Source organism: Bacillus sp. REN3 (assembly GCF_017912555.1).
Taxonomy (GTDB): Bacteria; Bacillota; Bacilli; order Bacillales; family Cytobacillaceae; genus Mesobacillus.
Genome location: NZ_JAERSD010000008.1, coordinates 1 through 57,671, shown reverse-complemented (window position 1 = coordinate 57,671; position 57,671 = coordinate 1). Strand labels below are relative to the sequence as shown.

Annotated in this window: 62 protein-coding genes; 56 read left to right on the top strand and 6 right to left on the bottom strand. The window is 44.8% G+C overall.

Annotated features, from left to right (window positions below):
- Positions 1-56: 56 nt before the first annotated feature.
- From JJQ88_RS09200 to JJQ88_RS09045, 32 genes are all read left to right on the top strand, one after another.
- Positions 57-668 (top strand): YphA family membrane protein, encoded by a 612-nt coding sequence (locus JJQ88_RS09200; protein WP_210365527.1) that lies wholly within the window; start codon positions 57-59, stop codon positions 666-668.
- Positions 665-1,558 (top strand): YIEGIA family protein, encoded by an 894-nt coding sequence (locus JJQ88_RS09195; RefSeq protein WP_210365526.1) that lies wholly within the window; start codon positions 665-667, stop codon positions 1,556-1,558. The genes JJQ88_RS09200 and JJQ88_RS09195 overlap by 4 nt, the downstream gene beginning before the upstream one ends.
- Positions 1,555-1,740, top strand: a complete 186-nt coding sequence (locus JJQ88_RS09190) for a capping complex subunit for YIEGIA (protein WP_210365524.1) — start codon at positions 1,555-1,557, stop codon at positions 1,738-1,740. The genes JJQ88_RS09195 and JJQ88_RS09190 overlap by 4 nt, the downstream gene beginning before the upstream one ends.
- A gap of 239 nt (positions 1,741-1,979) precedes the next feature.
- Complete coding sequence (gene der, locus JJQ88_RS09185) at positions 1,980-3,290, top strand: ribosome biogenesis GTPase Der (protein ID WP_210365522.1); 1,311 nt, start codon at positions 1,980-1,982, stop codon at positions 3,288-3,290.
- Between the two features lie 19 nt (positions 3,291-3,309).
- Positions 3,310-4,359 carry an NAD(P)H-dependent glycerol-3-phosphate dehydrogenase gene (locus JJQ88_RS09180; RefSeq protein WP_210365520.1) on the top strand — a complete coding sequence of 350 codons (1,050 nt, stop codon included), beginning with the start codon at positions 3,310-3,312 and terminating at the stop codon, positions 4,357-4,359.
- A 261-nt stretch (positions 4,360-4,620) separates the two neighbouring features.
- On the top strand, positions 4,621-4,821 hold the full coding sequence (locus tag JJQ88_RS09175; RefSeq protein ID WP_210365518.1) for a DUF2768 domain-containing protein: 201 nt from the start codon (positions 4,621-4,623) through the stop codon (positions 4,819-4,821).
- Between the two features lie 24 nt (positions 4,822-4,845).
- Positions 4,846-5,556, top strand: a complete 711-nt coding sequence (locus JJQ88_RS09170) for a hypothetical protein (protein WP_210365516.1) — start codon at positions 4,846-4,848, stop codon at positions 5,554-5,556.
- A gap of 623 nt (positions 5,557-6,179) precedes the next feature.
- Positions 6,180-7,658: a stage IV sporulation protein A gene (spoIVA, locus tag JJQ88_RS09165; protein ID WP_210365514.1), complete on the top strand. Its 1,479-nt coding sequence runs from the start codon at positions 6,180-6,182 to the stop codon at positions 7,656-7,658.
- Between the two features lie 742 nt (positions 7,659-8,400).
- Positions 8,401-8,673, top strand: a complete 273-nt coding sequence (locus JJQ88_RS09160; protein WP_210365512.1) for an HU family DNA-binding protein — start codon at positions 8,401-8,403, stop codon at positions 8,671-8,673.
- Between the two features lie 489 nt (positions 8,674-9,162).
- Positions 9,163-9,729, top strand: a complete 567-nt coding sequence (folE, locus tag JJQ88_RS09155; protein ID WP_210365510.1) for a GTP cyclohydrolase I FolE — start codon at positions 9,163-9,165, stop codon at positions 9,727-9,729.
- Positions 9,730-9,780: 51 nt separating this feature from the next.
- Positions 9,781-10,014: a trp RNA-binding attenuation protein MtrB gene (gene mtrB, locus JJQ88_RS09150; RefSeq protein WP_210365508.1), complete on the top strand. Its 234-nt coding sequence runs from the start codon at positions 9,781-9,783 to the stop codon at positions 10,012-10,014.
- Between the two features lie 229 nt (positions 10,015-10,243).
- Complete coding sequence (locus tag JJQ88_RS09145) at positions 10,244-11,080, top strand: heptaprenyl diphosphate synthase component 1 (protein ID WP_349237117.1); 837 nt, start codon at positions 10,244-10,246, stop codon at positions 11,078-11,080.
- A gap of 5 nt (positions 11,081-11,085) precedes the next feature.
- Positions 11,086-11,793 (top strand): demethylmenaquinone methyltransferase, encoded by a 708-nt coding sequence (locus tag JJQ88_RS09140; protein ID WP_210365504.1) that lies wholly within the window; start codon positions 11,086-11,088, stop codon positions 11,791-11,793.
- Between the two features lie 188 nt (positions 11,794-11,981).
- The gene (hepT, locus tag JJQ88_RS09135) at positions 11,982-12,944 is read left to right on the top strand and encodes a heptaprenyl diphosphate synthase component II (protein WP_210365501.1); all 963 of its coding nucleotides are present in this window, start codon (positions 11,982-11,984) and stop codon (positions 12,942-12,944) included.
- Positions 12,945-13,035: 91 nt separating this feature from the next.
- Positions 13,036-13,482 (top strand): nucleoside-diphosphate kinase, encoded by a 447-nt coding sequence (ndk, locus tag JJQ88_RS09130; RefSeq protein ID WP_210365499.1) that lies wholly within the window; start codon positions 13,036-13,038, stop codon positions 13,480-13,482.
- A 501-nt stretch (positions 13,483-13,983) separates the two neighbouring features.
- A complete protein-coding gene (locus JJQ88_RS09125; protein ID WP_210365497.1) occupies positions 13,984-14,757 on the top strand; it encodes a CheR family methyltransferase in 774 nt (257 codons plus the stop codon).
- 239 nt (positions 14,758-14,996) lie between these two features.
- A complete protein-coding gene (gene aroC / locus JJQ88_RS09120) occupies positions 14,997-16,169 on the top strand; it encodes a chorismate synthase (RefSeq protein WP_210365495.1) in 1,173 nt (390 codons plus the stop codon).
- Between the two features lie 2 nt (positions 16,170-16,171).
- Complete coding sequence (gene aroB, locus JJQ88_RS09115) at positions 16,172-17,266, top strand: 3-dehydroquinate synthase (RefSeq protein ID WP_210365493.1); 1,095 nt, start codon at positions 16,172-16,174, stop codon at positions 17,264-17,266.
- Positions 17,259-17,615: a chorismate mutase gene (gene aroH, locus JJQ88_RS09110; RefSeq protein WP_210365491.1), complete on the top strand. Its 357-nt coding sequence runs from the start codon at positions 17,259-17,261 to the stop codon at positions 17,613-17,615. The genes aroB and aroH overlap by 8 nt, the downstream gene beginning before the upstream one ends.
- A 101-nt stretch (positions 17,616-17,716) precedes the next feature.
- Complete coding sequence (gene hisC, locus JJQ88_RS09105; protein WP_210365489.1) at positions 17,717-18,817, top strand: histidinol-phosphate transaminase; 1,101 nt, start codon at positions 17,717-17,719, stop codon at positions 18,815-18,817.
- 19 nt (positions 18,818-18,836) lie between these two features.
- Positions 18,837-19,943 (top strand): prephenate dehydrogenase, encoded by a 1,107-nt coding sequence (locus tag JJQ88_RS09100; RefSeq protein WP_210365487.1) that lies wholly within the window; start codon positions 18,837-18,839, stop codon positions 19,941-19,943.
- Between the two features lie 16 nt (positions 19,944-19,959).
- Entirely contained in the window at positions 19,960-21,246 is a 1,287-nt protein-coding gene (aroA, locus tag JJQ88_RS09095; protein WP_210365485.1) for a 3-phosphoshikimate 1-carboxyvinyltransferase, read from the top strand.
- Positions 21,247-21,646: 400 nt separating this feature from the next.
- Positions 21,647-22,555: a hypothetical protein gene (locus JJQ88_RS09090; protein ID WP_210365483.1), complete on the top strand. Its 909-nt coding sequence runs from the start codon at positions 21,647-21,649 to the stop codon at positions 22,553-22,555.
- A 25-nt stretch (positions 22,556-22,580) separates the two neighbouring features.
- Positions 22,581-23,843 (top strand): tetratricopeptide repeat protein, encoded by a 1,263-nt coding sequence (locus tag JJQ88_RS09085; RefSeq protein ID WP_210365481.1) that lies wholly within the window; start codon positions 22,581-22,583, stop codon positions 23,841-23,843.
- 41 nt (positions 23,844-23,884) lie between these two features.
- The gene (locus JJQ88_RS09080) at positions 23,885-24,436 is read left to right on the top strand and encodes a ReoY family proteolytic degradation factor (RefSeq protein WP_210365479.1); all 552 of its coding nucleotides are present in this window, start codon (positions 23,885-23,887) and stop codon (positions 24,434-24,436) included.
- A gap of 107 nt (positions 24,437-24,543) precedes the next feature.
- Entirely contained in the window at positions 24,544-25,005 is a 462-nt protein-coding gene (locus tag JJQ88_RS09075) for a YpiF family protein (RefSeq protein ID WP_210365477.1), read from the top strand.
- Positions 25,006-25,155: 150 nt separating this feature from the next.
- Complete coding sequence (locus JJQ88_RS09070) at positions 25,156-25,662, top strand: QcrA and Rieske domain-containing protein (protein WP_210365475.1); 507 nt, start codon at positions 25,156-25,158, stop codon at positions 25,660-25,662.
- Positions 25,663-25,665: 3 nt separating this feature from the next.
- Positions 25,666-26,340 (top strand): menaquinol-cytochrome c reductase cytochrome b subunit, encoded by a 675-nt coding sequence (qcrB, locus tag JJQ88_RS09065; RefSeq protein WP_210365473.1) that lies wholly within the window; start codon positions 25,666-25,668, stop codon positions 26,338-26,340.
- Between the two features lie 67 nt (positions 26,341-26,407).
- On the top strand, positions 26,408-27,166 hold the full coding sequence (locus JJQ88_RS09060) for a menaquinol-cytochrome c reductase cytochrome b/c subunit (RefSeq protein WP_210365471.1): 759 nt from the start codon (positions 26,408-26,410) through the stop codon (positions 27,164-27,166).
- A gap of 138 nt (positions 27,167-27,304) precedes the next feature.
- Positions 27,305-27,907 (top strand): lipoprotein heptaprenylglyceryl N-acetyltransferase LhaT, encoded by a 603-nt coding sequence (gene lhaT, locus JJQ88_RS09055; protein WP_210365677.1) that lies wholly within the window; start codon positions 27,305-27,307, stop codon positions 27,905-27,907.
- Positions 27,908-27,976: 69 nt separating this feature from the next.
- Positions 27,977-28,771, top strand: a complete 795-nt coding sequence (gene ypjB / locus JJQ88_RS09050; RefSeq protein ID WP_210365470.1) for a sporulation protein YpjB — start codon at positions 27,977-27,979, stop codon at positions 28,769-28,771.
- 60 nt (positions 28,772-28,831) lie between these two features.
- A complete protein-coding gene (locus JJQ88_RS09045) occupies positions 28,832-29,506 on the top strand; it encodes a zinc metallopeptidase (protein WP_210365468.1) in 675 nt (224 codons plus the stop codon).
- Positions 29,507-29,878: 372 nt separating this feature from the next.
- On the opposite strand, the gene JJQ88_RS09040 is transcribed toward JJQ88_RS09045, so the two are convergent.
- Positions 29,879-30,751 carry a YitT family protein gene (locus JJQ88_RS09040; protein WP_210365466.1) on the bottom strand — a complete coding sequence of 291 codons (873 nt, stop codon included), beginning with the start codon at positions 30,749-30,751 and terminating at the stop codon, positions 29,879-29,881.
- A 328-nt stretch (positions 30,752-31,079) separates the two neighbouring features.
- On the opposite strand from JJQ88_RS09040, the gene JJQ88_RS09035 reads away from it, so the two are divergent.
- From JJQ88_RS09035 to JJQ88_RS08945, 19 genes are all read left to right on the top strand, one after another.
- The gene (locus tag JJQ88_RS09035) at positions 31,080-31,412 is read left to right on the top strand and encodes a nucleotide pyrophosphohydrolase (protein ID WP_210365464.1); all 333 of its coding nucleotides are present in this window, start codon (positions 31,080-31,082) and stop codon (positions 31,410-31,412) included.
- Positions 31,413-31,425: 13 nt separating this feature from the next.
- Positions 31,426-32,226: a 4-hydroxy-tetrahydrodipicolinate reductase gene (gene dapB / locus JJQ88_RS09030; protein WP_210365462.1), complete on the top strand. Its 801-nt coding sequence runs from the start codon at positions 31,426-31,428 to the stop codon at positions 32,224-32,226.
- Between the two features lie 10 nt (positions 32,227-32,236).
- Entirely contained in the window at positions 32,237-32,659 is a 423-nt protein-coding gene (mgsA, locus tag JJQ88_RS09025; protein ID WP_210365676.1) for a methylglyoxal synthase, read from the top strand.
- Complete coding sequence (bshB1, locus tag JJQ88_RS09020) at positions 32,649-33,356, top strand: bacillithiol biosynthesis deacetylase BshB1 (protein WP_210365460.1); 708 nt, start codon at positions 32,649-32,651, stop codon at positions 33,354-33,356. The genes mgsA and bshB1 overlap by 11 nt, the downstream gene beginning before the upstream one ends.
- A complete protein-coding gene (bshA, locus tag JJQ88_RS09015) occupies positions 33,353-34,492 on the top strand; it encodes an N-acetyl-alpha-D-glucosaminyl L-malate synthase BshA (protein ID WP_210365458.1) in 1,140 nt (379 codons plus the stop codon). The genes bshB1 and bshA overlap by 4 nt, the downstream gene beginning before the upstream one ends.
- Positions 34,489-35,688, top strand: coding sequence for a CCA tRNA nucleotidyltransferase (locus JJQ88_RS09010; RefSeq protein WP_210365456.1), 1,200 nt, complete (start codon positions 34,489-34,491; stop codon positions 35,686-35,688). Before bshA ends, JJQ88_RS09010 begins: the two co-directional genes overlap by 4 nt.
- Entirely contained in the window at positions 35,672-36,655 is a 984-nt protein-coding gene (locus JJQ88_RS09005; protein ID WP_210365454.1) for a biotin--[acetyl-CoA-carboxylase] ligase, read from the top strand. The genes JJQ88_RS09010 and JJQ88_RS09005 overlap by 17 nt, the downstream gene beginning before the upstream one ends.
- A 246-nt stretch (positions 36,656-36,901) precedes the next feature.
- On the top strand, positions 36,902-37,738 hold the full coding sequence (gene panB, locus JJQ88_RS09000; protein ID WP_210365452.1) for a 3-methyl-2-oxobutanoate hydroxymethyltransferase: 837 nt from the start codon (positions 36,902-36,904) through the stop codon (positions 37,736-37,738).
- The gene (panC, locus tag JJQ88_RS08995; RefSeq protein WP_210365450.1) at positions 37,735-38,583 is read left to right on the top strand and encodes a pantoate--beta-alanine ligase; all 849 of its coding nucleotides are present in this window, start codon (positions 37,735-37,737) and stop codon (positions 38,581-38,583) included. Before panB ends, panC begins: the two co-directional genes overlap by 4 nt.
- Before the next feature lie 22 nt (positions 38,584-38,605).
- Positions 38,606-38,989 (top strand): aspartate 1-decarboxylase, encoded by a 384-nt coding sequence (gene panD, locus JJQ88_RS08990; RefSeq protein ID WP_210365448.1) that lies wholly within the window; start codon positions 38,606-38,608, stop codon positions 38,987-38,989.
- 170 nt (positions 38,990-39,159) lie between these two features.
- On the top strand, positions 39,160-41,958 hold the full coding sequence (gene dinG / locus JJQ88_RS08985; protein ID WP_210365446.1) for an ATP-dependent DNA helicase DinG: 2,799 nt from the start codon (positions 39,160-39,162) through the stop codon (positions 41,956-41,958).
- A 54-nt stretch (positions 41,959-42,012) separates the two neighbouring features.
- Positions 42,013-42,834, top strand: a complete 822-nt coding sequence (locus JJQ88_RS08980) for a ComEC/Rec2 family competence protein (RefSeq protein ID WP_210365445.1) — start codon at positions 42,013-42,015, stop codon at positions 42,832-42,834.
- 258 nt (positions 42,835-43,092) lie between these two features.
- Entirely contained in the window at positions 43,093-43,263 is a 171-nt protein-coding gene (locus JJQ88_RS08975; protein WP_210365444.1) for a YpmA family protein, read from the top strand.
- Positions 43,264-43,276: 13 nt separating this feature from the next.
- Positions 43,277-43,762, top strand: coding sequence for a cell wall elongation regulator TseB-like domain-containing protein (locus JJQ88_RS08970; RefSeq protein ID WP_349237116.1), 486 nt, complete (start codon positions 43,277-43,279; stop codon positions 43,760-43,762).
- A gap of 28 nt (positions 43,763-43,790) precedes the next feature.
- Complete coding sequence (locus JJQ88_RS08965; RefSeq protein ID WP_210365674.1) at positions 43,791-44,975, top strand: pyridoxal phosphate-dependent aminotransferase; 1,185 nt, start codon at positions 43,791-43,793, stop codon at positions 44,973-44,975.
- Between the two features lie 150 nt (positions 44,976-45,125).
- Positions 45,126-46,406 (top strand): asparagine--tRNA ligase, encoded by a 1,281-nt coding sequence (asnS, locus tag JJQ88_RS08960; protein ID WP_481748291.1) that lies wholly within the window; start codon positions 45,126-45,128, stop codon positions 46,404-46,406.
- 245 nt (positions 46,407-46,651) lie between these two features.
- Positions 46,652-47,359, top strand: coding sequence for a DnaD domain-containing protein (locus tag JJQ88_RS08955; RefSeq protein WP_210365442.1), 708 nt, complete (start codon positions 46,652-46,654; stop codon positions 47,357-47,359).
- A gap of 65 nt (positions 47,360-47,424) precedes the next feature.
- The gene (nth, locus tag JJQ88_RS08950) at positions 47,425-48,075 is read left to right on the top strand and encodes an endonuclease III (protein ID WP_210365441.1); all 651 of its coding nucleotides are present in this window, start codon (positions 47,425-47,427) and stop codon (positions 48,073-48,075) included.
- Position 48,076: 1 nt separating this feature from the next.
- Positions 48,077-48,436, top strand: a complete 360-nt coding sequence (locus JJQ88_RS08945) for a YpoC family protein (RefSeq protein WP_210365440.1) — start codon at positions 48,077-48,079, stop codon at positions 48,434-48,436.
- A 189-nt stretch (positions 48,437-48,625) separates the two neighbouring features.
- Here the strand turns inward: JJQ88_RS08945 and JJQ88_RS08940 are convergent, their stop codons facing one another.
- Together JJQ88_RS08940 and recU are read right to left on the bottom strand one after the other, a co-directional pair.
- Entirely contained in the window at positions 48,626-51,220 is a 2,595-nt protein-coding gene (locus JJQ88_RS08940; protein WP_210365439.1) for a PBP1A family penicillin-binding protein, read from the bottom strand.
- Between the two features lie 31 nt (positions 51,221-51,251).
- Positions 51,252-51,863: a Holliday junction resolvase RecU gene (gene recU / locus JJQ88_RS08935; RefSeq protein ID WP_349237115.1), complete on the bottom strand. Its 612-nt coding sequence runs from the start codon at positions 51,861-51,863 to the stop codon at positions 51,252-51,254.
- A 123-nt stretch (positions 51,864-51,986) separates the two neighbouring features.
- On the opposite strand from recU, the gene JJQ88_RS08930 reads away from it, so the two are divergent.
- Positions 51,987-52,967 carry a DUF2515 domain-containing protein gene (locus tag JJQ88_RS08930; protein WP_210365672.1) on the top strand — a complete coding sequence of 327 codons (981 nt, stop codon included), beginning with the start codon at positions 51,987-51,989 and terminating at the stop codon, positions 52,965-52,967.
- Positions 52,968-53,306: 339 nt separating this feature from the next.
- Here the strand turns inward: JJQ88_RS08930 and JJQ88_RS21850 are convergent, their stop codons facing one another.
- A complete protein-coding gene (locus JJQ88_RS21850) occupies positions 53,307-53,417 on the bottom strand; it encodes a hypothetical protein (protein ID WP_481748290.1) in 111 nt (36 codons plus the stop codon).
- Positions 53,418-53,643: 226 nt separating this feature from the next.
- On the opposite strand from JJQ88_RS21850, the gene JJQ88_RS08925 reads away from it, so the two are divergent.
- Both JJQ88_RS08925 and JJQ88_RS08920 read left to right on the top strand, forming a co-directional pair.
- Complete coding sequence (locus tag JJQ88_RS08925) at positions 53,644-53,895, top strand: hypothetical protein (RefSeq protein WP_210365437.1); 252 nt, start codon at positions 53,644-53,646, stop codon at positions 53,893-53,895.
- 51 nt (positions 53,896-53,946) lie between these two features.
- Complete coding sequence (locus tag JJQ88_RS08920; protein WP_210365435.1) at positions 53,947-54,312, top strand: YppE family protein; 366 nt, start codon at positions 53,947-53,949, stop codon at positions 54,310-54,312.
- A 57-nt stretch (positions 54,313-54,369) separates the two neighbouring features.
- Here JJQ88_RS08920 and JJQ88_RS08915 read toward each other — a convergent pair whose 3' ends face one another.
- On the bottom strand, positions 54,370-54,567 hold the full coding sequence (locus tag JJQ88_RS08915) for a YppF family protein (RefSeq protein WP_210365433.1): 198 nt from the start codon (positions 54,565-54,567) through the stop codon (positions 54,370-54,372).
- Positions 54,568-54,760: 193 nt separating this feature from the next.
- On the opposite strand from JJQ88_RS08915, the gene JJQ88_RS08910 reads away from it, so the two are divergent.
- Positions 54,761-55,306 carry a YppG family protein gene (locus tag JJQ88_RS08910; RefSeq protein WP_246861017.1) on the top strand — a complete coding sequence of 182 codons (546 nt, stop codon included), beginning with the start codon at positions 54,761-54,763 and terminating at the stop codon, positions 55,304-55,306.
- A gap of 90 nt (positions 55,307-55,396) precedes the next feature.
- On the opposite strand, the gene JJQ88_RS08905 is transcribed toward JJQ88_RS08910, so the two are convergent.
- On the bottom strand, positions 55,397-55,870 hold the full coding sequence (locus JJQ88_RS08905; protein ID WP_210365431.1) for an Hsp20/alpha crystallin family protein: 474 nt from the start codon (positions 55,868-55,870) through the stop codon (positions 55,397-55,399).
- Positions 55,871-56,062: 192 nt separating this feature from the next.
- Here JJQ88_RS08905 and hcp point away from each other — a divergent pair, with 192 nt between their 5' ends.
- Positions 56,063-57,367, top strand: coding sequence for a hydroxylamine reductase (hcp, locus tag JJQ88_RS08900; RefSeq protein WP_210365430.1), 1,305 nt, complete (start codon positions 56,063-56,065; stop codon positions 57,365-57,367).
- Positions 57,368-57,671 lie beyond the last annotated feature (304 nt).

Genomic DNA, 57,671 nt, shown 5'->3' with positions numbered 1-57,671 from the left:
ACGAAAGATTAAAGTACATAGGCAATTGCCATAATGGAAATGATAGGAGGGGAAGAATGGAAGGACTTTACTTTTACTGGTTTGCTTGGATTGGCTGGACATGGGTCACTTTTTTCATGGCGAAAAAAAACCCCGCTCGGACGACCATCGCTGTCTGGATGCTATTAGCGATGATTGCTGCACCATATAAAATGACGATTTCAACTATTACAATTCATGGATCAGGTGTGGTCAGCAGCCTGTTTTTATTGTTGGAGACAAGGAGAATGAATCGGAAGGGATTTTTGTTTCTTTTCCTTTCCTCGTTCATCATCATGCTGGCGCATGCCAGCTTTTTGCTGTTCGAGATGCTTGATCCTGTATGGGTCATCCTGGACCGTAGAATCTTGCTTGCTGGCTCCATTGTCTATCTGGCGATTCTGCTTCAAAAGAGTGGCTACAATAGAGGACTAGTGCTGATAGCAGGCTCATTGCAGGGGGAAGTTCTTTACGCAGCGGTATTGGAAAGGTATGGTTTCCCATACTTTGTAGCTTCCCTGGAATATCTTGATGTCCTGATCATTTCCTTGGCTGTTCTTTTTGTGTGGTCAAAATTGGAATCTGTGATTGCCGCATTATCCGGCAGCATTATTACCCATACTGAAGGGGAGGAGCACAAACCATCATGAATGAATACACTTTGCCAATTGTTTTTGGGATTGCAGCTGGAACGCTAGCAAGGCTGTTTATGCTGAGAACAGACTACCGTCAATATCCAACATATTTGCATGGCAAGATCATTCATATTGCCTTAGGTTTCATTGCGGCCGGGCTTGGTACTGTGGCCGGTCCTGCTATAATGGAGGAGGAGTTCACCGCTATCACATTCCTGACTTTGGCTGCCTCGCAATTCAGGGAGGTCAGGAATATGGAGAGGAATACATTGACCGAATTGGACAGCTATGAGCTCGTTACAAGAGGTAAGACGTATATCGAAGGGATAGCCATAGCGTTTGAAAGCAGGAATTATCTCGTGATCTTCACATCTCTTGTAAGTACGATAGCCTACTTGATTTTTAATTTTTGGATTGCGATGATTGTCGCCCTCGCTGCATTTTTTATCTGTAAACAGTTGATGTCCGGATCGAAATTGAAAAATATCGTGGAAATAGAATATGTTGAACCCAGGTTCGAGGGAGCAGGGTTATATGTAGATAATATCTATATCATGAATATTGGTCTTCCTGAAAGGCAAAAGGAAGTACTCCGTTATGGGATGGGTTTCATCTTGAAACCGAAGAATATGAATGCCCGTACTACTATTGCGAATCTTGGACAGAGACAGGCTATATTGTATGATCTGTCCACTGCGCTGGGGGTTTACCGGGATTCAGGCACCCCAGCTCTTGTACCCCTGGCGAAACGGGATCTCGAGGATGGAAGGGTAGCAGTATTTGTCCTTCCTCAGGAACGTGATATAGAAAGAGCCATTACTGTCATCGGTGCTGTGCCAACATTGGAAAATGCAATCAGGATGCCCTCTGAGAAAAAAGCTTCTGAAGGGGGTGCCGTGAAGTGATCCTTGATAAATTCATCCTCGCCATCATTACTACCAATCCTCAAAAGACACCGGCAGGCGCAGCTGTTTTCCATTGCGATACCCGGGAAGAGATGGAAACGCTCGCAACAAATCTTGAAGCGATCCTCGATGGGATTGCTCATGCGCTTACAGAAGAGCTTTACATCATTGTAAAACACTGACCTGAATGTTTTCATTGCCTGGGTACTGTGATGTTTGATAAACTTATTAAGCCAGACCCTTCTGTCAAGAGAAGGGTTTATTTTATAAGCCTCTCTTTTGTGCATTGCGGCTCTTATGAAAGTGGGACAGCCGTTATTTAATATGCCATTTAACAGATTTTATTTTAAAATGAAATAGAAGATTTTTCTTAGGGCCGGGGGCTGTGGCCAGCATTATAGAAATGGAAAGGGTGATGTTCATGACGAAACCAGTGGTTGCCATCGTAGGGCGTCCGAATGTCGGCAAATCTACGATATTTAATCGCATCGTTGGTGAACGTATTTCGATCGTAGAAGATGTTCCTGGAGTTACAAGGGATCGGATATACAGCTCAGCTGAATGGCTGACACATGAATTCAATATTATTGATACAGGTGGAATTGATTTAGGGGACGAGCCGTTTCTAGATCAAATCCGGCAGCAGGCTGAAATTGCGATTGATGAGGCCGATGTGATCATTTTCCTCGTGAATGGCCGCGAGGGTGTGACAGCTGCCGATGAGGAGGTTGCGAAAATCCTCTATCGTTCGAACAAGCCTGTAGTCCTGGCTGTCAACAAGATTGACAATCCAGATATGAAAGATTTTATTTATGATTTTTATGCTTTAGGCTTCGGTGAACCAATGCCGATTTCTGGTTCCCATGGATTGGGGCTGGGAGACTTGCTTGACGAGGCGGCAAAGCATTTCCCAAAGGCAGCTGACGGTGAGTATGACAAGGATGCAATAAAATTTTCATTGATTGGCCGCCCGAATGTTGGAAAGTCCTCACTTGTGAATGCCATTCTCGGGGAACAGCGGGTGATTGTCAGTGATATTGCCGGCACGACCAGGGATGCGATCGACTCCGAGGTAACGTATGATGGACAAAAATATATCATCATTGACACGGCAGGGATGAGAAAAAAAGGAAAGGTTTACGAGACGACTGAAAAATACAGTGTACTACGGGCATTGAGAGCAATCGAACGTTCAGATGTCGTACTTGTTGTCATCAACGCCGAAGAAGGTATCATTGAACAGGATAAGCATATTGCCGGCTATGCTGAAGAAGCTGGCAGGGCGGTCATCATTGTCGTAAATAAATGGGACGCAATCGATAAAGATGAAAAGACAATGAAGGAATTCGAAGAAAAGATAAGGAGCCATTTCCAGTTCCTGAGCTATGCGCCGATTGTCTTTTTGTCAGCCAAGACGAAAAAACGCATCCATACGCTGATGCCGATGATCAATATGGCAAGTGAGAACCATTCGATGAGGGTGCAGACAAATATACTGAACGAGGTAATCATGGATGCAGTTGCAATGAATCCTACGCCTACCGATAAAGGGAGGAGGCTGAAGATCTTTTATGCAACCCAAGTATCTGTGAAGCCGCCGACATTCGTCATTTTCGTCAATGAACCTGAGCTATTGCATTTTTCTTATGAACGGTTCCTTGAGAACAGGATCCGGGATGCTTTTGATTTCACAGGAACGCCAATCAAGATATTCGCCAGGGAAAGAAAATAATGTAAAGGTAGTGGTTTGAATGGAACGGAAGAGAGAAAAAGTAGCTGTTCTCGGTGCCGGAAGCTGGGGAACGGCCTTAGCCATGGTCCTGGCAGACAATGGCCATGAAGTTCGCCTATGGGGACACAATCCTGTCCAAATAGACGAAATCAATCAATTCCATACAAATAAAAAATATTTGCCGGAAATCGAATTACCCTCGGGCATTATTGGCTATTCCTCCCTCAAAGAGGCCTTGGAAGGAATCGAGACGGTTATTTTGGCAGTGCCGACCAAAGCCATTCGGGAAGTGCTCGGGAAAATGGCAGAAGTCTATATGCAACCGCTGCTCATCGTCCATGTGAGCAAAGGGATCGAACCTGATACGCTCATGAGGATTTCAGAAATGATTGAAGAGGAGGCTTCCCCAGAGATGCTCCAGGGGATTGTCGTCCTTTCCGGCCCAAGCCATGCCGAAGAGGTCAGCCTCCGCCATCCGACGACGGTTACAGTATCATCGAAGAACATGGAATACGCTGAAAAAATCCAGGATCTTTTTATCAATAATCATTTCAGGGTCTATACTAATGCTGATTTAATTGGCGTGGAGATTGGCGGAGCATTGAAGAATATCATTGCTTTGGCTGCAGGTATATCCGACGGCCTGGGATATGGCGACAATGCCAAATCAGCCCTGATAACGAGAGGGCTAGCGGAAATCGCCCGCCTGGGGGTCAAGATGGGGGCAAGCCCATTGACATTCTCCGGCCTTACAGGAATTGGAGATTTGATTGTCACTTGCACAAGTGTGCATTCAAGGAACTGGAGAGCAGGAAATTTGCTTGGGAGAGGGCATAACCTGGAAGAGGTCCTTGAAAATATGGGAATGGTCGTTGAAGGCGTCAGGACGACAAAGGCAGCCTACCAGCTTGCCCGGGAGTTCGAAGTGAAGATGCCAATTACGGATGCGCTCTATGATATCCTCTTCAATGGGGTCAATCCAAAGGATGCTGTGGACGATTTGATGACCCGGCAGAAAAAGCATGAGATGGAGGATTTGACGAATATCCTTGAAGATCGCGCCGATTAAGAAAAATTCCAAAAAGAATCCTGATTTATATAGGCATTCGAGGATGCGCTTTTCCTTCCGGCTGCATAAAATGCATCGAAGCAAACTAGTGGTTTGAACTGGGTCAAAGGGTATTTAGTCGTTTTTGGGCTGAAGTAAAGTTGCCGCCCCTTCTTTACTTCAGTTTTTTTGTGCCTGAACTTGTACATACCGAAGATTCTTTTTGTTAACTTGGTTGGAGCATGTGTTATAATACATCTCGGAAAAGGGGGAGGGGTTACTTTGTCACCTGCACTGCTTAAAATGTACATTTCTTTTGCTGCAATGGGCTCGATGATGCTGTCGCTTGTTGCTATCTATTTTAGCCGTTTCAAGCTAAAAGGCTTTTTGAAGGTCCTTACTGCCATCATCGCGTATGTATTGATGATCATCGCTGGCCTGATAATCTTTTTTGTCGTTTTCAGCGGCCCTACAAATGAATAAAAATAAATCAAAGGGTTGGGGTTCATGAGAAAAATACGTATTTATCTGCCTTTCATTCTTGCATCATTCATATTGACTGGCTGTATGTATCCAGAAGAAAACCTTGTTCAGAATCAGGTTCCATATAAAGACCAGGTAGAAAGTGTCCAATCTGCGGTGAACCAGTTCCAGGCTGCCAATGGCGGGATTTTGCCCATTAAGACGAAAGACGCCGAAACACCGATCTATCAAAAATATCCAATAGACTTCCCGAAAATCGTTCCTGAGTACCTTGCAGAACCGCCTGGAAATTCATACGAAAATGGGGGAATCTATCAATACGTCTTAGTGGATGTGGAAACAAAGCCCACTGTCAAGCTGCTGGACCTGAGGATGGCAGAAACGATCCGGGAAATCAAGCAGCGGATCAAAGCAAGCGGTTATCCGCCATTCAAAAAAAAGATCGCCGATAATTTGTACACATTGGACTTCAAGAAAATAGGGTATAAAGAGGAACCTGTGGCTGTCAGTCCTTTTACAGGTGATAACCTGCACTTCATTATTTCGACCGATGCTGAAATATACATCGATTATAGAAGTGACTTATTCAAAACAATCAAATCTTCGAAACAGGAGATCAAAGAAGGAGAAGATATCCGCTATCTCCTTCTGGATGATTCAATGTTCGTCCCGGCTTACTCTTTGCCGTATACTATTGACATGAAGACCGGTGAACCAATCTTTTTGGCAAAATAGTCATAACCCTTCCGCTGCAAAATATATTGTAGTAGAAGGGCTTTTTTTGTCTTTGGCGGGGTTTATGCACCAAATTGATTTTCCTGGGAATGCAGGTTGGAACTGAAAAGCCGGGAGTCAGCATGGAAGTATAGCCCCAGCCCTGTCCCAAAACAAAATTCGATTGTTCCCATAAAGGAAAACAATCATGTTTTTAAAAAAATGAAGGGGGTTAAAAACAGACTTATCTAAATGTATTGTTGACAGCTTCTTGAGGAAGAATCAATAGGTGTTTAGCAGCGCAAGATGTCCATAATGGAACGGGAGTGGTTCCAACCGTAATATTTAAAATGATTTCCAACAATAAAAAATGGCTGTGTTAAAGCTGAATGTTGTTTTTAAAAGAGTTGATTGGAACGGAAGGGACTGACTCCTGCAGGATGCAGGGACAAGGTGGAGACCCCACCGGCGCCCCGCGGAAAGCATGTCCCTGGAGTGGAAATCACACCCGAGTTTAACAGAGCCAAAAAAATAAATAAATAAATGTCATATCGTGATAGGACAACATCATAAATATATACTGTCCCAGATTACTAATTTGGATGATATTATTCCCACTAACTCTATGATCGGGAGGGGATCTTTTGGAAAAGGTAGATATTTTCAAGGATATCGCTGAAAGGACTGGCGGCGATATTTACCTGGGGGTTGTAGGTGCAGTGCGCACCGGAAAATCAACGTTCATTAAAAAATTCATGGAGCTGGTCGTTTTACCAAATATCAATAACGAAGCAGAGCGGGCAAGGGCACTTGATGAACTGCCGCAAAGCGCAGCTGGTAAAACCATCATGACGACAGAGCCTAAGTTTGTACCGAACCAGGCAGCATCCGTCCATGTGGATGAAGGACTTGATGTCAATATCAGGCTGGTGGACTGCGTTGGCTACACCGTTCCTGGCGCGAAGGGATATGAGGATGAAAATGGACCAAGGATGATCAATACACCTTGGTACGAAGAGCCCATTCCCTTCCACGAGGCAGCAGAAATTGGAACGAGGAAGGTGATCCAGGAACATTCCACGCTTGGTGTAGTGATCACAACTGATGGCACAATAGGGGAAATTCCCAGGCAGGATTATATCCTGGCCGAGGAAAGAGTGATCGAGGAGCTAAAGGAAGTTGGAAAGCCCTTTATTATCGTGATCAACAGCGCGCAGCCATATCACCCAAATACAGAAACATTGCGTTCGCAGCTGGCCGATAAATATGATATTCCTGTGTTGGCAATGAGCGTTGAAAGCATGAGGGAATCGGATGTCCTCAATGTAATGCGGGAAGCGCTGTATGAATTCCCGGTTCTTGAAGTGAATGTCAATCTGCCTAGCTGGGTGATGGTACTTCGTGAAAATCACTGGTTGCGTGAAAGCTACCAGGAAGCTGTGAAAGAAACAGTGAAAGATATCAAAAGGCTAAGGGATGTTGACCGGGTAGTCAATCAATTCAGCGATTTCGAATTCATAGACCGTGCCGGGCTGGCAGGAATCGAAATGGGCCAGGGTGTGGCAGAAATCGATTTGTATGCTCCGGATCACCTTTACGATGAAATCTTGCAGGAAATAGTAGGCGTCGAAATTAGGGGAAAGGACCATCTGCTGGAATTGATGCAAGAATTCGCGTACGCAAAGGCAGAGTTCGACCAAATCTCTGACGCGTTGAAGATGGTAAAACAAACGGGATACGGGATTGCCTCTCCGTCACTTTCTGACATGAGCCTTGAAGAACCGGAAATCATCCGTCAGGGTTCCCGCTTCGGGGTAAGGCTGAGAGCAGTTGCGCCATCGATCCACATGATCAAAGTGGATGTAGAATCTGAGTTCTCGCCAATCATTGGTACAGAGAAGCAAAGTGAAGAGCTAGTCCGTTATTTGATGCAGGATTTTGAAGATGACCCGCTTTCAATCTGGAATTCTGATATTTTTGGCAGGAGCCTTAGCTCAATAGTACGTGAAGGCATTTCCGCAAAGCTTGGCTTGATGCCTGAAAATGCCCGCTACAAATTGAAAGAAACACTAGAAAGAATCATTAATGAAGGCTCTGGCGGCTTGATTGCCATCATCCTGTGACGGGACTCCTTATCGGAGTCTTTTTTGTTTATAAGAATTGCTCCCTTGAACTAAATACAGGCCAAAAGGATTCTCGATCGAAGCCTTTTGCTGTCCTTTCCAGGCAGCTTTGCTGGCGCGCTGTCCATTAAGCCTGCGGAATGCGGATGATGACTGGAAGAGAAATATCCTGAATGCTTTCAGTTTGCCATGGAACAAAGCTTGGTGTCGGTATCCTGGAAAGGAGGAGAGTCCTGAGAATGGAAATAGGCTAAGCAGCTAATAACCTTTGCTTTTAAACAAGGGAATTTTAAGGCCAGGTGTTTATTTCTTAAACTTCTTGATTGGAGCCGAGCGCACTTTCTCCGAAAGTGAGTGGCTGGAGCTGAAATAATCCGTTAAATTCAGCTCTCCTATAAACAAAGATGTTTTAAAATTTTCATTCAGGGTAAGAAATAACCGTGAACATGAGGACAAGATATTACAATTGTGTTTCAAATAAGAAAAGATTCCCATTATTTCTTGAAATTATCTTGATAAGAGGAATACATTGTGATAATCTTTTAACAGAATTAGCGTTGTAGCCCTTCAGCCCTTATGCAACAAAGGTTTCAGGGGATTTGGGATAATATTCCACCTTTTTTTGGGAAGGTCGGAAAGAAAATCCCGGAACAACGTATAGAATTCATCTATTTTGTTTAGAAATGTAGTAATCAAGCTTTATTTCTGAGCAATGCGATCTCTTTGGGAGGAGGTGAATGGCATGAACAAAACAGAACTTATCAATGCGGTAGCGGAAGCTAGCGAGCTTTCCAAGAAAGATGCAACTAAAGCGGTTGACGCGGTTTTTGAATCTATCTTGAATGCATTAAAAGATGGTGAAAAGGTGCAGTTGATCGGTTTTGGTAACTTCGAAGTTCGTGAGCGTGCAGCCCGTAAAGGTCGCAACCCACAAACTGGCGATGAAATCGAAATCTCTGCAAGCAAAGTGCCTGCTTTCAAACCTGGCAAAGCGCTTAAGGATGCAGTGAAATAATTACATACGACGCAATGAGCGTATGCTTGAGTAAAAAGACCCTAGAGGATTAGGGCTGTTGAAAAAGTCTATCTAATAAAATGCAGAACTCCACCAGACAGTAAGGGGTTCTGCATTTTTCATTTTTAAATAGGAAATTTTCATCAAGGAAAACCTCAACGAAGTCCCAGTATGAAAGTATCGGGAAAGTCGCAGCCTGCTTCAGGGCTCGAGTGCCGGCAGGTTTCCATTCGCTTCACCATTATCTAATAAAAGCGATAGATCCAGTTGACAGCAATGCAATCAATCCAGCATTGGCCCTAAGCATGCAATGGGCATGAAGCAAAACGGGCGTGGGTGCCTGTTTACAGACTTTTTGAGCACATTCTGCAATCAAAACCTTTTGCTTGCATGGAAATGGATATGCTAAGATGAAAATATTATAATCAAATAGTATGATGTTTAAATCTGATTATAAAGATTTAGATGGATTTTTAGGAGGAAAAGAAGATGGCGAATGTCAATCGTGCCCAAATCGAAGAGGCGGTGCGTTTAATATTGGAAGCAGTCGGTGAAGATCCGAATCGGGAAGGGCTGCTGGATACTCCAAAGCGTGTAGCAAGAATGTATGAAGAGGTTTTTTCAGGATTGAATCAGGATCCAAAACAGTATTTTGAAACGATTTTTGGCGAAGATCATGAGGAATTGGTTCTGGTCAAAGATATTCCATTTTATTCAATGTGCGAACATCATCTTGTTCCGTTTTTCGGAAAAGCACATGTAGCCTATATCCCAAGGGGAGGAAAAGTTACCGGATTAAGCAAGCTGGCAAGGGCTGTTGAAGCTGTTGCCAAAAGGCCGCAGCTTCAAGAAAGGATTACCGCTACAATCGCAAATTCAATCATGGAAAAGCTTGACCCGCACGGTGTGATGGTTGTTGTTGAAGCAGAGCATATGTGCATGACGATGAGGGGAGTAAAGAAACCTGGTTCCAAAACTGTGACATCGGCAGTACGCGGTACATTGGCTGAGGATGTCAATGCCCGTTCAGAAATCCTTTCTTTGATAAAAGGATGATTCAGCTAGTCAGCTCGAGCGTTTAATCTTGCCGCAAAGGGGATGCTGGGTATGGATAAAAAATCCAATGCGAATACTGATTATGTTGTGATCAAGGCAATCGATGATGGGGTGAATGTCATTGGTCTTACCAGAGGGACAGATACTAGATTCCATCATTCAGAAAAGCTTGACAAAGGTGAAGTGATGATCGCCCAATTCACGGAGCATACATCCGCAATCAAAATCAGGGGACACGCGAAAATCACTACTCCTTTCGGGGAAGTAGAGAGCGAGAAAAAATAAAAGTCATGAAATTCAACTTTTTTGTTACAGTTGCCTTGATTCTTATCGGCAGAACGACTTTTAATTTTCAATAACACGTTCATGTTAAGGGCATTTATGATATAATTGTCACTGCCTTGGATGTCCGGTAAAAATGCAAATCAGCAGTGAAGGCCCTTTTTTTATGTCTGCTTTATCTGATTCGACATGTTTTGCACACGGTAATCCACTACAAATAAGGGGAACAAGGGTGATTTATTTGCAAGACTTAGAAATGAAATTAATCGGCATCAGAGAACTACTGATTCAAAAACTTTCACATCCCTATCTGCTGGAGCATGTAGAAGCTCCTGTCATAGATGACGATAGGCTATTGCTGCTAATTTCTCTGTTAGACCAGTCTGGCTTGAAGCAAGATGAAATGGAGACATACACCATCACTACCATGCTCCTGCAAATTGCCCTTGATACCCATGAACATGTCGAGAATTCACGTAATGATGAAACGGATGACAGCTTGAAAAAACGCCAGCTCACAGTGCTTGCGGGAATATATTTCAGCGGATTGTATTATAAGCTTCTTGCGGAAACCGATGATGTCAGGATGATCAAGCAGCTGGCTGCCGGTGTAAAAGAAGTCAATGAACATAAAATCGCTGTGTACCAAAAGGAAACGGAAGCGATTGATAAATTGATGGAAAGCATCAAATTGATCGAATCGACTTTGTTTGGAAAAGTAGCTGATCATTTCAATTCCACGGAATGGCATGATTTCGCCGCCAATTGGCTTTTTGTCAAAAGGCTGATCGTGGAACAGAAGAAATTCATCCAATCGGGAGGCTCCCTTTTGTTTGATGTCCTGAAGAAACTTGCGCTGCCAAAACTAGAACCGAGTGCTGGCGACCTATCCCCGGAACAGAAAAAATTCCTGTTGTCGATCACCACGAAGTATATTGAGTTTTCGATGTCTTTGTTAGAGAAAGCTTTGAAGAGGCTCCCGGGAAAGAACAGCCTGCTGATCGATCGTATTAAGTCAATCGCAGGGCAGCACCAGTCGATGTCTAAAAAAATCGCGGAGGAAGGGTAACAGATATGCAGCAATCGAAAGAAGAACGAGTTCATGGAGTCTTCGAGAAAATATACGAAAATTATGATCAGATGAATTCCGTCATCAGCTTTCAGCAGCATATTAAGTGGCGCAACGACACTATGAAAAAAATGGATGTCAAAAAAGGCGCTACGGCCCTTGATGTATGCTGCGGAACTGCAGATTGGACAATCGCTTTGGCGGAAGCAGCTGGCCCCGAAGGAAAGGTTATCGGCCTGGATTTCAGCAAGAATATGCTGAAAATCGGGGAAGAGAAACTGAAGGAACGCGGGCTTAGCAAAGTCGAGCTGATCCATGGCAATGCAATGGAATTGCCTTTTGAAGATAATACCTTTGATTTCGTCACAATCGGTTTTGGCTTGCGGAATGTCCCGGATTACAACCAGGTACTCCGTGAAATGTATCGTGTTGTAAAACCTGGAGGAATGGCTGTTTGTCTAGAGACCTCCCAGCCGACCATGGTTGGTTTCAAACAGGCTTACCGTTTTTATTTCCGATTCATCATGCCTCTCTTTGGCAAACTGTTCGCCAAGAGTTATAAGGAATATTCATGGCTCCAGGAATCTGCCAAGGAATTTCCGGGCATGAAGGAACTTGCCAAAATGTTTTCCGATGCAGGTTTTGCTAATGTAGAATACAAGCCATTCAGCGGCGGGGTCGCTGCTGTCCACATCGGCCGCAAACAAAAATGAACGTTGCTGGCTGCCTTTTCTTGTTCGCTCGGCTGAGAAGGTCAGCCTGCTTTTATTTAGGGTCCTTGATGGCCCAAAAAGCCGCAGCAAATAAAATTCCTCCTGTAAGGCCTCCATTGGTGAATGGTGTATCCATAGTGATCCCGGCTGTGTAAGCCTGTGCAGGATTTAAAAGCTTGGTGGATAAAATGAAAATGAAGCTGATGTATACATATTTAAATTCGGATTTGATGATCATCGAAAAAGAGCTCGAGGAAACCATCAATGCAGAATCGCATCTTTTGCGGCAGGCGAGCCTGCATTTACTTAAGGCAGGCGGCAAACGAATACGACCTGTGTTTGTTTTGCTAGGCGGCAAGTTTGGCAACTATGATATCGATGTGATCAAGAATGTAGCCGTATCCCTTGAACTGATCCACATGGCATCCCTAGTCCATGATGATGTGATTGACGATGCAGAGTTGCGCCGGGGGCAGCCGACAATCAAGGCGAAATGGGATAACCGGATCGCAATGTACACAGGGGATTATATTTTTGCCCGTGCGCTGGAACTGATGACAAAGATCCAGAATCCTCTTGCGCACAAAATCCTCTCAGATACAATTGTGGAATTGAGCGTCGGAGAAATAGAGCAAATAAAGGACAAGTACAATTTTGACCAGAACCTGCGCAGATACCTTCTCAGGATAAAAAGGAAGACAGCCCTGCTGATAGCAGCGAGCTGCCAGCTGGGTGCGGTCGTTTCTGGAGTCCCGGAAGAGGATCATCGAAAACTGTATCGTTTCGGCTATTATGTCGGAATGTCGTTTCAAATTACAGATGATATATTGGATTTTACCGGTACAGAAAAAGAACTGGGAAAACCGGCCGGAGGAGATCTTTTACAAGGGAACGTCACACTTCCTGTCCTGTATGCGATGGAGGATGAAAAGGTCCGGAATAAGATCAAAACGGTCCATGAAGGAATGGGAAGAGAAGAGCTTGACGGGATTCTGGCACTTATAAGGGAATCCGGGGCGATAGAAAGATCGATCGCCTTAAGCGACAGATATCTGGACAAAGCACTGGCCATTCTAGAAGAGCTGCCTGCGAACAAAGCGAAGAAATCCTTGAAGGACATCGCCAAATTCATTGGAAAACGAAAGTATTAGCAAGTTGCGAAGTTTTCGAAAAAATGATACTATTTTCAAGGGTTGCTTATGAAAGCGGTTCAATATACATATGATTATAGGAGTGGAACTCATGGAAAAGACGTATTTGATGGTAAAGCCTGATGGAGTACAACGTAACCTGATTGGTGAAATTGTGTCCCGTTTTGAAAAGAAAGGCTTCCAGCTTGTTGGAGCAAAACTGATGAACATCCCTAGGGAACTTGCTGAAGAACATTACGGCGAACACAAGGAGCGTCCGTTCTTTGGTGAATTGGTTGATTTCATTACATCCGGACCAGTTTTTGCAATGGTGTGGCAAGGAGAAAATGTCATCGCGACCGCGCGCCAGATGATGGGGTCAACAAACCCTAAGGATGCTGCGCCAGGAACAATCCGCGGTGATTACGGCATTACAGTCGGCAAGAATGTTATTCATGGCTCAGATTCACCAGAGAGTGCTGAGCGTGAAATCGGCTTGTTCTTCAAAGAGGGAGAAATGGCCGAGTACAGCAAGCTGATGAATGATTGGGTTTATTAAAATGGGAGGGCGCTTTTTTAGAAAGTGCCCTTTTTCTTTTGGAAATAAACAAAATCTGCTTCAAACCAGTTTTCATCTTCGCCTTTGTGTATCCTTGAGAATCTTGCTAGAAGTTTTAGGATTGAACAGCCAGGGGAGCAAGTTGCCCCCGCGGCTCAAGCGCGTCTCGCAGCAGCAAGGGATTCTGTCTGGGGTCCCCAGGCTGGAGAGCCGACTCTTCAAGGTTCGTCTTATATGTGCCGGTGCGGAACGAGGCTCACGCGCTTTTTATTCCTTTTGTTAAAACTTATTGTCTATCTGGGAAAATTCATTGATGAAAAAGTGTGGGATTAGTCGAAAAGGGATTCAACTTTCTTTATGGGCTTTGCCTGCTAAAGGGGTCCCGGCCAAGAGAGGTTGCAAGCCTATCATTTTCTTCCGTTGGCCCCTCTATTTCTTTTCCTTTGAGCCGATATAATGAAAAAGCGATTAAATTTTGCAGTTTTTAGAGGAGTAAACACCATGCAGCTCGATTATGAAAATTTCACCGTAAAGATCCACCAGAAGACAGGAATAAACCTAGCTTTGTACAAGGAAGCGCAAATGAAGAGAAGGCTGACCTCACTCTATCAAAAAAAAGGCTTTTCGTCCTTTTCCGAATTTTTCTCTGCTTTGAACAAAGATACACAGCTGATGAACGAGTTCCTTGATAGGATGACCATCAATGTCTCGGAATTTTACAGGAACGCAAAAAGATGGGAGGTCCTGGAAACAACGATCCTTCCAGAACTGTTGAGCAACACCCCTTATCCAAGAATTTGGAGCGCGGCTTGTTCGACAGGTGAAGAACCCTATACAATTGCGATGCTCCTTTCGCGGCATATTCCTTTGTCCAAATTCCAGATCCTTGCTACAGATATCGATGAGAACGTGCTGGCGAAAGCAAAACTAGGGGTGTATTCCGAGCGCTCACTGACCGAGGTACCAAAAGAGGTCATCGCAAAGCACTTCGACCGTGATGGCGATTACTATAAAGTTTCAGATGAAATTAAAAGGACGGTAACTTTCCGGAAACAGAATCTTTTATCTGATGCTTTTAGCGGTCCATTCGATTTGATTGTTTGCCGGAATGTATTGATCTATTTCACTGAAGAGGCGAAGGATGTCCTTTACCATAAATTCAGTGGTGCATTAAGAACAGGCGGTGTTCTTTTTGTCGGCAGCACCGAGCAGATTTTCAACCCTGGCGCCTATGGACTGGAAACAGCTGATACATTTTTTTATCGCAAAAAGTAAGAGGAGAGCTGGTTTCCGTCCAGGCTCTCTTTTTTCATGCTCATGATGGCGGGGGGCTGGGAATGGAGTTTTTGCTGATCATCCCCCTGCTTTTGCGGCAGTCTGCTTTTCGTGATAAAATAGCTCCATTCTTTGATTGGAAAAACGATATTTCGAAATTATAAATTTATTCCTGTTTTTCCTTGAGTTGATATGATATATTAGAACAAATCCTTTAGTGAGTTGAAGGGGGAAAGTGTATGAGATATTTAACTGCGGGTGAATCACACGGGCCACAATTGACGGCCATTATTGAAGGGATGCCGGCAGGGATGCCGCTTCTTGCTGATGATATAAACGAGGAGCTGTCACGCAGGCAAAAAGGATACGGCAGAGGGCGGAGGATGCAGATTGAGAAAGATATGGTACGCATAACCTCCGGAGTCCGTCATGGAACAACTTTAGGCTCCCCAATTGCCTTAGTTGTCGAAAATAATGACTGGAAGCATTGGACAGGGATTATGGGCCAAGAGCCCCTTGATGAAAGCTCATCAGAAGAAATAAAGCGGAAGATCACAAGACCGCGCCCCGGTCATGCCGACCTGAATGGAGCACTGAAATATGGTCACCGCGATATGAGGAATGTACTTGAAAGGTCTTCAGCAAGGGAGACAACTGTACGGGTAGCGGCGGGGGCAGCGGCAAAAAAACTGCTTTCACTGCTGGGCATTGAACTCGTTGGGCATGTTGTTGAAATTGGCGGGGTAAAAGCAGCAAAAGCCGATTTTTCATCGCTAACAGAATTGAAGGAAGTGACGGAGGTTTCTCCTGTCCGCTGCTTTGATCAATCTGCAGCCGCGAAAATGATGGAAGCCATCGATGAAGCAAAGAAAAATGGAGATTCCATTGGCGGGATTGTCGAAGTCATTGCAGAAGGGATGCCACCCGGTGTCGGCAGTTATGTGCATTATGACCGTAAGCTTGACGCCAGGCTTGCGGCTGCAATCGTCAGCATAAATGCATTCAAAGGGGTGGAAATCGGCATTGGCTTTGAGGCAGCGAGAAAGCCTGGAAGTCTTGTTCATGATGAAATTGCCTGGAACGAGGGTAGTGGATATTATCGCAAATCGAATCGTCTTGGGGGATTTGAGGGCGGGATGACTACCGGGATGCCGATTGTTATCCGGGGTGTCATGAAGCCAATCCCGACCCTTTATAAACCGTTGATGAGTGTTGATATTGAAACAAAAGAGCCTTTCGCAGCAAGCATCGAAAGGTCTGACAGCTGTGCCGTGCCTGCAGCTGCCGTCGTTGCTGAGAATGTTGTTGCCTGGGAATTGGCATCTGCGCTTGTTGAACAATTTTATTCCGATCGCTTCGATGCGCTCAAGGCTTCTATCGATCGCCAGCGAACCAATGCGAGGGAATTTTAAGGATGGACCAAATCGAAATCCGTACAAATCAGAAAACATATCCTGTACTTGTTGGCGAAGGAGTCATAAAGGCGCTTGCAAACCATATTTCCGATTCGGCAAAGGGATACTCTTCAGTCATGGTGATCACCGATGAGACAGTCGCCGGCCTGTATCTTCCTGTGCTTAAACAAAACGCAGGAAGGCAATCCCTTTACGAAAAAATCGTACCGAGTGGTGAAGCAGCAAAGACGTTTTCTGTCTTTTATGATTGCCTGACAGCTGCGCTTGAAAACAAGCTTGACCGTAAGTCCCTGATTATTGCCTTCGGTGGCGGGGCAGTCGGAGACTTGGCGGGTTTTGTTGCCTCTGCCTATATGCGCGGAATCAGGTTCATACAGGTGCCTACAACTATCCTGGCTCATGATAGTGCGGTAGGGGGCAAGGTAGCGATTAACCATCCACTTGGTAAGAACATGATTGGCGCCTTCCACCAGCCTGAGGCCGTGATCTACGACCTTGATTTTTTAAAGTCCCTCCCAGCGAATGAGTTAAGGTCAGGGTTCGCAGAAATTGTCAAGCACGCCTTGATTTCCGGCGAACCGTTTTATAATCGCCTCAAAGAAGAAGTGAAATCGCTGGAGCTCACGGCATTAACAGCAATGGCCGATTATTTGACAGAGGGCATCAAAGTGAAAGGAAGGATTGTCGCTGAGGACGAGCGCGAAACAGGCGTACGGTCCTTTTTGAATTTCGGTCACACGCTTGGGCATGCAATAGAAGCGGAAATTGGATATGGAAAGATAACACACGGTGAGGCTGTCGCAATCGGGATGGTCTTTGCGCTGAGGCTGAGTTGCAGAGTGAATGGCCTTGTTTTTGACTTGGCGGGCTTTGAAAACTGGCTTCACAGTCTTGGCTATCAGGTTTTCCTGCCTGCTGGACTAGAAGCAGACCGACTCGTGGCAAGGATGAAACAGGATAAAAAAGCAGTAAGGGATACCCTTCGTTTTGTTCTGCTGGAAAAGCTGGGGACACCTCTCCTGGCTGAAGTCGACGAGCAAGAATTGATCGATGCTCTAAATGGATTCAAGAAAGGGGGGGAGACGTTTGATTAGAGGAATAAGAGGAGCCATTACCGTAAAGGAAAATAATGAAAGAGAAATCGTCTCAGCAGCTGAAAAGCTGATCAGGGAAATGATAAGAGCTAACAATATTGAGGCGGGTTATGTAGCCTCGGTTTTCTTTTCGGCAACAGAAGATCTCACAGCGGCTTTTCCTGCAAAAGCATTGAGGAATATAGATGGCTGGACCTATGTTCCGGTAATGTGCATGGCGGAAATCCCTGTCCCTTCCTCCCTGAAAATGTGCGTTCGGGTGATGATCCACCTCAATACAGATACTGCCCAGGAAGAGATTGAGCATATATACATGGAAGGAACGAAAAAGCTGAGGCCTGATTTATAATTTATACTTTATCCAAATGCTAAAAAGGAGTATGATAAATGCAAATTACTTCATCGCTTTAATTTGATGATGAAGCAAAGAGTATTGAAGAGGTGGATAAGATGAAATGGAAAAAGCAGCTTTTGAATTTAAAACCTTACCAGCCTGGTAAGTCAATTGAAGAGGTAAAAAAGCAGTACGGATTATCCGATATCGTGAAATTAGCTTCTAACGAGAATCCATTTGGTTCATCAAATAGGGTTGTTGAAGAACTAAGGAGCCGAACCAGCCGGCACTCCGTCTATCCAGATGGCTATGCGGCGAACCTGCGCGCTAAGCTGGCAGGCCACCTTTCAGTAAAACCAGAGCAGATCATCTTCGGAAACGGTTCGGATGAAATCATTCAAATGATCGCACGTGGCTTGCTGTCACCCTATACTAATTCCGTCATGGCTGCTCCAACTTTCCCTCAGTATAAGCATAATTCTGTCATCGAGGGCAGTGAAGCGAGGGAAGTCCCTTTAAAAGACGGAGCTCATGACCTTGAGGGCATGCTTGCGGCAATCGATGGGAATACTGCCGTTGTTTGGCTTTGTTCTCCGAATAATCCAACAGGGATCTATATCAATAACGAAGACCTGATCAGCTTTCTTTCCCGGGTACCGGATGATGTTCTGGTCGTGCTTGACGAGGCTTACTATGAATATGTGGAAGCCGATGATTTTCATGAATCGACAGATTTGCTCCAGAAATACAAAAATCTGATTATCTTAAGGACTTTTTCCAAGATATACGGACTCGCCAGTTTCCGGGTAGGATACGGAATCGCGCATGAAGAGACGATCGCTGCCCTTGAGCCAGTCAGGGAGCCGTTCAATGTCAACAGTCTCGCCCAGGCTGCCGCAGCTGCGGCTCTCGGGGACCAGGAGTTCATCCAATGGTGCAAGCAGGAAAACCGGGCGGGACTGGAGCAGTTCTATCAATTTTGCGATGAGTACGGGTTGGATTATTACCCTTCTCAGGGAAACTTCATACTGATTGATTTTGCTGCAGATGGCCAGGAGGTTTTCCAATTCCTGCTTGAACGGGGGTATATCGTGCGTTCAGGTAAAGCTTTAGGATTCCCTGCTTGTGTCAGGATCACGATTGGCACTAGGGAACAGAATGCGGGAATTATAGAAAAAATAAAAGAATATTTGCAGGTGAGCGCTGCAATTTCTTGAATAAAGGCGTTGATTTGATTTGAATGGCCAAGTTTTCATCATTGGAATGGGGCTGATTGGCGGTTCCCTAGCTTTATGCATCAAGGAGGAACACCCTGAGGCGAAAGTTGCGGGTTTTGATGTAGAAGAACACCAGCTGAACCTTGCTTTGAGGCTCGGGATCATCGACGAACTGGCGGCAACCCTTGAAGAAGGAGCGCGTGAAGCGGATTTGATCATCATTGCTGCACCTGTGGCAAGTTCTGCAAAGATTCTGAAGCGGCTTGCAGAAATCCCTATGAAAAAGAATGTGATTGTTACTGATACGGGAAGCACCAAGGGATTTATCACGGATGAAGCTTCCTGCCTAACAGAAAAAGGCATCGATTTTGTTGGCGGGCATCCGATGGCAGGATCCCATAAAAGCGGTGTCGCTGCTGCAAAAAAAATCCTGTTTGAAAATGCATTTTATTTGCTCACACCGGCTAAAGGCACAAAACAGCAAGCTATCACCCAATTGAAAAGCTGGCTGGAAGGGACGAAAGCCAGATTCCTGGAAGTATCGGGGGAAGAACATGATTATCTCACAGGAGTCATCAGCCATTTCCCTCACATTATCGCAGCGTCTCTTGTCCATCAGGCGAAAAAGGCCGAGAGGGGAAATGAATTAGTGTCTAGGCTCGCTGCAGGCGGTTTCAGGGATATTACGAGGATCGCTTCAAGTAGTCCGAAAATGTGGAGGGATATCCTGCTCCATAACAGTGGTATCCTACTTTCCCTGCTCGAGGATTGGCAGGCTGAAATGGCAAAGGTATCAAAGCTTCTTAGGGAAGAGGATGGGGAAGAAATCTATGAATATTTCAAGACAGCAAAAGATTTCAGGGATGGCCTGCCTGTGAACGATAAGGGAGCCATCCCCAGCTTTTATGATTTATTCGTCGATGTCCCCGATTACCCTGGCGTCATTTCCGAAATAACCGGCTATCTTGCCGAGGAAAGGATCAGTATCACAAATATACGAATCCTGGAAACGCGCGAAGAAATATACGGAGTACTCGTCATCAGCTTCCAGACACCGGAGGACCGCAAGCGGGCGATTGATTGCATTGAAAAAAAAACCGACTACGGCACATCGATCGGAGAGTAGGATGAAGGAGCTAACAATGTCAGAAAAAAAACTAATGATCAATTCAAAGTCATTGAACGGGGAAATCACGGTGCCAGGAGACAAATCGATCTCCCATCGTGCAGTCATGTTTGGAGCAATATCAAAGGGCGTCACAAAGATTGAAAACTTCCTTCCTGGCGCCGACTGCCTGAGTACGATTGCCTGCTTCCGTAGCCTAGGTATTGATATCGAGCAAGAAGGCAGCCGTGTGGAAATATCGGGCCGGGGAATCGCGGGGCTGCAAAAGCCTGCCGGGATTCTGGATGTTGGCAACTCTGGCACGACGATCAGGCTAATGATAGGCATATTAGCCGGTATGCCTTTTGAGAGCACCATCCAAGGGGATGATTCAATCGCAAAAAGGCCGATGACAAGGGTCACTGCCCCTTTATCAAAAATGGGTGCGCAAATTTCAGGGAGGAACGGCGGGGAATACACGCCGCTCACTATCAAAGGAGCGAAGCTAAGGGGTATTACCTATGAACTGCCTCTAGCGAGCGCTCAGGTGAAATCAGCCATCCTGCTTGCAGGATTGCAGGCGGAAGGCAGGACGACAGTCATTGAACCTGTCAAATCGAGGAACCATACTGAACAGATGATCAGACAGTTCGGAGGCATGATCAAACAGGATGGAAATAGCATTGTAATTGAAGGCGGACAGGAATTGGCAGGGACGAACATCTCTGTGCCGGGAGATATTTCATCTGCCGCTTTTTTCCTTGTTGCCGGGGCAATCATTCCGGGAAGCGAAATTTTACTTAGAAATGTTGGTTTGAATCCTACGCGCACCGGCATACTTGATGTCTTGAAGGCAATGGGGGCAAACATAGCCGTTGAGCCGTATGATTCCGATTCATCTGAGCCTGCTGGGGATATCAGGGTCAGTCATTCAAAGCTGCGCGGAACCGTCATTGAAGGAGAACTGGTACCGAGGCTGATAGACGAGATACCCGTCATTGCCCTTCTTGCTGCACAAGCGGAAGGCAAGACAGTGATCAAGGATGCAGCGGAATTGAAAGTGAAAGAAACAAACAGGATTGACACAGTCGTCAATGAACTGAAAAAGCTAGGGGCAAGGATCGAAGCGACAAGTGACGGCATGGTCATCCACGGCAAAACAACCCTAACCGGCGGCAGGGTTTCTGCGCACGGTGACCATAGAATCGGCATGATGCTGTCCGTAGCCGCACTGCTGTGCAGTGAAGATGTTTACCTGCAGGATAGTGAATCCGTGGCAGTATCCTATCCACGGTTCTTTGAAGATTTATATTCATTAGCGTGAACAGAACCCTTCCAGTTAGATCTGGAAGGGTTTTTTCTTGTGAGATAAAAAGTATAAAGTCCACCTCGGGAAATGTCGAGACCCACCGCCTAGCCGGTTTTCATCCATGTATTGACTTCATTTAATATCCTAAGGGAATCTTTCGCTTTGCATAGCTAGGGTCAAAAGCAGTACCGAAGTATTTTGGGGAGCAAGTTTCTTTTCTGCTTACCGAAGACTACAAGTAAACCTATTCAGGCCAGCAGCCTGGCTATGCAAAAAAACTGGCTTCTCTCGGTCCGTCCCGTCCCAGTCGGGGCTGACCAGGGTGCGTGGGCGTTTCTTATTGTTTTTTCTCCAGGCTGTTATATTCCCCTGGAACAAGCATAGTTTGTCATAAGACCGAAAAAGGAGTGGTTTTATGGCCTACATTATCGAGAACGCGAATCTTGTAAAAGGACAAGCCCGGTCAGTCACTAGCCTGCTTGTGGAGGCCGGTAAGATTGTCGCTGCGAATCCCTCATTCAGCAGGTATAAATTTATGCGGATGGTTGCAAGTGATTATTTTATGTCGCCTGTACATGTACTCCTGGATTCCAACTTGCCCTTGAACCAGCCATTCCATGAGCGGAAGGATTATTATATCAAGAATTTCATCTTGAAGGGCAGTACTGCTGTATTGACAAGTATTAAAATCCTGTCCGTAAGGGAGCTTGAGATGAGGGTCAAGCAGGCAAGGAGCTCTCTATCTGATTGTCCTGTGGACTATATCATTGGCATAAGGTTCAGTTCAAGCCTACTTGATCCTGCATTGATCAGGAAATGCAAGCGGGAAAAGATCCCAGCACTTTTCATCGAGATCGAAAGTGCGGACGAGCTTTACAGGATTCCCTGGGGTTGGATCAAGGAGGCATTGTTCCCTTATAACTGCCCCCTGATTCCGGTGTTTCCAGAATGCGGTAACAGAAAGGAGAGGCAAAGACGGATAGATGCGTGGAAAGAGCTGATTGAGAGGACGAATGTTACTGCGTTATCCGAAGAATTGCCCGAGCGATATCCTTTATCGGGGAAAGCGCTGAAGAAAACGGGTATCTTTCCTTTAAAAGCCAGCTTGCACAATGGCAGCGAATTAAGTTACAATTTTTACCGCAAAAGAGCTGGGTTCGATGAAGTCGTTGACATGGATCTTTACTTTGACCATTCGCATGATCTTTTGGTGACAGTCCATAAAGGAAAAGTGATCCGGGCTGGAAGCGATGTTTATTATCGTCCTGGCAGCGGTGAGGATGTTATAATTAAAACACCAGGATATTTTTCTGATCCGGATTGAAAGAAAATAGATAGGATGGAGATAGATGGCTAGCGTAAATGAAATAGTTGGGTATATTGAAAATGGTGAGCTGGACAAAGCGATGTCAGCATATAAGGATATATTGGCAAAGGGAAGCGATGAGGATAAATTCCTGCTGTCGGAAGAATTGTTCCATTTCGGCTTTCTTGAAGAAACTGACGCATTACTTTCAAGCCTGTTGGAAGACTACCCTCATGAAGGCGAACTACAGGTACTTCTAGCTGAAACAAAGATTGAACTCGGAAAAGAAGAAGAAGCGATCCTATTACTGGAAAAGGTAACAAGAGAGGACCCTGCCTTCCCGCAGGGCCTCCTCTTGCTCGCTGACTTATACCAGATGGATGGACTCTATGAAGTAAGCGAGAAAAAACTCCTTGACGCAAAAGCGCTTTTGCCTGAAGAAGCAGTCATTGATTTTGCCCTTGCTGAATTATATGCTCATCAGGGCAAGCTGATCGAAGCTGTGAAGTTCTATGGGAAAGTGCTTGAATCCAGTGATGAAATCGGCGGAGTGAATATCAGCCAGAGAATGGCTGAGGCATTGAGTGCAGGTGGGTCCTTTGAAGAAGCACTTGAATTCTACAGCAAAGCACTTGATCAAAAATTGGAAATCAACACGCTGTTTGGATTTGCATTCACAGCATTGCAGGCTGGCCATAATAAAACAGCCATCGAGAAATTCGAAGAGCTAAAAGCGCTTGATCCGGAATACCACTCTATGTATTTGTATCTTGCAAAGGCATATGAGCGGGAAGAATTGATTAGAGAGGCTTTTGAAACAGTCATCCAGGGAATCGAACAGGATAACTTCAACAAGGATTTATTTTTCTATGGCGGCAAACTGGCGCTGAAACTCCCGGATGAAACAGAAGCAGAGAGGTTGATGCGTGAAGCGATTGCCCTCGACCCTGGCTTCACAGAAGGTGTCTTGCTCCTTAATAAGCTTTTGTTGAAGCAGGAGCGTTATGAAGCTGTTATCGAACTTATCCGCGCGGCAGAATTTGACGGAGCGGAGGAGCCCCAGCTGCTTTGGGATGAGGCCGTCGCCTTGCAGGAGACAGAAGAGTTTTCGCAGGCATTAAATAAATACCAACAGGCATATACTTTCTTTAAAGACAACAAAGAATTTTTGACGGACTATGGATATTTTTTAATTGAAGAAGGAAAAATGGCCGAGGCTGCCGAAGTTTTTAGTAAGTTAATGAAAAAAGAACCTGGCAATGAAGAGTTCCGGGATCTGCTGGAAAGGTTAACGGACGATCAGTAAATCCCAACAAAAATTTTGTTTTGCAGAGGAGGGATTCAAAAATGACAACCCCTGTATCTGTCAATGAGAAAAAGGATTTTATCCGCTGGTTTTTGAACCATTATCAGCTGAAAAGGCGGGAATGTGTTTGGATCCTTAACTATTTGATGAGTCATGACCAGCTGATGGAGAAAGTGCATTTTGTGGAAAACGCCCAGTATTGTCCACGTGGATTGATCATGTCCACCCACTGTGTCGATGAAGTACCTTTCCGTTTTTTCAAGGAAAATGTGATGACGACAGATGCAGAAAAGTCGTTCCATGACATCCGTTTGAACAGGGAGGAAGAAATCTATATCCAGCTTAACTTCCATGCTTCGAACAAAGCACATCAGTTTGCTGCGGTACTTGAAGAGAATCCGTATATGCCGGGCCAGCTGCAAATAAGTGAAAGCGACAAAATCGTAGCGGAACGGTTTTTGGAGGAGAGTATCCATCGATTCCATAAAGAGAAGCTGATGAACTTGATTGACGAGGCACTGGACAGCCAGGACCAGGAAGCTTTCGCCAAACTTACAGAACAATTGAAAAAATTAGGTACAGTCAATTCATGATGCCTTGCTTTTTAAAAGCAGGCTTTTTATTTTGCGCGGATTATGTTGGGAACAGGCAATCGGTAATGATATGATAGTAAAGATTATTTGATAATGGAGTTGGTATGATGAAATGGATAGCGGCAGACATTGAAATGTATGAGAAAGCAGCGGAGTATGTGGATACAGCGATAATCCCACTTTTTCCAATCTCCTTTGATGATGATATGAAGGGATTTGCAGGCATGGCCGAATTTGCTTCCTTGCTTACAACTCAGCTGGAAAAACAATTCAAAGGGCGGATTTTCCTGTTGCCCGGTTTCTCCTACATAAGGGACAATCCAAACAATCTTCATGCTTTACAGGGTTGGGAAAATTCTTTGCTTGACAAACAATTCAAGTATATCTTCCATATTACCTGTGACAGCAGCTGGAAACAGCATGAGAAAGACCTGGCAGGCTCTTTGATCTGGATTCCGTCTTTGCCCTTAGAGCACATGCAGGAGCAGCAAAAGATTTCGATTGTAGAAGACCAGGTAAAGCAGTTGCTGGGCCTATTCACCCAGAAGTGGCACGAAGTTAAGGAATGATGTTAGTTTTATCATTGCAAAAAATGTTTTCAACATAGTATTATATTGATTTTGTCTGAAGATTGATATATCATGGTTATGTCCTAGTTTTAAAATGTGTTTAATTTATGTCCGTTGGGGACTTAACTTGGGAATAGAGGGGGGAAAAGCGTGAGCAAGCATCGTGTTTCAAGACGTCAATTCTTGAACTATACTCTTACAGGTGTAGGCGGTTTCATGGCAGCAGGGATGCTGATGCCAATGGTTCGTTTTGCCGTCGATCCTGTGCTGAAAGGCGAAGACGCGGGAGACTTTGTCGCGACTAAGCTCAAAGTCGCAGATATTACGAAAGAACCGCAGCGTGTTGACTTTACATTCACACAAAAAGATGCGTGGTATGAATCCGAAGAAACAGGTACAGCATGGGTTTTCAAGGATGAGGAAGGGAAAATTGTGGCTCTTTCTCCTGTGTGTAAGCACCTTGGATGTGTTGTAGGCTGGAACACGGATAAAAAGAATCCTAACATGTTCTTCTGTCCTTGCCACTATGGCCTTTATGAAAAGGATGGAACAAACGTGCCTGGCACACCGCCATTGGCGCCGCTTGATGTTTATCCAACAAAGGAAAAAGATGGGCTGCTGTATTTAGGAAAAGCCGAACCACGGAAGGAGGCGTAATCATTGTTAAACAAAATTTACGATTGGGTAGATGAACGTTTAGATATTACGCCTTTGTGGCGCGATATCGCAGACCATGAAGTACCTGAGCACGTTAACCCTGCGCATCACTTTTCTGCGTTCGTGTACTGCTTCGGGGGTCTGACATTCTTCATCACAGTCATACAGATTCTCTCCGGAATGTTCCTGACGATGTATTATGTTCCGGATATCAAAAATGCGTGGCAATCTGTCTACTATCTTCAAAACCAGGTTGCTTTTGGACAAATCGTCCGTGGCATGCACCACTGGGGAGCAAGTCTTGTAATCGTCATGATGTTCTTACATACACTTCGAGTGTTTTTCCAGGGCGCTTATAAGAAACCGCGTGAACTGAACTGGATTGTCGGAGTACTTATTTTCTTCGTCATGCTTGGATTGGGTTTGACTGGATATTTGCTTCCTTGGGATATGAAAGCGTTATTCGCTACGAAAGTTACCCTGCAAATCGCTGAAGCAGTTCCTTTGATTGGGCCTTATGTCAAAACGCTGCTTTCCGGTCACTCAACAATTGTTGGAGCGCAGACTTTGACGAGATTCTTTGCGATTCACGTCTTCTTCCTGCCAGGAGCGCTTCTTGGCTTGATGGGCGCGCACTTCATCATGATCCGTAAGCAAGGTATTTCAGGTCCATTGTAAAATCATCAATAAGTTGAGCGGTTAAATTTCCGTTCAACGATACGGAAAAAAAGGAGGGGATTGCTCGATGCATCGTGGTAAAGGTATGAAGTTCGTTGGGGACTCTCGGGTTCCGGCTGAACGAAAGCCTAACATTCCGAAAGACTACTCGGAATACCCTGGTAAAACGGAAGCGTTTTGGCCAAACTTCCTGTTGAAAGAATGGTTGGTTGGAGCGGTTTTCCTGATTGGATACTTGAGCCTGACAATTGCTCATCCGTCTCCGCTTGAAAGGATTGCCGATCCTACGGACACAGGTTACATTCCGCTGCCAGACTGGTATTTCTTATTCTTATATCAATTGCTTAAATATTCATATGCTTCAGGTCCTTATACAGTAATTGGAGCAATGGTCATCCCGGGGCTTGCTTTCGGTGCCCTGTTGCTCGCTCCATTCATTGACCGCGGCCCTGAACGGCGTCCGTCAAGACGTCCGCTTGCGACAGGTTTCATGCTTTTGGCAGTTGCTTCCGTTTTTTATTTGACATGGGAATCAGTTGCGACACACGACTGGGAAGCTGCCAAGAAGCAAGGCGAGATTTCTGACGTTCAGATTGACAAGAACTCAGATGGGTACAAGATTGCCCAGGCACAAACCTGCACTTCATGCCATGGCGGCGAACTTGCCGGCGGGGCAGCTGCGCCAAGCCTGGTTGATTCAAAAATGTCAGCAGACGAAATCGCCGACGTTGCCAAGAATGGTAAGGGCAGCATGCCCGCAGTCTTCAAAGGGACTGACGAAGAGCTAAAAACACTTTCCGAGTTCATTGACAACTTGAGCAAGTAACATTGAACCAGAGCCTGCAAGGTCACTTGCAGGCTCTTTTTCCGGATGGCCATGCATAAAGGATTGAAGTGTGTTTGTTTTTGATCCTTTTTATTGCCATACTAGTGATAGAAGATTTTCGATTGGAGAAAAAAGATGATTAAAAGAATCTATCCTATTTTAGGGAATCGCTCAGTTCTTTGGCTGCTCTTTTGGGTGAATGTATTGGGAACAGCCTATGGCTACTATTGGTACCGATACCAGCTTGCTGACACTCCTCCCATATTTCTGCTGTTCGTTCCTGACAGCCCGACAGCAAGCTTGTTTTTCGTATTTGTTCTTGCTGCCTTCTTGTTGGGTAAAAACTGGCCGTTGATGGAAGCGCTGGCGATTGTCAGCCTGTTCAAATACGGGATATGGGCTGTGGTGATGAATCTGCTCGTCTATTTTGTTTCTGGCCATCTTGATTTAATAGGCTTGATGTTGATGGGCTCCCATTTTGCGATGGCGCTTGAAGGCGTGCTATATGCTCCGTTCTACCGCATGAAGGGATGGCATTTGGCTGTAGCGGCAATCGTTGTCCTCCACAACGAAATCATTGACTATGTGTTCAAGATGATGCCAAGGTACCATACGCTCGATTCCTATATGAATGAAATTGGTTATTTTACATTCTGGCTGAGCATTCTTTCGATTGGAATCGCCTATTACTTCGGTATGCGCCGGAACCGATTGACACTGACCATGAAAACGTTTAGGTAGTCAACAAATTATGGTCTATCCTTGTCCACTCTCTCATACATATTAATAGTATTTAGAGGGGGGACAGGAATGAAAGCAAAATATCTCTTTTTATTTTCGGTGCTGCTCTTGTTTGCGCCTTTCACAGCATATGCAGAACAAACGTCACCTGTTGAAAGACTGGACCAAATTTCTGATGAGGCCTTGCAAATGGTGAAGCTGCAACGGTATGATGATGCCAATAGGCTGCTGAGGCATTTTTCAGAGGAGTTTCTTGCCGCTACAGGCAGTGGCAAACCTTTTTCAATGGATGAACTCAGGATTATCACAGTGGCCCATGATGAAGCAGTGACAGCTGCTGCAAGTCCTGATATGGGATATGCTGAACGGATGAATCGGGTTACAAAGTTCAGGCTGGTCATCGATGCGATTGCTTCCACCAACCAGCCCTTATGGACAGAGATGGAAGGACCGATCATGACAGTATTCAGTGATGTGAGAAAAGCTGCATATGATGGGAATAACGACCGCTTCCATACTAGCCTGAACACTTTCTTGTCCCTTTATAATATGATCCATCCCAGCATGAAAATTGATATAACTCCAGAAAGGATCCAGAAAATAGATGCCAAAGTCAACTTCATCGACCACTATCGGCCTCATGTTCTTTCTGAACCCTCGAGCCAGGCTGAACTGGAATTGCTCGAAGCTGATCTTCAAACACTATTTGATGAAATGGCAGAGGATGAAGCGGACCCATCATTGTGGTGGGTGATGATTTCGACTGGAAGCATCATTGTCCTTACATTATCTTATGTTGGCTGGAGAAAATATATCGGAGACAGGGAAAAGGCTAAGAACATCCAAAAAGAGCGGAAAAATTGACACCCATCAACAGGGTCATTAAAATATAACTAACAACTAGAGCTGTTAGGAGGTTCTTAATTGTATCTAATATACTTTGCGATTATAATTTTAATCCCTCTTTGGGCCCAATTCAGGGTTAAAGGGACTTACAAGAAATATTCACAGGTTGCTTCTTCATCCAGGATGGCTGGAGCCGAAGTCGCCCGTAAAATCCTTGATGACAACGGTTTATACAATGTCGGGGTCGAAGAAACACAAGGTTATTTAAGCGACCACTATGATCCACGATCCAAAGTGGTCCGCCTGTCTACTGAAAACTTCCATGGACATTCGGTCGCAGCAGCTGCCATCGCTGCCCATGAAGTAGGACATGCCATCCAGGATGCCCAGGATTATGCATTCCTCCGTTTCCGCCATGCCCTTGTGCCGGTGGCAAACCTTGGTTCCAACTTTTCCTGGATCCTGATTATGATTGGAATCCTGGCGAACCTCACTGGAATGCTGCTGCTCGGTATCATTTTCATGGCGGCTGCAGTTGTCTTCCAGATCATCACACTGCCTGTCGAATTCAATGCATCTAACCGGGCAATGGATTTGGTAGTGTCGAATGGGATCATCCGGAATGACGAGGAAAGGGAAACAAGGAAGGTACTGAGTGCTGCCGCGTTGACATATGTAGCGGCTGCAGCGGTTGCGGTCCTCGAGCTTGTCCGCCTTGTGTTGATCTACACTGGCATGACAAGAGAGGAATAGGGAAAAAAAAGGTGTACAAACTCCTTGCTGAATCATATTTGTTTAAAAAACGCTGTTCTCAACAGCGTTTTTTTGTTTGCGGTTGTAAGTTAAATGGGATGGAAACGGACATGGATTATATGGTTAAATCCCGAAGTGTTGGCAGCACACAATGAAGGGGAGGAGTGATTTAAAAGGAAGCGGGCCGTACGGACTAGCGGCAGCACCCGTAAGGAAAATCACCCTCTGTTTCGTGTCCCCTAATGCAGGGTTACGCTTATGGTTTAGGCGGAGTTTGGCAGTCCGGGAGGGAACAGAGGCTACTTAAGAATATGAAAAAACGCGGATCCAGTCAGCGGACCCACGCATTGGCGTTACACTTCCGATTCTGTTTTACCTTTCTAGCGGAAGTTTGTTTTCATCAAGTGTGAAGCCCTCTCCTAAGACGTCATGGACAACTGTCACAGAAACGAAAGCGTGGGGGTCTACTGCGGTGATAACGTTCTTCAGCTTGACAATTTCATTTTTGGCTACAACGCAATATAAAACATTGCGCTCCATTTTTGTGTAGGAGCCTATTGCTTTCAGGCTAGTGACACCCCTGTCCATTTCCTCCATGATTTTTGCAGCAATTTCTTCATTCTTCTCAGAAATGATCATTGCTCCTCTCGCTGCATAGGCACCTTCCTGCATGAAGTCAATCACCCTGGCACCGATGAAAACGACGACGAGAGTGTACATCGCTTCCCGATAATCCAGATAAGTAAGAAGCGACAAAGTAATGACAGCGAAATCGAACATGAACATCGTCCGTCCCATCGTCCACCCCATGTATTTATGGGCAAGACGGGCAATGATATCGACACCCCCTGTTGTGCCTCCAAAACGGAAGATGATGCCAAGCCCGCTACCAATGAAAACACCAGCGAACAGTGCGGCTAAAAACAAATCCTCATACAATGGCATATCGATTTGATATTTTTGGAAAATCCCTAAAAAGATCGATACCCCTACCGTCCCGATAATCGTATAAATAAAAACATTGCGGCCAAGCAGTTTCCAGCCTATAAAGAATAACGGAAGATTGAGAAGCAGGTTGGTAATGGAAGGAGACCAGCCGAAAACAAAATAGAGAAGAAGCGTTATTCCGGTGAATCCGCCTTCAGCCAGGTTGTTCTGGATATTGAAGTGGACTAGGCCAAATGAAAAAATGGCTGCACCGAGCAGGATGAATAGGATGTTTTTTAGTTTTAACCCATACAGCAAAGCGATTCCTCCCATTAAAAGAAGACGATTTCTTTTTCTTTATCGATTTAAATAGACAGGAAACGTAAACAATGTTGTGAAAGGGAGAAGAACTGACACCTGCTTTGTTTGGATTTCCAGAAAAGCATTCATGTTTTCCCTGTAATCAACAATGTTCGTCAACAGAGTTATTATATAAAATAAAGGCCGCCAGGGCAATGCTAATTGATAACGGCTTGAAGGGAGCAGCCAATGCGATACTGAAGAAATAAAAAATATTTGTCAAAGGCAGTCCATTAAGCTAACATCGAAAGAGAATAGTATACATACCAGGTTGGGGTGAAGTAGTTTGGTCAAGAATAAAACGGTGAAAGATCTCCAGCAAGAAGTTGACTCTTATATAAGCCAATTCAAGGAAGGATACTTCAGCCCTCTGGCAATGCTCGCCAGGATGACTGAAGAGCTGGGTGAACTTGCACGCGAAGTGAACCATTTTTATGGAGAAAAACCAAAAAAACATGATGAGGATGAAAAGACAATCGAAGAGGAGCTTGGGGATATGCTCTTCGTCCTTATTTGCATGGCCAATTCATTGGACATTGATTTAGAGACGGCCCATAACAGGGTGATGGATAAATTCAATACCAGGGATAAAGATCGCTGGACAAGGAAAGACAGCTAAAGGAGAGCGAAATATGGAAAAAGTGAGAATTATTGTTGCGGGGCCACGCGGCAGAATGGGAAGAGAAGCCGTGCATCTAGTGCTGAATACGGATCAGTATGAACTTGCCGCGGTTGTGGACAGGAAACATGGAGGAATGAAAGTAGGAGAGCTGGAGGGTTTTCCCGATTCGGAGGCATTAGTGTATACAGATTTGGAAAAATGCCTGCAAGAAGTAAGGCCGGATGTCCTTATTGATTTAACAACACCTGAAGTTGGAATGTTCCATACAAAGACAGCCCTGGACTATAAGGTTCGCCCGGTAGTTGGAACGACTGGATTTTCCAAGGGAGACCTTGAGGAGCTTGAGAGGCTGTGTTCTGAAAGGGAAACTGGCTGCATCATCGCCCCGAACTTTGCTATTGGTGCGGTATTGATGATGAAATTTTCAAAAATGGCTGCCAGGTACTTCAAAGATGTGGAAATCATTGAGCTTCACCATGACCGGAAGCTCGATGCCCCTTCAGGAACAGCAGTAAAGACCGCACAAATGATTTCAGAAGTCAGAGAGGCAAAAAAACAGGGACACCCGGATGAAAAGGAAACAATGGATGGAGCGCGGGGAGCAAACTACGGAGGAATGCACATCCATTCTGTAAGGCTGCCAGGCTTGATTGCCCACCAGCAAGTGATGTTTGGCGCAGATGGCCAGACACTTACCATCCGCCATGACTCATATAATCGCACTTCGTTCATGTCAGGTGTAAAGCTGGCTGTGGATACGGTCATGAAAATGGATGGATTTGTTTATGGATTGGAAAATATCATTGAATAGTGGTGAAACTATGAATATTGCTTTAATAGCCCATGATAAGAAAAAAGATGATTTGGTGGCCTTCACCGTTGCATACAAACATATTTTCGATCAGCATAAGCTGTTCGCGACTGGGACTACTGGCTTGAGGATCATTGAAGCAACCGGGCTGAAAATTCATCGTTTCCAGTCTGGCCCGCTCGGAGGAGATCAAGAAATCGGCGCCAGGATTGCTAATAATAGGATGGACGCGATCTTTTTCTTTCGGGACCCGCTTACAGCACAGCCTCATGAGCCTGATGTCACCGCACTCGTAAGGCTTTGTGACGTATACTCGGTACCGCTTGCAACAAATATGGGGACTGCGGAAATCCTCATAAAAGGGATCGAGAGAGGCGACCTTGAATGGCGGGAAATCGTAAAAGAAAAGCAGGGTGAAAACAATGAAGCTTGATATCCTTGCTTTCGGCGCCCATGCGGATGACGTTGAAATTGGGATGGGGGGCACGATTGCCAAATATGCTGATGAAGAAAAAAACATTGGTATCTGTGATTTGACGAGAGCTGAAATGTCTTCAAATGGAACAGTGGGAACAAGGATGGAGGAGGCAGCCAGCGCAGCCGGAATCCTCGGTGTAAAGGTCAGGGAAACCTTGGATATACCTGACAGGGGTCTCTTCCTGAAGGAAGAGTATATAAGGAAAGTTGTGAAAGTGATCAGACTGTACCGCCCGTCATTAGTATTTGCGCCATATTTTGACGACCGTCATCCTGACCATGGCAACTGTGCCCGCCTGGTAGAGGAGGCGGTCTTTTCGGCAGCAGTCCGAAAATACGGTACGGATTTGGAACTGCCTCCGCATCGGGCAAGAGGATTTTATTATTATATGATCAATGGATTCCACAAGCCTGATTTTGTTATCGACATTTCGTCCACAATGGACAGGAAGGTTGCAGCGTTAAATGCCTATAGCAGTCAATTCGAAAAAGGGGAAACTACTTTTGAGACCCCGCTTGTAAATGGCTACATCGAAAGTGTCGAAGCACGTGAAAAGCTGTTTGGCAAAGAGGTTGGAACAGAGTTTGCCGAGGGCTTCAAATCAAAAAAACCAATATTAATCCAAAAGGATTTGTTAGGGGAAGGGAAATGAAAAAACTTAAGATTGGCATCACCTGCTATCCTACAGTCGGCGGTTCAGGCGTTGTCGCAACTGAACTTGGGATATTGCTTGCGGAAAAAGGGCACGAAATACACTTCATTTCTTCAAGCCTGCCATTCCGATTGAAAAAAATGTACCATAATATTTCCTCCCATGAGGTGGAAGTCAACCAATATTCCGTCTTCCAATACCCTCCCTATGATATTGCGCTTGCAAGCAAAATCGCAGAAGTCGCAGTCCTCGAGAACCTTGATGTTCTTCATGCCCATTACGCGATTCCCCATGCGGTCTGTGCGATTTTAGCGAGAGAAATGAGTGGGCGCGATTTGAAAATCGTGACGACACTCCATGGGACAGATATCACTGTCCTCGGATATGACCAGTCACTGACTGATGCCATCCGTTTCGGCATTGAAAAGTCAGATTATGTTACAGCAGTATCTAACTCGTTAATTGCCCAGACTCATGAACTGATAAAGCCAAACAAAGAAATTGCCTGTGTTTACAATTTTATTGACATGAAGGGTTCAAGGAAGACAGATTCATGTGAGCTTAGAAATGAACTTGGAATCCTTCCGGATGAAAAAGTGATCATCCATGTTTCCAATTTCAGGCCGGTCAAAAGAGTTCCAGATGTTGTCAAGGCGTTCGCGGGGATTCTCGAAAAAATGCCTGCAAAACTTTTGCTTGTAGGGGATGGTCCCGAAATGAAGGCTGTATGCACTCTCGCGGAGGAGCTTGGGATCAGGGATAAAATATTGATGCTCGGCAAACAGGATACAGTGGAGGAGCTATATTCCCTAAGTGATTTGATGCTCCTGCTATCGGAAAAAGAGAGCTTCGGCCTCGTAGCTTTGGAAGCCATGGCGTGCGGAGTCCCTTGCATCGGAACAAATATTGGCGGGATACCGGAAGTGATCAAGGATGGCGAAACGGGATACATATGTGAACTGGGAGATACCCTTGATGTTACCGAAAAAGCCGTTGAAATCCTTTCGGGTGCTGATCTCCACAAGCGATTCTCGGAAAATTCAGTAAAAAGGGCCCGGGAGCGATTCAGTGCCGAACAGATTGTTGCCGAATATGAGAACATCTATTATCAACTAGTAGGGCGGGACGAGCGATGATTGGAAGACCTTTCTTGGATGCAGCTCCTGTCCTTGAGGCAATTGAACATTCCGGATTTGAAGCTTATTTTGTCGGGGGATCGGTCCGTGACCATATTCTTGGCAGGGTTATTTCGGATGTTGATATCGCAACATCCGCACTGCCTGAGGAACTGAAGCAGATATTCCCAAAAACTACGGATATCGGCATCGAACACGGTACGATACTTGTTCACTTCAAAGGAGCGGCATATGAAGTGACAACCTACAGGGCAGAATCGGGCTACAGTGACTTCAGACGGCCAGACAAGGTTTCTTTCATAAGGTCATTGGAGGATGATTTGCAACGGCGCGATTTTACCATGAACGCGATGGCAATGGACAGACAAGGGCGGATCATCGATCCATTCCGTGGACAGCAAGCCATAGCAAATCGGCAAATCGTCACGGTGGGCAACCCCGATGAGCGGTTCCGTGAAGATGCTTTAAGGATGCTGAGGGCCATCCGATTCCATTCGCAATTAGGATTCGAAATCGAAGAAAACACCTTGGCTTCCCTTGAAAGAAACAGTGCCTTGCTCGTAAACATCGCAGTGGAAAGAAGAGCGATCGAATTCGAAAAGATATTGGTAGGCCAAAACCGGCAAAGAGCGATTGAAATGCTGGCGAGAACCGGTATCCATCAATATTTGCCGGGACTCGGGGGACAAAAGGATAGACTGGTCCGGTTTTCCGAAATCGAGTCAAAACAGCTGACACTTGCTGAAATATGGGCATTACTGCTCTTTACGCTCGAAATCGGCAGCAATGAATATGAGCCGTTTTTGAGGAGCTGGAAGCTGCCGGTGCAAAGAATCAGGAAAATAAAGGATATTGTTACATGGCTCCACTACAGGGAACATGAAGAGTGGACCAGGAAAACGGTTTATGGAGCTGGATTGGAAACAGCTATTTCTGCGGAAAAAATTATTAACAGCATTTCCTCAGGAATGAAAAGCGACATTCCAAGAATCAAAGACCTATATGAAGGGCTCCCGATAAAGAACAGATCTGATTTGCAGGTATCTGGCAATGACTTGATGGAATGGCTGGACAGAGGTGCAGGGCCGTGGATCCGGGATGTATTGGAAGAGGTTGAACGAGCAGTTATATTCAGAGAAGTGCAAAATAAAAAGGATCAAATAAGGGAGTGGCTTCAGCATGCAATCCGAAATTAGGAAAAAGATGATAGAAGCATTCACCAATTCTGATTGTGAATACTTGTCAGGCCAGCACTTGGCGGATATTGCCGGCTGTTCGCGCACTGCCGTCTGGAAGCACATCGAGGATCTCCGCAAAGAAGGATTCGAGTTCGAAGCAGTAAGGAGAAAAGGCTATAAAATCATTTCCATGCCTGAACATATGACTGCTGATAAGATAAAGCTCGGACTGAAAACCGCTTTTGTCGGAAGGAATCTCCATTATTTTGATAGCGTGGATTCCACCCAGAAAATCGCGCAGGCGCTGGCATATGAAAACGCGGATGAAGGAACAGTCGTTATTGCAGAAGAACAGACTGCCGGCAGGGGAAGGATGGACAGGAAATGGTATTCTCCAAAGTATTCAGGCATTTGGATGAGCATTATACTCCGTCCCAAGCTTCCAATCCCGAAAGCGCCACAGCTGACTCTGATTGCTGCAGTAGCTGTGGTCCAGGCGATTGAAGAAGTCACCGGTATTTTGCCAGAGATCAAGTGGCCGAATGATATCCTGGCCAACGGCAAAAAGCTTACCGGCATCCTTACAGAACTGCAGGCAGAGTCGGATCGTATCAACTCCATCATCATCGGGATCGGAGTGAATGTGAATACACGGGAGGAGGACTTTCCTGAAGATTTACTTTCAATTGCTTCTTCTCTCGCGATCGAGACAGGAAAGACAATAGTCAGGGAAAAGTTGATCCGGGCAATTCTTGAGGAACTGGAAAAGCTGTATTTACTATATTTGGAAAAGGGCTTCTATCCAATCAGGCTGATTTGGGAAAGTTATGCAGTCAGCATCGGCAAGAATATCACTGCACGGACACTGACCGGGGAGATCAGAGGCAAAGCCATTGGGATCACAGATGATGGGGTATTGCTCATCGAGGATTCTGGCGGAAGGATCCACCACATCTATTCTGCTGACATCCAGTTAAATGAATGAACCGGCTAGTAGCCAAAGGGAAGCTCTTTTGCTATAATCATTCTGGGCAGTATCGCATGAACTGCACCTTTTCGTGTCTAGCAAGTGATCAAATATAATAGGTCTGCCTGGATCCTGCGATGGACTGGGACAGAGGGATGAAACAAATGCATGGCTTCAAAGGGTCCTTCTGGTATAGATGGGCCCTTTTTTAGTGTAAGCATTGAAGGATTGTTTTATCTCCTCTTAAAAAAAGGAGGGATCGCTATGAAGCAAACTACCGATTTTTTGAAGATGAAGCAGTCAGGAAACAAGATTGTCATGGTGACAGCGTACGATTATCCATCAGCTAAACATGCAGAACAGGCTGAAGCGGACATGATCCTGGTCGGTGATTCACTTGGAATGGTCGTTCTCGGTTATGATTCAACTATTCCTGTGACGATGGATGATATGGTCCATCATGCAAAAGCAGTGAGAAGAGGCGCAAGCAATACATTCATTGTTGTCGATATGCCATTTATGAGTTACCATCTCTCAATACGGGATACCCTTTTGAATGGAGCGAGGATCATCCAGGAGACCGGCGCGAATGCCGTAAAGGTCGAAGGCGGGGATGAAGTCATCGACCATATTAAAGCATTGACCAGGGCAGGCGTTCCGGTCGTCGCACACCTCGGACTCACTCCACAATCTGTTGGAGTGCTTGGAGGCTATAAGGTACAGGGGAAAAGCGCGGATGCGGCCAAGAAATTGCTCGATGACGCAAAAAAATGTGAAGAAGCAGGTGCCATCTCGCTTGTCCTTGAATGCGTGCCTAAGCAGATTGCCGAGCAGGTTTCCAGCAGCCTGTCGATTCCAACCATTGGGATTGGAGCAGGGGTGAACGTTGACGGACAAGTGCTTGTTTACCATGATATCATCACCTACGGAGTAGATCGCGTGCCTAAATTCGTAAAGCAATACGAAAATGTGAATGAAAAGATTGCCGCAGGTTTGAATGCTTATGTATCGGAAGTTCGGAATAGCGCTTTCCCGGAAGAGAAACATAGCTTCACGATGAAGGAAGAGGAACTCCAGTCATTATACGGAGGAAAAGAATGAAGGTCATTACAACAATCGCTGAAATGCAACAGCATATTTTAAAATTGAAACAATCAGACGCAACAATCGGCTATGTGCCGACTATGGGCTATCTTCACGAGGGCCATGTCTCGTTATTGAGGCAGGCAAGGAAAGAGAATGACATTGTCGTACTGAGTATATTCGTGAATCCTCTCCAATTTGGGCCGACGGAGGATCTTGATGCTTATCCAAGGGACTTTGAAAGGGATAGGAATGTCGCTGAAGAGGAGGGCGTTGATTTCGTTTTTTATCCGTCAGCAATGGAAATGTATCCGAAATCACCATCGGTCAAAGTCTTTGTACAGGAACGGACTGAGGTCATGTGCGGCAAATCCAGGCCTAGCCATTTCGATGGTGTCGCGACAGTCCTCGTGAAATTATTCAATATTGTCCAGCCGGGCAGGGCTTATTTTGGATTGAAGGACGCCCAGCAGGTTGCGGTTGTCGATGGTCTGATCAGGGATTTCCATTTTCCAATCGAACTGGTCGCTGTCGAGACTGTGAGAGAATCTGACGGATTGGCCAAAAGCTCCCGCAACGTGTATTTGGATCAAGAAGAAAGAAAACAGGCAGCCGAATTGAATAAAGGCATGATACTTGCAAAGGAAGCAATTATGGAAGGCGAACGCGACCCAGCGAAAGTATTTGCAGCAATTCGGGAACACCTAAGCCAGAATTGTGATGCAAGCATTGAATATATCGATATTCTCTCATATCCGGATTTGATGAAGCTTGAAAGGCTGCAAGGTAAAATCATTATCGCCCTCGCTGTGAAATTCTCGAAAGCAAGGCTGATCGATAATATCATCCTGGAAGTCGAATAACGAATTAGGGGGAAGAAAAACTATGTTCCGCACCATGATGAATGCAAAAATCCATCGCGCCCGCGTGACTGAAGCAAATCTCAATTACGTAGGAAGCATTACGATTGATAGCGAGATCCTTGACGCAGTCGGGATGGTTGGCAACGAGAAAGTCCAAATCGTCAACAACAATAACGGTGCCCGCTTTGAAACTTATATCATTCCTGGGGAAAGAGGGAGCGGGGTTGTCTGCTTGAATGGAGCGGCAGCGCGCCTTGTCCATGAAGGAGATGTGGTCATCATCATTTCCTATGCCCTAGTTCCTGAAGAAAAAGTGGCAAGCCACCAGCCAAAGATCGCTTTGATGGACGAAAACAACCGGATTGTTGAAATGATAAACGCAGAGCCGGAAAAAACGATTTTCTGACTGGAACTCCCGCAATCGCGGGAGTTTTTTGCATACATATGAAAGATTTAATTTTAGGAGAATAATGGGAGGGAGTTTCTTTGGAGATTTTTGATTGGCAGAACTGGTCCTTTCTCTTTTCCTGAATTTATGATACGTTTTTGATTGACTGAATGTTAGAGGTGTATGTTATGGGCCATAAATATGTAGTAATTGATTTGGAAACCACAGGGAATTCTCCAAAAAAAGGCGATCGGATTATCCAATTGGGTGCCGTCATTATTGAAGATGGAAAGATTTCCAGCCGGTTCAATGCACTGATAAACCCGGGAAGGGAGATTCCGGTTTTTATAGAGGAACTGACAGGAATCACTGATTTAATGGTGAAGGAGGCTCCTTTTTTCAAGGAGATTGCCCATGAAGTCGAAAATATGCTGAAGGATGCATATTTCGTGGCTCATAATGTCTTATTCGACCTTTCTTTTTTACAGGAGGAGCTTATGGAAGCAGGACTGGAGGGTTTTTATGGACCTGTTCTTGATACTGTGGAACTGGCGAGGATCTTTTATCCAGCAGCTGACAGTTTCAAACTCAATGATCTTGCTTCAAAGGAAGGTTTGCAGCACGACCGGCCTCACCAGGCGGATAGTGACGCGTTCGTTACAGCTGAACTTCTGTTGATCATGCTTGAAAAAATGAGGGAGCTTCCATATGTAACATTGAGGGAATTGACAAAGCTCTCGGAAGGTTTAAAGAGCGATCTCCATCTTATATTTGAAGAAGCTTTAACTGTCAAAGAAGGAAAAATAGAAAGTTTGCCGCCAGGAATCCAAGTTCATCGTGGAATCGCCCTCAAGACGATGACCTACGGCACCGGGAAAGGCCATCAATCGTTAGACTATCCGCATTCAGCTGTGGAGAAACAGAGGCTGCTTCAAAAAGGCCTGGAAAGGTTGGAAACGCGGGAGGGCCAATATGAGATGATGGACCTCGTCTATGAAGCCTTTTCGAATAATTGGCATGCATTAATCGAGGCAGGGACCGGTGTTGGGAAATCGCTAGGCTATCTCGTTCCCGCAGCCGTGTTCTCCAGGGAAAAAAATGTACCAGTTGTCATCAGTACATATACGACGCAACTTCAAGAGCAGCTGTTGGCGAATGACGTGCCGATGCTTAACACAATGTTTGACGGCAAATTGGAGGTTGCATTGATAAAAGGTCGCAGCCATTACATCAATATGGCGAAGTTCGAACAATCCCTCAGGATGGAGGAGGAGAACTACGATACTGCTTTGACAAAAATGCAGATTCTAGTCTGGCTGACCCAAACAGAGACAGGTGATGCCGATGAATTGAATCTGTCGAGCGGCGGCATGCTGTTTTGGAATAAAATCAAGAATGACCATTCGCTGTTCCTTAAAACAAAACCATGGAAGGAATTTGATTTCTATCGTAGAGCGATTGAAAAAGCCAGATTGGCCGATCTTCTGATCACGAATCATGCTATGCTCCTGACTGACTTGGTTTCTGGCAAACAGGCACTTCCGGATTATGAATATGTCATCCTCGATGAAGGACATCAATTCGAAAAGGCAGCAGGTAAGCATTTTGGCCAATCCATTGATTTCATGACACTCCGGCTTTTATTGAACCAGCTTGGACAATTTGAGCAGCAACAGCTTTTTTACAAACTTGAAACGATGCTCGACAACCATTCATCCCAGGTACATACTCAGGGCAGGAAGCAGACCTCCGTTGTGAATCGGTTAATTGCGGATTTGTCTTATGAAACCGATGAATTCTTCAAGCTTGCAGGCATTTATGCCAGAAAGGCGATTAAATCGAGAACTGCGGGCAGCAAGGTATATGCAGGGCTGAAAGAAGATGAAAAGAGCAGGACATGGACAGCGCTCAAAGCAGCGGCGGAAAGGTTTTACTTCCTTGTAAAGGATGTTGGCCTCGCCCTTGGGCAGAGGCTCAAGGAAGCCGTTAAGATTTCTTCGCTTTCACTTGAAGAACAAGCCCTGTTCGAAGAAATCGTTCAGCTCCGCTGTTCGCTCGAGAGCATCGGGGATACAGTTAAAGCTTTGTTCATCGAGGATACGGATAAAACAGTACGCTGGATTGAAGCAGATCTTCGGGCGCTGCAAAATTCAGCGACCATTTATGCCCGTCCGGCAAATGTTGCAGATTATTTGTCCGCACGCTTTTTCAATGAAAAACAAAGTGTAATCCTCACATCAGCAAGTCTTTCTGTCAATAGATCTTTCGAATATGTGAAGAATGAATTAGGTTTGCATGAGCCACATATCGAGAAAGTGATTGAATCGCCTTTTTGCTATGAAAAACAGGTAAGCCTTGTTGTACCTGATGATTTGCCGGATATTAAAGCCGTCAGCGATGATGAATATGTTGCCGCAATCACGGAGCATATCATTTCCATCGCCGAAGCAACGAAAGGCAGGATGCTTGTTCTGTTCACTTCCCATGATATGCTGAAAAAAACCCATGACTTGATTAAAGAGAGCGGATTGCTTGAAGATTTCATTCTGATCGCACAGGGCATAACAGCCGGCAGCCGGACCAGGCTGACAAGGAACTTCAAACGATTTGAGAAAGCGATCCTTCTGGGGACGAGCAGCTTTTGGGAGGGAGTGGACATCCCTGGAGAGGATCTTTCATGCCTGATCATAGTCAGACTCCCGTTTTCGCCTCCGGATGAACCGCTGACGGCAGCTAAAAGTGCGATGATCAAGGAAAGAGGCGGAAATCCGTTCACTGAACTGGCCCTTCCAGAAGCAATCCTCAGGTTCAAGCAAGGATTTGGAAGACTAATCAGGACGTCTACTGACAAAGGCATGATTTTTGTTTTCGACAGGAGGATCCTTACGACAGCTTATGGTAAGTCGTTTCTGTCCTCGGTTCCTGAAGTAAAGGTAAGGAAAGGGTCAATAACAGATATTATTGCACATGTATACGACTGGCTTTGATATTTTTAAGCGAAACGAGCACTCTATACCTAGAAGTCATTGGGAGGAGTGTTAATGAAGCTGCTTTTTGCGATCATGGCCGTGTTGAATTGGTATTATATCCCGTATGAATCACCATCTTCACCGGTGGAGGTGGAAGGGGTCGAGGTAAATCTTAAAAGAAATGAGCTTGCCTTTACTTTTTTCTCATTAAGCGATGGAGAGGCTGCTCTGATCCAGCATGGCAACGGCGAGAACATCCTCTTGAACACAGGAGGGGAGGATACTTTCCATGAGTTGGAACGGCTGCTTTCCCTATTCCGGGTTAGCTCCATCTCCAGTGTGCTTATAACATCCAGGGATGGATTGAGTAATCTGGAACAGGTCATCAGAAAATACAAAGTTGGCAATATCCTTGTCGGGAAATCAGTTCAAAACCTTATAAAAGCAGATCTCCCTGCGGAAATCAAATCCTGGAAGCAGGGGGATATAGAAGAAATTCTCCCGTCCTTAATAGCCGAATTGGTTTATGAGGGTGGCGAAGAAAAGGAAGGATCAGATATTTCCTTTCAATTTTTTCATCAACATATCTTTTATATCAGCTCGGCAAGCCGCAAAGCCGAGCAACAATTCCTGTCAAGGCCCTTAAAGAATGTGAACATCGTCAAGCTTCCCCAATATGGAGAAAGGGATTCGTTTTCAGATTTGTTGATAGAACATCTTGACCCTCAGCTTGCAATACTTTTTCATTCTAATGAAATCAAACCTGATCCCGACCTGCTCGAAATGCTCCATGAAGCATGGATTGATGTCTACTCAACAAGACAGCATGGCACCGTTACAATAAAATTCACTGATTCCAATTATGATGTGATTACGATTTTAAGCGAAGAGTAACGATCTTCGGTTGATCTTGCCAAAGAGGGCAAGAAAGAATGTTTCCCATGCAATAAGGAACACAGGGGAAGATAGCGGCAAATACAAAAATGGCATTGACGTTCGAGCAAAAAATGTTTTGCCTTTTATGCGTTATAGCTCTTACCAGTAAAGGTTTACACCTGATATAATGAGTGATATGTTTGTTTTATTTAAATGTTGCCGTATAGGCAGGAATTTATAGACAATAGTTATTGAGAACTGAGGGGGGAATGAAAGTTGGAAAGCAAGATCGAAGTTTTGGCAACGGTCAAGATACAGCAAAGTCCTGATTTGTATAAAGTTGTCGATATCCTGAACAGGACTTTAAAGCATGATGATCTAATGTTCGGGCTTGCACTGGACCAGGAGGATAAAGAAAAAGCAGTATTTACTATTTATCGTACATAAAGAAGGGGATATTGTGAAAAAATGGATTGTGACCATCTTCCTCATTGGGGCTGTGCTGACAGGAATCCTGGTGAATGTCTATTTGAATGCAGTCGAACCAGTAAAGGCTGCAGAAGAAAGGGCAATGAAAATCGCTGCGAAGGAAACGAACCTGTCAAATTTCAGCAATTTCCAATTATACAATGGTGAAGAAACATACTATGTCGTGATGGGAAAGAATAACAAAAAAGAGGATATTTACGTCTGGATTTCTGAAAAAGATCAAGAAATCGAAACTAGGGCTGCGAAGAACGGGGTCACAAAAAAAGAGGCATTAAATAAATTATATGATGAAAAAAATCCTCAGGAAATCATCGAGGTGAGGCTGGGGATGGCCAGGATTAAAAAAACGGACAGGCCAGCATGGGAAATTTATTATCGGAATGACAGCGACACACTGAATTATTATTACGTGGATTTCGATACGGGCGAAATGATCAGGGATATTGAAAACCTGTAAAACTAACGTTGGAGGTAAAGGGATGGAGATTCAATTAGCAAGCAGAGCGGGGGCACTCACGCCTTCTTCTACTTTGGCGATTACTGCAAAAGCGAAGGAGCTAAAGGCACAGGGAAAAGATGTGATCGGACTTGGAGCGGGGGAACCTGATTTCAATACACCACAGCATATCATCGACGCGGCAGTGAAATCGATGAATGAAGGGCATACGAAATATACACCTTCTGGCGGCCTTCCTGAATTGAAAAAGGTAATTGCCGATAAACTGAAAAAGGATCAGGGGCTTGACTATAAACAAAATGAAATCATTGTTACGAACGGCGCGAAGCACAGCCTTTATACTTTGTTCCAGGTTCTCCTTAACGAAGGAGATGAAGTAATCATCCCGATTCCTTACTGGGTCAGCTACCCTGAACAGGTCAAGCTGGCCGGGGGAACGCCAGTTTTTGTGGAAGGACGCGAACAGAATCATTTCAAGATCACCCCGGAACAGCTGCAAGGGAAGGTCACTTCAAGAACAAAAGCTGTGATTATCAATTCCCCAAGCAACCCGACTGGAATGCTTTATTCGAAGGAAGAACTGGAGGCGTTAGGGAAAGTCTGCCTTGATAACCGAATCTTGATCATCTCGGATGAAATATACGAAAAGTTGACCTACGGCAATGCTAAGCATGTATCCATAGCGGAAATTTCAAAAGAATTGAAAGAACAAACAATTATCATAAATGGCGTATCAAAATCACATTCGATGACCGGATGGAGGATTGGCTATGCAGCTGGTGACAGCAGGATCATCAAGGCAATGACTGATCTTGCGAGCCACAGTACATCCAATCCGGTAACACCGGCTCAATATGCCGCAATCGCTGCGTATTCAGGCAGCCAGGCGCCAGTCGAAGAGATGCGTTCGGCATTTGAAGAGAGACTCCAGATCATTCATGCCAAGCTGAACGAAATACCTGGGTTTTCTTGCATCATGCCCCAGGGCGCCTTTTATCTATTTCCAAATGCGAAAGAGGCAGCAGACATGTGTGGTTGCAGCAGTGTCGACGAGTTTGCAGAAGTTTTGCTGACTGAAGCAAATGTAGCGGTTGTGCCGGGATCAGGCTTCGGAGCCCCCGATTATTTAAGGATGTCTTATGCGACTTCTCTTAACCTGCTGGAAGAGGCGATCAAGCGGATTCATGAATATGTAAAGAACAAGTGTAAGTAATGGGATGGAGAATCGGTGACGATTCTCCATTTCATGGTTTTCAGTTCACATCAGTTGTTGCCTGCACCTGAAGGCAAATGTATAATAAAAACCATACATACTACTAGTTTTGTTTAGTTTTGGAGGGAACATATAGTGAATAAATCAACGATAGCAGAAATCCATAAATATGAAGGAAAAGATGTAAGGATTGGCGCCTGGCTGGCAAACAAGCGTTCAAGCGGCAAAATCGCTTTCCTACAGCTCCGCGATGGAACAGGCTTCATCCAGGGAGTCGTAGTGAAAAGTGAAGTAGAGGAGGAAGTATTCCAGCTTGCAAAGTCAATCACGCAGGAATCTTCCCTTTATGTGACAGGAACAGTCCAACGGGACGAACGTTCGCCACTGGGGTTCGAATTGCAAGTCAGTGGCATTGAAGTGATCCAACAGGCAAGTGATTATCCAATTACGCCGAAAGAGCATGGGACCGAGTTCCTCATGGACCACCGCCACCTATGGCTCCGTTCCAAGCGACAGCACGCAGTCATGAAAATCAGGAATGAAATCATACGTGCGACATATGAATTTTTCAATGAACATGGCTTTGCCAAGGTCGATCCGCCTATTTTGACAGGGAGTGCACCGGAAGGAACGACTGAATTATTCCATACCAAATATTTTGATGAAGACGCGTACTTATCACAGAGCGGACAGCTATATATGGAAGCAGCAGCAATGGCCCTTGGGAAAGTGTTCTCTTTCGGACCGACTTTCCGTGCGGAAAAATCTAAGACTCGCCGCCATTTGATCGAGTTCTGGATGATTGAACCTGAAATGGCTTTTTATGAATTTGAAGACAACCTTAAAGTTCAGGAAGAATACGTTAGCCATATAGTCCAGTCCGTATTGGGAAATTGCTCTGTTGAATTGAAAATTTTGAACAGGGATACATCAAAGCTTGAAAAAATTAAGGCTCCATTCCCAAGAATAAGCTATGATGACGCAATCACACTCTTGCATGAAAAAGGATTCGATGATATCCAATGGGGGGATGATTTTGGCGCACCTCATGAAACAGCCATTGCCGAAACCTATGAGAAGCCTGTATTCATCACTCGTTACCCAACATCATTAAAGCCTTTCTATATGCAGCCTGCACCTGATCGTGACGATGTCGTATTGTGTGCTGACCTGATTGCACCGGAAGGATATGGTGAAATCATTGGAGGCTCTGAAAGGATCCATGATTTTGATTTGCTGAAGCAGCGCCTTGAAGAACACAATCTGCCAATTGAATCCTATGAGTGGTATCTCCAGCTCCGTCAATATGGTTCAGTTCCTCACTCCGGTTTTGGACTTGGGCTTGAAAGAACGGTTGCATGGATCAGCGGGGTTGAACATGTACGTGAAACCATTCCATTCCCTCGCTTGTTGAACCGACTGTACCCGTAAGATAAAAATGGAACAGGCCCGTTTGGTCAGCGGGCCTGTTCTTTTTTTCGAGGCCGCATTGAATCACAGGGATGGTTGTATTCAATTGGCCATTGTTGACATTCTTGGGGTCCGATTGCTGCACCCAGCCACGCAACCAAAAAACGGGACTTTGTGTTGTTTTGATTAGTTTATGTTTTTGATCTTTTTCTATTTTGTTAACTGCCGGGCTTGTTCGTGCTATACTATGGAAAGAGGTGTCCGGAATGAAAAAAGCAGATGTTTTAGAATGGCTGAAAGAAGGGAATGTTACAATTCCCGCTGTACTGCTGACACAGTACAAAGAAATGGGTTTGAACGAACAAGAATTGGCTTTATTGCTCCATGTATTCTATTTTTCCGAAAAGGGAAATGAATTTCCTACTCCCGCGGAACTTGCAGCCCGGATGACAATATCTGCCTTTGAATGTACAGATTTGCTGCGTGGATTGATTCAGAGAGGATTTATTTCGATTATCGATGGCTATTCGACTGACGGAATCAGATACGAAAAATATACACTCGAACCTCTCTGGGAGAAACTGTTCGACCAATTCATCCTCCAGCGTAAAAGGGAAAAGGAGCATCATGACCATCATCAGGAGGTCGATGTATATTCCAGTTTCGAATCTGAATTCGGGCGTCCTTTATCTCCTTTTGAATGCGAAACCCTGGCAATGTGGATGGATGATGACCATCACGATCCGGTTATCATAAAAGCCGCATTAAGGGAAGCAGTCATCTCTGGCAAGCTGAATTTTCGGTACATAGATCGGATCCTTTTTGAATGGAAGAAAAACGGCATCAAAACAATTGAACAGGCAAAGAGTTATGGAAGGAAATTCCGTCAGCACCAGGCACATCTAAAAGAGGCAAGGAAAGAGACAAGAGTGTCGGCAAATCCAGTGCCTTTTTATAACTGGCTTGAACAGTGAGAACGTTCTACGGGAGAATTTATTCTCTCGTTTTTTTAACATAGGGAAGATTGGTGGATGGATCAATGCTAAATAAACAACAAATAAGGTTTTGTCTTGATGAAATGGGCAGGATGTTTCCGAATGCACATTGTGAACTCAATCATTCGAATCCATTTGAATTAGTGATTGCGGTTGCATTGTCAGCACAATGCACAGACGCGCTCGTAAACAAGGTGACGAGGGAGTTGTTCAAAAAGTATAAAACCCCGGAAGATTTCCTGGATGTCCCGCTTGAAGAATTGCAACAGGATATAAGGTCGATCGGCCTCTATCGGAATAAAGCAAAAAACATCCAAAAGTTATGCAGGATGCTGATCGATAACTATGGTGGCATAGTTCCTCAAGATAGGGATGAATTGACAAAACTTCCAGGTGTGGGGAGGAAAACGGCAAACGTAGTGGTATCGGTAGCGTTCGGAATACCGGCGATTGCTGTTGATACGCATGTGGAGCGTGTAAGCAAACGGCTGGCATTTTGCCGCTGGAAGGATTCAGTTCTAGAAGTGGAAAAAACCCTGATGAAAAAAATCCCTAAAGATGAATGGTCGATAACACACCACCGGATGATTTTTTTTGGAAGATATCATTGTAAAGCGCAGAATCCAAAATGTGAAATCTGTCCGTTGCTCGATGTTTGCAGGGAAGGCAAAAAACGGATGAAGGGAAAAGTCTGAGATGGAAGGAGCCAATTCGATCGCGGCGATTGAATCAGCAGCCAAGCAGGTTCTCGCCACGTGGAATCAGATCAAACCTAAACTTGAAATAAAATTCAAGACTCGTAGAGGCGATGAAGCAGCCGAATTGATGAAAGAGGGAGCCGAGCTATTGAAGCAGTTCATCTTCCTGTCGAACGAAGCAGAGGGACAGGTAGCCGAAAGCTTGGCGGTTTGTACCCATAAACCAATGAATGCAGAGGAACGGATCCACTTTATTTTTTCGAAACCGCGATTATACCATTCTTATATCCAGCTCTCTGGGTTGTTTGCAGAACAGGAAAAGCTTCATGCAAAGCTGACCGCCTCCCGAAAGCAATAAAAACAATAAACGTCCTGACTATGTTCGTCAGGACGTTTATTGTTATTTCCGCTCCAGGCTCTCCGTTTTCAACGAGCTTGACAGGGAACCTGATCGGCGCTTTGCGCCTTCAGGGTCTCCCCACCTCCTACTTTATCTTTCGCTAAAAACTAACATCAAAAAATAGCACTGCTCTTTAACGAAGCTTTATCATGGTGAAGGAAGAACAGTTCCATTTTCTCCATCACCGGTGCCACTGCCGTCGTCTTCACCGCCGCCCGTGTCACCGTCATTTCCACTTCCATTCCCATTTCCATTTCCGTTCCCATTTCCGTTTCCATTTCCGTTTCCATTTCCGTTTCCAGTTCCAGTTCCGTTTTCGTTGCCTGGATTGTCAGCTTCCTCTTCATTTCCATCTTCATTTTCATCGGGTTCTGGCTTTTTTGGTTCAGGTACTTCTATGGTAACGGAAACAGGTTCTGAACGTTGCTCACCCCTAATCGCTGTCACCTTGAACGAGTATATCCCTCCCGGAACGGGGTTGGCAATCTTCAAAGCAGTCTCAGCGGTAGTTGTCAGCTTTTGTTCAGGGCCTTCATCAAGGGAGGCTGTTACCTCAAACTTAATATCTTTCATTTCATCTTTTTTGAATTCCCATTTCAACAGGATTTCATTTGTTTTTTTATCATATTTTGCTTCTAGCTTTGCAGGGCTTTCAAGTTTATCAAACTTCTTGGAGACTTCCTTAGGAAGATTTCCCTTCACTGCGTATTCATAAAGGATTTTATCCTGAGGAGTATACTCCCCGGCAAGCTTGGCAGGCATTGTGCCTTTCTCTATTTTTACTTTTTGGACGCTTTTTGGAACAGGGAAATCCGGCGTATCGCCGTCTTGCGAAACGTAACTCATCAAGTCTTTGAAAAGCATTTGGGATATTTTTTGATCATCCCCGTATAAAGCTTTTTTCCTGTCTGGATAACCGGTCCAGATGGACGCAGTGTATCTGCTTGTGTAGCCGACGAACCAGGAATCAGGAACACCGCCGTTTTGGATGCCCCACTGTCTGATCTGATCATCCGTGTAGTTTGTTGTCCCTGTTTTTCCTGCAACCGGAAGACCAGCTATATTGGCGTATTGTCTGCCTGTACCTTCTTTGATGGCTGTCTTTAGCATGTCGGAAATCATGAAAGCAGTATAATCCTTCATCACTACTTCTGTTTCCGGTGTCATATCAATTTCTGTTTTGTCACGAAGGACGACTTTTTTGACCGCATGAGGTTTTGTGAAGAAACCATTATTGCCGAATGCTGCATAGGCTCCTGCCATCTCAATAGGGGAAACTTCATGAGCTCCGATAGCAGCAGATTCATAAATAGGATCGTTCAGTGTCAGGCCCAGATTAACGGCAAACTCGCGCGCCTTTTCGTTTCCGACTGCCTGGAACGCCTGCAAGGCAGGAATATTGATTGACTTCGCAAGAGCCATCCTCATCGTCATGATGCCGTTGTATTTATTATTCCAGTTTCCGATAGGTTCACCGTTTGAATACTTCATCGGTTTGTCTTCAAGCATGTGGTACGTGCCCCAGCGAAGATGTTCAATGGCTGGGCCATAATCAAGGACAGGCTTGATCGTTGATCCTGGCTGCCTTGTAATATCTGTTGCAAAATTCAATCCTCGTTGAACATTCCGATTGCGCCCCCCGCCAACGGCGCGGATTTCCCCGTTTTTCGTATCGAGCAGGGTGATTCCAGCCTGCATTTCATCATCAGGGAAAGGGATGCTTGAATTCTTGCTCAAAATATTCTCTACATGTGTCTGGGCTTTCTGATCAAGCGTTGTATAGATTTCAAGTCCATCTGAGAAAACATCAAAGTCTCCCTGTTTTTCCACTTCTTCGATGACAAGGTCGACAAATGCATCAAATGGTTTTTCATCCCGTTTTTTTCTTTCCTCTTCTTTTACAAGGGTAGATTCAACCGGGATTTTTTGTGCTTTTTCCTTTTCTTCCTTTGTGATGAACCCATGTTGGTACATTAAAGCAAGTACTACATTCCGGCGGTGCTCTGCCTTTTCAGGGTTTGTGAAAGGATTATAGTTATTAGGGCTTTGCGGCATTCCTGCAAGCAAGGCTGCTTCATGCAATTCAAGCTCGCTCAGGTCATCTTTGCCAAAATATATTTTTGAAGCCGTGAGGACCCCATGACTGCTCTGTGACATATAGATTTTATTCACATACATCTCAAAGATTTGGTGTTTTGTATACTTCTGCTCCAGCTGGTATGCCAGCCATGCTTCCTGTGCCTTTCTCGAAAGTGTTTTTTCGAATCCGAGAAAATAATTTTTTACAACCTGCTGTGTGATCGTTGATGCTCCTTCAGATCCGAAGCCATCGGTAATGTTGGCAAGGACAGCTCCGCCGAGACGGATGACATCGATTCCATTGTGTTTATAGAACCTGACATCCTCCGTGGCAAGGAATGCATTTTCAACCATCTTCGGGATATCCTCGTAGGCAACGTAATCACGGTTCTGTGAACCGACTTCTGTTACAAGGTCCCCGTTTTTATCATATATTTTCGAAGAGATCGGATCTTTAAGCATCGCCTTGTCAAGTTTAGGTGCATCCTGGACCATATAAGCGAAGGTGGCAATACCAGTTAGCATGCCAATGATCCCAAGGGCGATCAGCGCAAGGAAAATCTTCTTGATTGTTACTTTCTTGTTTTTGCTGCCTTTGGCTTTTTTATTTTTGGCTGCAAGCTGTTTTCGCCGCTCCTCCCTTGTTTGAGGTTTCTGTGCCATATATGTTTCATTCCTTTCTAGCAATTAAAAGCTAACTAAGTCTATAAAGATAATCTATTACTTTGATATAGTCAATCCTCGGGTGCAGCCCGACTGGGATATGATGTCCGGAAGCTTTTATTTCTTCCTTTGTGATCGACTTTCTGCCGCCATTTTTCATTCGTTCCCAATATTTCAGCAAATGACTGGCTTCCAGCAAGAAAACCTGCTCTTCAGTAGAAAACCGCAGGATAACAAAACAGATGCCATCCTGTTCCACCACGGACTTCATATGGGTGATTTGGTGTTCATGAAAATTTTTTAAAGGGAATGAAGTAGAAAACTTTGTCTCTTTTGCTTCAAAATCAATGTACTTGCCTTTATAAACCCCGTTGTAGTCAGTAGTGGAAGCTTGTTTAAAATATGCCTCCTTGATGACTGCAGCACTCCTGCGCGGATAATCGACATTCACAATTTGGACTGGAGTCGGCTTTTTATGGATGACGGCAATGCCTCTGTCTAGATAGTATGAGTTTGTTACATTCAAATCCTCCTCGAGCGTCATTCCTCTATTGCTATATACTGAATTTTTATGCCTCTTAGTGTTCACAGCTGGATTTTCCTTTGGAGTATACCTTTTTCCATTAGGATAATTGAAGATCACGCAGACCACCTCACAGACTACTCTTTATCATACCAAAACTCAAGCATTTTTGGTTGAATAAAAAGCACCATTTAAAATCATCCTATGAACAACTACAGGAAAAGGAAGAGACGGGCTGTGCCAATGAAACTAATCCGCCAATACCCGGAACTGACAGACAAAGAAGCGGAACTGATCGTGAAGGTAAAGGATGAAACAGCTAAGAAAAATGTCGATAATATCGCAAGAACGAAAGCGTATCTTGATTACTACCTGGCTGTGCCGGAGATCACCTGGGCTTTCCTGGCCAGCATGGTTTCAAGGAACGGCGGATACAATATGTGCGACCTTCAAGGAGAATGGTTGCCCAAAATAATTGATTCTAGTGTCAGGCAAAGGCTATTTCTTACATTTGAACGGGCAAATTGGCTGATATTCCGCGATGCCTATCCACAATTGCTCCTATATTACTATTCGACGAAAATAAATGCCCCAATGTTTCATTTGCTTGGATATCTTGATGTATCACAGTTTATGGAAAGAGAATGGATGTTATTTTGGGAGCATCGAGATCAGCAAAGACTTATGACTGCACTGATTGTAAACGAGCAAAATGTCATTCAGAAACCCGTTATCGAGCACCATGTATTCAGGAAGCGTGTATTCAATACATTTCTGTTCTTTTTCGAGGATGCGTTCCATTTCAGCACGGTATTGTTTCCGACATGTGAAGGACAGCTTTACGGCGCTAGCGTGAATGGATTCAAGTCACCTGGCAAGAGGATCGATTTGGGGAGGAGGCTTGCTGATATTCTGTTCGATGCCCGTTACTATCCATCGATTCTTGAATTTGCCATCAACACCGAGCATACAGCTTCACGGCATGATTATGAAAGATATTTTCAGTTCCGCAAAAAGAGGGACACTCCATTTTTAAGGTGTACTTACCCGGTCATAGAGCATAATTATCATCAGCAAGGGGATTGGTATAAAACGAAGAAATATAAATGGAATTACAATGGAAAGAGTCCAGTCCATCGCCACCCAGTCCTCTTGACTGGCTGGTACTTGAAGAAACAAAAACAGCTGCAAGCTTTGGCTGCAATAAAACAATTGTTCAATTGAACATGCATGTGAAAAAAGCAAGGTCATTCCTTGCTTTTTTACTTGTTGAGAAGGAAAGATCCAGTTCGAGACCGGTCAGGATGCAGGCATTCAGGTGCCGATCAGGCTGAAAAAGGGGAATTCGCACCTTTCCAGCTGGTTTGTTTCACGGCTTTGCCATCATAGGGCTTGAACGTGACGAAAGGGCTTTATTTAGTTAATGATCCATTTCATCGAGTGGCTTCAAGCTTTCCTATTACACTAAGAAAGCATAATTTGCGGGTAGCAGAAGGGTTGGCGTGTATCAATCCATCTCATACATACAATCATCGCCCCTGAGGTCGAACAAACAGCAGTCATTCACTCCGCGGGACGATTGGGCCCTTCAAGCTTTTTATCGCCAAAGCCTGTTCTGCCCCCGGCAGGTTGTTTAGGTTTGCTTTCTGTTTTTTTTCCTTGTTTTTTGCCCATTGAAAAACACCTCCTTTCACTAGTTTGTGCATCTTGGCGTCTTTAATGTCGGCAATTTTTGTCGAGCGGTTTGAATCTTGTGCTGAAAACCACTTTAATTGCCGAATCGCTTCTAGTTTTGTCAGGCAGACAGGAACTTGCTGTGAAGGAGAGAATCTTAAACAGGGAAACGTAAATGATTGCGAATCCAACCGGAAGACGAAAAAAGAAGCTGGGAGTGATGAATATGATAGTTGGAGTGGGAAAGGAACAGATTATTGAGATGATGACGGAAATACTTCATAATCTTGAAGCTGCTGATAAGGGCTTGCACGAATCGCTTTCCGCTATGCGTGAAGATTTGCTTTTGTCACAGTCGGAATCAATTGCCGAATTCGAAGGCTTGATGGCATTGTTGGAAAGCGATTCGGAATTGTTTTTTTCCGGATTGCAAGGAAATGCTCCAGACCCAGGCTTAAAGCTTGAATTAGGTTTTTGATATATATTAGAATGAAGACACTTTCAAGCTTGAAGGCAGGGTGATCGAATGATGGAAGAACAGCTTTTAACGCAGTTGACAAAACTATTGCTGGATAACCTTGAATATGCGCTTGATCGTTATGAAAAAACTAGGAATGAAGGCATAAGAGGCGATTTCCATACAGAAGTCAAACCGTTTGCTGATAAAGTAAGGGAAACTTCGGTCAAGTGGGAAGCTTTAGCTTCTCAATGGATATTTGAAAACAAACCGAAAAACCTTTATGCATCCCAAATCGGGACAGCCGCAGACTACCTTGAGGTGATATCCGTCCAGGCTTTTTTCCCGGAAACGAGCAAGAAGAGGTTTCTTGACCAGATTCAATCCGTTCAGTTCACCTTAAAAGGATTGCTTCTCGCCATTGGCAACCTGGATTGAAATAAAGAAGCACCAGATGTTAAAAATCTGGTGCTTCGCCTTGTCTTTGGCATGAAATTAAACGGTGATTTCCTTTTTATCTTCTGGAATGGAGGCTCCTTGAAGTTCCAGGTCACGAACAAGGTTCCTGTATTCTGTGATGGTGATTTCATTCTGGATATATGATTTCTTGGTGAAATCCAGTAATTCATTTACATGCTCAGGAGTATATTCTTTTGTCTGTGAAAATAAATTTTTCAGTTCGTGAACATTCATACTTTCATCCTCCTTCTTTGTTTGTTCAATGGTAACATGAAAAATGAATTGTCACATATTTTTCAAAAATTTAAACTTTCGACAATATTCCTCCGTATTAGACATATGCGGAATGCTTTTCCAAACAAAGCACCATCTGGGCGTTTAAAACATACAATACTGTAATGAAGAAATGGAGGAGGATGTTTTGCCCATGATTGGCCGCAGGAACAATGTCTATCTAAATCAGCCGCAGCATTCGGGATTTCCATATCCCAACCATCCGTTTCATTGGCTTATGGGCGGATATGATTTCACCCGGCAGCCGCAGTTTCCATATGCATTTACACAGCCATACTGGCAGCCAGCCGCTGGCAATTGGCAAAATCCATACCTGGCCCAGCCATTCGGAGGAAATATGAACATGCAAATGAACCCTCAATGGAGCCAACAATTAATGGCCCCTGAGGCAAACAGCCATTATTCCAAGACACTTTTCGAAAATCCGCTCCAGGCGCAGGATGATCCAATCTATGGCTATTACAGCCATCAGCAGGATTTCCAAAACCCCAATCCATATCCCCAGCAGGCTTTCCTGCCTAAACATCCGACAGGACTGCAATCGATCATGAATTCGTTTAAAAGTCAGGATGGGAACCTTGATCTCAACAAGATGGTGGATACTGCCGGGCAAATGGTCAATGCCGTAACCCAGGTTTCATCACTGGTCAAAGGCCTTGGCGGCATGTTCAAAGCATAAAAAAAGCAGGCATTCGCCTGCTTTTTCTAATTGGAATACAAAAAGAATTGTCAGCCTGCCGATCTGCAGAAACGTTAGTCAGGTTTCACCCTAACTTTCATCTATTGAAATGTCTATTCTCCTTCCTTGTTTTTTGGCTATTTTTACTTCAAGCAAGCCGTCCTTGTAAATAGCTTTCACTTTTTTTTCATTTATCCGCTGGGAGAATGGAATTGTCCTGCTCGAACGATTTTGGGATGTTTTCTGTGTCAATGTTTGTTTGAGATCATCCTTTATCATTAGCTTTTCCGATTTGCTGATTGCGATTGTCAGGGCATTATCAATCACGTCAATTGCTATATCCTCTTTTTTTACGCCAGGCAGTTCAGCCTTCACGATATATTCCTTGTCTGTTTCATCCATTTCAATCGGAAATGCTGAATGGGGGAAGGGATGCTTGAAAAATTCATCAATGGTCTGGAGAAACCCTCTCACAGGTTGTTCCTGCATCAGCTGATTCATTGATTTAAACCATTGTTCGAAAGCTTCATGCCTTTTTGGACGGTCCGGATGATTTGTGGCCATCGCTTTTCCTCCTCTGCAAAAAAATCTCATGATAGGATATGCGGAACAGAATGTCCTTGTTCTGTCCTTAAGTTAGCCATCCTTTTTTGAACGATTTGTGAAAAATGCCTTTAGTGTGATTTGAATCACATTAAGCCTCCCTATTCATTTGTATGCTGTAACAGTAAATAAAGCAGAAGAGGGGTTATATATATGTTTTGTTATCAATGTGAACAAACACCGACAGGCGGTTGCAAGGTTGTGGGAGTCTGCGGCAAGGATGAAACAATCGCGAGCCTCCAGGATACGATTATTTTCGCATTAAAAGGGATTGCAGCCTATAGAACGCATGCCAACCAGCTTGGCTTCACCGACCCATTTGTGGACGCGACGACACACGAAGCCCTTTACATGACTTTGACGAATTCGAATTTCAATGTACAGGAACATATTGACATGGCCATGAAGGTCGGGCAATCTGCAGTCCGTGTGATGGAAATGCTTGATGAAGCACATACAAGCCGGCTTGGAATTCCTCAGCCAGTCCGGGTCAGCCAGAATAAGATAGAAGGAAAGTGCATTGTTGTCACTGGCCATAATCTCTTCGCTCTTGAAGAACTGCTCAAGCAAACGGAAGGAAAAGGGATCAATATCTATACACACTCTGAGATGCTTCCGGCTCATGGCTACCCGGCGTTGAAAAAATACCCGCACCTAAAAGGGAACATCGGGAAAGCGTGGTTCGATCAAAGGCGCTTGTTTGAAAAGTTCCCGGGAGCGATCCTGGCAACGACAAATTGCGTCATGCCAATCAAAGGTTCGTATGCGGACAGAATGTTCACTTATGAAGTGGCAGGGCTTGAAAATGTAAAGAAAATCGAACAGGAAGATTTCTCTCCATTGATTGAGAAAGCACTGGAGCTTCCAGAAGCAAATATGGAATCAGAAGAAACATTGATGACAGGATTTCACCATGAAACAGTTCTAGGCATCGCACCTGAAGTCATCGACGCAGTAAAAGCTGGGAAAATCAAGCGTTTCTTTGTCATTGCCGGATGCGATGCCCCTGGAAAGGGAGGAGAGTACTACCGAGAGCTTGCGACATCACTTCCTCCCGAAGCGGTCATCCTGACAACTTCTTGCGGTAAATTCCGTTTCAATGATGTGGATTATGGGGTTGTTCCTGGAACGGACATCCCTAGATATCTTGATCTTGGGCAGTGCAACAATTCAGTTTCGACTGTGAAGATTGCCAAGGCTTTAGCTGAGGCTTTTGAATGCGACGTGAATGAATTGCCGGTCAGCATCGTCCTGTCATGGTTCGAGCAAAAAGCTGTTGCGATCCTCCTTGGTCTTTTCAGCCTCGGCATCCAGGATATCCGTATTGGGCCGAAACCGCCTGAGTTCATTTCTGAAGGTGTAATGCAAGTACTCCAGGATACTTTCAACCTCAAGCTGATTACGACTGCACAGGAAGATCTTGAAGCAATGATGGATCTGCAGAAAAATCAAGGATGACAGTCAAGAAGTTGATCTAGGCTGAAATCGACTCGGCTTCCAAAAGGGATGACTCCTTTTAGGCTGCTGTTTGCTCCCAGGCAACAATAATCTCCTGCATCAGGCCATATCAAAGGTTATGAAAATCCTTCTAGAAGGTGCTCTTCTTGATGGAATGGGTTCAGCCTATTTGCAGATGCTGTCTGGAATTATACAACCTGCGAAATTACGAATCGAGTAGGAGGGGGTGACTAACCCCCGACCTCTCACACCACCGTACGTACCGTTCGGTATACGGCGGTTCAATTAAGTGTGACGTAGAAAT

Coding starts and splice junctions, on each gene's coding strand:
- ndk (WP_210365499.1), top strand. CDS start 13,036: ATGGAAAAGACGTATTTGATGGTAAAGCCTGATGGAGTACAACGTAAC.
- aroC (WP_210365495.1), top strand. CDS start 14,997: ATGAGATATTTAACTGCGGGTGAATCACACGGGCCACAATTGACGGCC.
- JJQ88_RS08940 (WP_210365439.1), bottom strand. CDS start 51,220: ATGGCACAGAAACCTCAAACAAGGGAGGAGCGGCGAAAACAGCTTGCA.
- dinG (WP_210365446.1), top strand. CDS start 39,160: ATGGGCCATAAATATGTAGTAATTGATTTGGAAACCACAGGGAATTCT.
- bshA (WP_210365458.1), top strand. CDS start 33,353: ATGAAAAAACTTAAGATTGGCATCACCTGCTATCCTACAGTCGGCGGT.
- aroA (WP_210365485.1), top strand. CDS start 19,960: ATGTCAGAAAAAAAACTAATGATCAATTCAAAGTCATTGAACGGGGAA.
- panD (WP_210365448.1), top strand. CDS start 38,606: ATGTTCCGCACCATGATGAATGCAAAAATCCATCGCGCCCGCGTGACT.
- JJQ88_RS08945 (WP_210365440.1), top strand. CDS start 48,077: ATGGAAGGAGCCAATTCGATCGCGGCGATTGAATCAGCAGCCAAGCAG.
- hepT (WP_210365501.1), top strand. CDS start 11,982: ATGAAAATGAAGCTGATGTATACATATTTAAATTCGGATTTGATGATC.
- JJQ88_RS09060 (WP_210365471.1), top strand. CDS start 26,408: ATGCATCGTGGTAAAGGTATGAAGTTCGTTGGGGACTCTCGGGTTCCG.
- JJQ88_RS09200 (WP_210365527.1), top strand. CDS start 57: ATGGAAGGACTTTACTTTTACTGGTTTGCTTGGATTGGCTGGACATGG.
- aroB (WP_210365493.1), top strand. CDS start 16,172: ATGGACCAAATCGAAATCCGTACAAATCAGAAAACATATCCTGTACTT.
- JJQ88_RS08920 (WP_210365435.1), top strand. CDS start 53,947: ATGGAAGAACAGCTTTTAACGCAGTTGACAAAACTATTGCTGGATAAC.
- hisC (WP_210365489.1), top strand. CDS start 17,717: ATGAAATGGAAAAAGCAGCTTTTGAATTTAAAACCTTACCAGCCTGGT.
- JJQ88_RS09140 (WP_210365504.1), top strand. CDS start 11,086: ATGCAGCAATCGAAAGAAGAACGAGTTCATGGAGTCTTCGAGAAAATA.
- JJQ88_RS08925 (WP_210365437.1), top strand. CDS start 53,644: ATGATAGTTGGAGTGGGAAAGGAACAGATTATTGAGATGATGACGGAA.
- JJQ88_RS08915 (WP_210365433.1), bottom strand. CDS start 54,567: ATGAATGTTCACGAACTGAAAAATTTATTTTCACAGACAAAAGAATAT.
- folE (WP_210365510.1), top strand. CDS start 9,163: ATGGCGAATGTCAATCGTGCCCAAATCGAAGAGGCGGTGCGTTTAATA.
- JJQ88_RS09170 (WP_210365516.1), top strand. CDS start 4,846: ATGAGAAAAATACGTATTTATCTGCCTTTCATTCTTGCATCATTCATA.
- dapB (WP_210365462.1), top strand. CDS start 31,426: ATGGAAAAAGTGAGAATTATTGTTGCGGGGCCACGCGGCAGAATGGGA.
- JJQ88_RS08955 (WP_210365442.1), top strand. CDS start 46,652: ATGAAAAAAGCAGATGTTTTAGAATGGCTGAAAGAAGGGAATGTTACA.
- panB (WP_210365452.1), top strand. CDS start 36,902: ATGAAGCAAACTACCGATTTTTTGAAGATGAAGCAGTCAGGAAACAAG.
- nth (WP_210365441.1), top strand. CDS start 47,425: ATGCTAAATAAACAACAAATAAGGTTTTGTCTTGATGAAATGGGCAGG.
- der (WP_210365522.1), top strand. CDS start 1,980: ATGACGAAACCAGTGGTTGCCATCGTAGGGCGTCCGAATGTCGGCAAA.
- JJQ88_RS09085 (WP_210365481.1), top strand. CDS start 22,581: ATGGCTAGCGTAAATGAAATAGTTGGGTATATTGAAAATGGTGAGCTG.
- mgsA (WP_210365676.1), top strand. CDS start 32,237: ATGAATATTGCTTTAATAGCCCATGATAAGAAAAAAGATGATTTGGTG.
- bshB1 (WP_210365460.1), top strand. CDS start 32,649: ATGAAGCTTGATATCCTTGCTTTCGGCGCCCATGCGGATGACGTTGAA.
- JJQ88_RS21850 (WP_481748290.1), bottom strand. CDS start 53,417: ATGGGCAAAAAACAAGGAAAAAAAACAGAAAGCAAACCTAAACAACCT.
- mtrB (WP_210365508.1), top strand. CDS start 9,781: ATGGATAAAAAATCCAATGCGAATACTGATTATGTTGTGATCAAGGCA.
- JJQ88_RS09080 (WP_210365479.1), top strand. CDS start 23,885: ATGACAACCCCTGTATCTGTCAATGAGAAAAAGGATTTTATCCGCTGG.
- JJQ88_RS09090 (WP_210365483.1), top strand. CDS start 21,647: ATGGCCTACATTATCGAGAACGCGAATCTTGTAAAAGGACAAGCCCGG.
- JJQ88_RS09160 (WP_210365512.1), top strand. CDS start 8,401: ATGAACAAAACAGAACTTATCAATGCGGTAGCGGAAGCTAGCGAGCTT.
- JJQ88_RS09010 (WP_210365456.1), top strand. CDS start 34,489: ATGATTGGAAGACCTTTCTTGGATGCAGCTCCTGTCCTTGAGGCAATT.
- JJQ88_RS09005 (WP_210365454.1), top strand. CDS start 35,672: ATGCAATCCGAAATTAGGAAAAAGATGATAGAAGCATTCACCAATTCT.
- JJQ88_RS08980 (WP_210365445.1), top strand. CDS start 42,013: ATGAAGCTGCTTTTTGCGATCATGGCCGTGTTGAATTGGTATTATATC.
- JJQ88_RS09195 (WP_210365526.1), top strand. CDS start 665: ATGAATGAATACACTTTGCCAATTGTTTTTGGGATTGCAGCTGGAACG.
- JJQ88_RS08905 (WP_210365431.1), bottom strand. CDS start 55,870: ATGGCCACAAATCATCCGGACCGTCCAAAAAGGCATGAAGCTTTCGAA.
- ypjB (WP_210365470.1), top strand. CDS start 27,977: ATGAAAGCAAAATATCTCTTTTTATTTTCGGTGCTGCTCTTGTTTGCG.
- JJQ88_RS09180 (WP_210365520.1), top strand. CDS start 3,310: ATGGAACGGAAGAGAGAAAAAGTAGCTGTTCTCGGTGCCGGAAGCTGG.
- JJQ88_RS08910 (WP_246861017.1), top strand. CDS start 54,761: ATGATTGGCCGCAGGAACAATGTCTATCTAAATCAGCCGCAGCATTCG.
- JJQ88_RS09075 (WP_210365477.1), top strand. CDS start 24,544: ATGAAATGGATAGCGGCAGACATTGAAATGTATGAGAAAGCAGCGGAG.
- hcp (WP_210365430.1), top strand. CDS start 56,063: ATGTTTTGTTATCAATGTGAACAAACACCGACAGGCGGTTGCAAGGTT.
- JJQ88_RS09125 (WP_210365497.1), top strand. CDS start 13,984: ATGCAGCTCGATTATGAAAATTTCACCGTAAAGATCCACCAGAAGACA.
- JJQ88_RS08930 (WP_210365672.1), top strand. CDS start 51,987: ATGAAACTAATCCGCCAATACCCGGAACTGACAGACAAAGAAGCGGAA.
- panC (WP_210365450.1), top strand. CDS start 37,735: ATGAAGGTCATTACAACAATCGCTGAAATGCAACAGCATATTTTAAAA.